The sequence below is a fragment of the Bradyrhizobium sp. NBAIM01 genome, from assembly GCF_020194115.1.
In the GTDB taxonomy this organism is placed as follows: domain Bacteria; phylum Pseudomonadota; class Alphaproteobacteria; order Rhizobiales; family Xanthobacteraceae; genus Bradyrhizobium; species Bradyrhizobium yuanmingense.
Genome location: NZ_JADYVU010000009.1, coordinates 173,015 through 225,748, shown reverse-complemented (window position 1 = coordinate 225,748; position 52,734 = coordinate 173,015). Strand labels below are relative to the sequence as shown.

Genomic DNA, 52,734 nt, shown 5'->3' with positions numbered 1-52,734 from the left:
GCCGCCGCTTTGCGATGGAGGAGGTCTTCGCCGCAGCGAAGCCCGGCCGCGGCCATCGGGCGCTGGCATCGCTCTACCGCGCCGGCAAGGTTCCCGCCGTCATCACCCAGAACATCGACAACCTGCACCAGGCCTCCGGCTTCGCGCCGGAGCACGTGGTTGAGCTTCACGGAAATACCACTTATGCGCGCTGCATCGGCTGTGGGCAGGACTATCCGCTGGACTGGGTGAAGCGCCGTTTCGATGATGATGGCATCGCGCCCGACTGCACCGCCTGCGACGAGCCGGTGAAGACCGCCACGATTTCCTTCGGGCAGATGATGCCGGACGAGGAGATGCAGCGCGCGACAGCGCTGTCGCAGGCCTGCGATCTCTTCATCGCGATCGGTTCCTCGCTGGTGGTCTGGCCGGCGGCCGGCTTTCCGATCATGGCCAAGCGCGCCGGTGCACGTCTCGTGATCATCAATCGCGAGCCGACCGAGCAGGACGACATCGCCGACCTCGTCATCCACCACGACATCGGCGAGACGCTCGGGCCCTTTGTCGGCAATTGAGGCATCAATTTGATTCGCGGCTGTGCAAGCTGTTCATAGGTTCCGGCGAATCTCTTTTTTGTCTATGCGTCTCAACCGGGAGTGTTATCTTTTGAGTCGAAAGATTCGCGTCGCGTCGAATTGAGAACATTCTCTTAAGGCGCGTGATTCGGGCGCCGCCAATGTGGCGGGTTGCATGGCAGTGTGGGGTCCGGGGTTATGGGGTCGTCGGACGGATTTGAGTCCAAGAAGCTTGGAGTTCCCGGACAGGGCACCTCGCCAGGGCGATTGACGCCGGGCGAGCACGGCGGAGCCGGCCGCGACAATGCGCTCAATCCCTTCACCGGATTGGGCGAAGCCAGCGCCAACCTCGTCGAGGTCACCGGCGTCATCAAATGGTTCGACGCCTCCAAAGGTTACGGCTTCATCGTTCCCGACAACGGCTGGCCGGACGTGCTCCTGCACGTTACCGTGCTTAGGCGCGACGGCTTCCAGACCGCTTATGAGGGCGCCCGCATCGTCGTCGAGTGCATCCAGCGCGCCAAGGGCTACCAGGCCTTCCGCGTCGTTTCGATGGACGAATCGACCGCGATCCACCCGGCGCAGATGCTGCCGCCGCGCACCCATGTCACGGTCACCCCGACCAGCGGGCTGGAACGGGCCCAGGTGAAATGGTTCAACCGGCTGCGCGGCTTCGGCTTCCTGACCTGCGGCGAGGGCACCCCCGACATCTTCGTGCACATGGAGACGCTGCGCCGCTTCGGCATGACTGAGCTGAGGCCGGGCCAGTATGTGCTGGTCCGCTTCGGGCCCGGCTCCAAGGGCATGATGGCGGCCGAGATCCATCCCGAGACCGGATCGCCGGGATTGCAGTCGCACTAAGGCTATGACTTCCAGCAATTGTGAGCAGAGGCGCGCTGCAAGTCCGGCGCGCCTCTTCCTTTTCCGGCGGTCGCCGCGTAAGGACTGATTGAAGTCCCACGCAGCGAGAGCCCCGATGAATTCTGATCGAAAGGCTGCCTGGTCCGCTCTGAAGGGCTGGCTGGCCGCCATCCTCGTCATCGCCGGCTGGGCCGTCGCCGGCGCGCCGGCCGGCGCCGCGAGCTTCCAGCCGCTCGAGATCGTCACCAAGAACGGCGTGCAGGTGTTCTCGGTCGAGATGGCAACGACCCCGGAGGAGAAGGAGACCGGCCTGATGTACCGCAAGGAATTGGCCGACGGCAAAGGCATGCTGTTCGACTTCAATCCCGAGCAGGAAATCTCGATGTGGATGAAGAACACTTATGTGTCGCTCGACATGATCTTCATCCGCGCCGATGGCCGCATCCTGCGCATTGCGGAGAATACCGAGCCGTTGTCGACGAAGATCATCTCCTCCCGGGGACCCGCCCGGGCCGTGCTGGAGGTGGTGGCGGGGACGGCGCAGAAGTACGGCATCCGCCCCGGTGATCGCGTCGGCCACCCCCTGTTCGGCGGCAAATAGGACGGGCAGGGGCGATTGCGGCCCAGGCCGGCGGCTTTGGAAAGCTTGCTGGCGCTCCGGGAAGCGTGTATCGACGGGGCTCGCCGGACATTCGGGGTATAGCGCAGCCTGGTAGCGCGGCAGTTTTGGGTACTGCAGGTCGTTGGTTCGAATCCAGCTGCCCCGACCAGTAAAATCAATCACTTAGCGTAATATTTTGCAGCTTTGTCTTCCCAGATTTTCCGATTGGGAAGATTATGGGAAGTCTGGAATGCCGGTTGATATCGCGGAGATCTCGGAGCTGATTGCCGAGGGACGGAAGTTCACCTGGGACAACTTCGCCGAAAAAAATCGCCGTCATGGCGGCGCCGACGTACTTTCCGTCGCGTGGCTTGTTTGGCTGGACCGCGTGAACGCGGTCACCGCACAGATGGAGCCGTCGGTGATCAAATCAATGATCGTTGAGGGCGCCAGCACCAAGCTGGTCGGGTACGCGGAGGATACGTTTGAGCGTGCCAAGAAGCTGCTTCTCAATGGCTTGGAAGCCGTGGTGGTTCGTTCGAACCGTACGATCCCCGCCTCTGATCGCGTTGTCTCGCTCGGCCACAACTCGCCTGAGCAGCAACAGGCGCTTGAGAAACTCGATGAGCTCGTCGCCGCCGTCAAAGAGACGAACGATTTTCCGGGCGAGCCAGAGGAGAGGGAGCAGATTGTCGCCGAGCTATCGGCCGGCCGTCGGTTGCTCGAGGCGGCGAGGGTACGTGTCGCAGCGGTACGCGAGACGCTTGGTCCAGCCCTGAAATGGATCTCAGAAAAGGCCGGCGGGGCCGTTATAGGCAAGCTCGCCGCCGACTTTTGGCAGTACCTTTCTCACCTCCACATCTTCTAGCTGAGTCAATTTGACTCAGGGACACTGCGTCCGCCTGTTCCCATGGTGCCCTTCGGGTGAGAGGGGCAGATCATGGATGCGGTGTCGACGGTGGGCTGGATTCTCCTTGCGGTCGTTTTCGTGGGAGTTGTAGTTGCGGCCGGCCGGCGAGGGTGAGGGGTCTAAAAATACGGCCAGACCACCGAGCGGCCTGTTTTGGTGTCGAGCACCTTCACGCACTCATCGGCGCTCCCGGTATCGTCGCAAACCCACCTGAAGCGTCCAGGAGGGTATTTAGACATCTTTGATAGTCCGCCTTCGTACGGAAGGTCATGGGCTTCATATGCCTGTTCGGCGAGCTCCAGTGCGCGATAGATCCCGCCTTTGTCGATCGTGTCGATTCTACCCGTCGTCCAAGGCGCATCATGTACAGCCCTGTTGCACGCCTCCACGTAGAGCTTAGCCTTTGCCCGCCTGATCTCCGGCTCGTGCTTGACCATGAGTGCGATTCCTTGAGCGGAGCCTATCACGAAAGAAAACGCGGGACCGAAGCCCAGCGCCGTTTCATCGTCTAGTCAGCATCGACTGAGGCCTTTGTTTGCAAGGCCTCAGCCGGGGTCCGTGCGCAGCCAACTGCAGCCGGCTCTGCAATCGCATTCCCCACACCCACGAAACACAGTAGCTCGCGCGCGTTCCGATGCCCAAGGGATTGATAATTTGACTCTCGCCGGCGTCGCGCTTCGATGGCGAGATGCCACGCTCTGTACGCCATACGCCCACGCACGCCGACGGCCGGCCGCTCAAGATCACGTTCGGAGAGATGCGCGCGATGGGCTTGCGCGGCGTCCTGGTCTACTGCCACTGCGGTCATCACATGGCGCTGAGCGCCGATCGCTGGCCCGATGATGTGCGCCTGTCTGATCTCGAGCCGCGGTTCATCTGCGCTGGCTGCGGCAACCGCGGAGCTGATGTCAGGCCCGATTTCGAGAGCGGCAAGCCACCCCAATTCGCGAGCTCGAGCGCACGTTTGCACCGGGATCCGTAGCGCTTACCCTCGACGACCCTCGTCCCTCGTGAGTGCTGCTAGCCTATCCAACTGAGTGGCCAGGCCTGCGAAGCTCCTTGCGACGTTCTTCAAAACGGACACTCGGGCGGCTGAAATACCTGGAGCTCTGGAAAGTGCCTTGTAGTGTTCTGATGCTTCTTGGCAGGCTGCTGCGGAAAACATTCACGTTCCCTTCGAAAAATGAGGATAGGCGAGAATGCCTGCCATACTACCGGAGGTCGCGCAGATATCCAAATCACAACGGCGAGTGAGCAAGGTTTGCCCGGCCCGCCAGCGTGAACCGGCGGGCCCGGTCTCCTATCGTTTCAGCCGCCTGCGATGCGTCATCAGCCGCTGCCGGTCGCGCTTTCTGTGGGTTCGGCGCCGGCGCTTCATTTGATGCGCTCCTCTTTGTAGCCGGCAAGGTACGTGGAGAGCAGGACCTCGAGCATCTCGTTTGTGTGATAGACGGCAAAAACTAACTGCTCATCGAAAGTGTCATCAGCAACATCCGACATGAGCCGAGCAGAGATTCCGGCCATTCGGACGCAATCGCGCAATGGCCCCTCCATCTCGCGGAATGCCTCCGCCTGCTGCTTGTCCCAGGGGGAAGCACGCCCGCCATCTGCGGGAAATTGCATGAGCTTGCTCATTGGCTCACGCTCCCGTCGTTCTTCACGGCAAGGTCGAATAGCTCCGCGAGGAGGAGGCGAGCCGCCTCTACGCCGCTCCAGAGTATGGCTCTCTCATCGAGGTAGGGGTCGACGCGGAGCGCTTCGCCCCGATGAAGCTTTCCTGCCACCGTCACGGCGTGGGAAAGCCTATGGCACGGACGCCTGAGCGGATTGCGTTCGCGGCCAGCGCGCTGGCGGCCTGCTACGCGAAATTCCATAGGCTTGACGTTTTCGGCCGGCAGCAGCGGGAGCGCCCGGCGGGCAGATAGTTTGATGACGTTGGACATGGTGGTGCTCGCGGTATGAACCGGCTTTCCTAGAGCCGGGCGCCAGCGGCGGGCTGGCACCGGGAGTCTAGGAACACGTCCGCGAGAACGTGCGCCACGGCCTTTACCCTTTCGGGCTGTTGCATAACCGTGGCACTCCCGGCATAGTGAGCCGGTCGCAGCCCACGGAAATGGGCGCGGTGACGTCTTTCAGCGGGACATGAGGCCCGGCAAGGCCGATGGCCCGCCTATCGCGGATGAAGCGCTATCCCCGGCAAGGGACCGCTTCGGGAGTTTCCTAGGCTCCGCGACTATCCCACCATGATTTGGTTGACGAAGTCTATCCCCTTTTGGAGGGCGCTTTCGCGCGTCTCCTGGCTGCACTATCTTCGGTCGCATCGGGGAGGGGCATCCTATGAAACGGTTATCGGTGCTGGCCGCGCTTTGTGTGTTCGCAGGCCCGGCGAGCGCGATCGCACCAAAGAATGCGACTTACTACTGCACCAACGAAGCCGCGGGCGGGGTGTCGTACGAAGAGCGGCAAAGTCGCTGGGCCGGGACAGTTTTCAGACCCAGCAAACCTTTTGTGCTGAAGCTGAATTATTTGGGCAGTTCGCGAGAGAAGATGTACGAGTGGGCGGACCCTTCTGATGTGGCTCGTTTCAACGTCACCGTCACCGCTGCAGGTTCGAACAAGGACATCCCCTGCTATGACTTAAGGGATCCATTGAAGCCAATCCTTGTATGGGGCAATGGATGGGTCCGATGCGAATCCAGCCTGAGTGAGATCCGGTTTAACACAGAGAACAACCGGTTCATGCGAGCGTACCTGGTAGGCTACGTCGATGGAGAAGACAACAATGAGAACACCCCGTCCATCTCGATCGGTGTTTGCACGAAGCTAAATTGAACAGGCCGCGCCACATTGAATTTGTGCTTGCTGCGGCTCTGCTCACAGGCTGGGCGCTATACCGCTGGCTGCTCTGAGGAGACGAAATCGTGCGAGAATTGCGCCACGGAAAGGCGCACCTGAGTCGCGGCGGGTCAAAGGATCAATGATGGCAATCCACCATAGAGTTTAGTGCACAGAGCTTGCGATTCGTCCTCAGGTTGAGCTTTGCTCTTTTTCCGGGAGGATCGTTATGGGGAGGCCAGTGTTCAAATTCCTCAGATCGCGCGATGTCAATTCGATCTTGGGCGGCAGCGTGTTGATCCGTCCCCTCTCATTTTATCGACGCATCGAGGAAGAAGGCGGCAAGCCATGGATCGGCGATCGACTAGAATACACGTCAGAAGTTCTCGTTCAGCATATAAGCGACCGGACGACCGATTTATTGAAGCGGATTGCACCTGCAGGAATGCCCGCCGCCATTTCCCCAATGGAAGGGGCGAAGGATTGGAGCGCCCGAAACCTCATGCTGAGCTACACATTCATCGATGACCCCTGGGTTTTTTGCGCATCCGATGGTGATCTGAAGCAACTGACCAAGATAATGTGCGACGGCAGTGAAGATGGTTACGACGCATGCATTAAGATCAAGGACTTCGGTGCATTCGTCACGCATCTCTACAGAATGGGCCGCGTAAACGATAAGCCGCTGGCTGTACTCTTCAAAGGTAGTCGATGCGATCAGGTCAAATATGACCGCGTCTCCTTGTTAATTGAGGAGGGGCCGCCGCCAGCACCTAATCCCTTTCTGAAGGACGTGAAATTTTCCGATCAGCAAGAGGCTCGATACGTCCTGTTGCCGGCCAATCCGATTGCTGAAGACACTCTGTTCGTGAAATTTCCAGACCCCGATAAATACCTTGTACGTGAATTTTGATCGCTCACACCAGCTCAATTCGATCGACTGATGATTGGTAAGCTTTTGATAGGAGCACTCTCTTGCTTGTCAATGGTACACGCGATGAATGATTCCTTCTCCGCGGCTCGCGGAACGCTTGTCGTGGCGATCCCAACCAAGGCTGGGCTCGTTCTGGCGGCCGATCGTCGCACAACGCCGCGAGGCATCCACTGTGATGGCGTCCGAAAAATCTTAGTACCCAAGACGAAGGGCACGACCGTTTTTATCACCGGAATGGCCACCATGCGTGACATGTCGGCCATCCCGGATGACGAGCTTTGCGAAACGTTGCGCACAACGCCGTCACCAATAGATTTTGGTCGAATGACCACTGCATTTGTCGATCGACAGTCTGGGCCATTAATCGACTTGGACGGACAAGGACTAAGCGAAGCGATCTTTGCTGAAATTCGGCGCTATATCGAAGGAGGCGAGCTCCAGCCCTTCTTCGGGCAGGAACGCGTGACCACTATTGTGATTGCGAGCTTCGACCCCGAGAGCCGCGTATCACGGGTATGGCAGTTTTGGGTAAACTTCACCGGTCCTGTGCTCTTTCAGCTGCAACCCTTGCCAGTGCGCAAGTTCTCTCTTGATGACGCTCCCGATATCATTCCATACGGCGAGAACGAATACTTCGCGAGCAACGTGCTCAATGGGATCGGGCGTCAATTCCTCGATGGAAGTATTGAGACCATCAGGGACAAGAGAAGCATTGCTAACGTGAGTGTCGAAGACGCGCGTAAAGCCGGCGTCAACTTGATCGAAGCTGCAGCGGAGACAGCATCTCTGATCAAACCACCCTCAGGGATTGGCGGGGGTGTGGATTGCGCTCTAGTGGGTGAAGAGACGAGGCTCCTGCCCCACTGAACCGATCCCCTAGCGCCGTAGATGAATAGACGGTGAATGGCGCGCCGGGCGGGTTGTGAAATTCATTCTCTTCCGGGGAAACCGCGCGGGCTTGTGGCGTTTAGCTCCTACAAACCCAATGGGAGGAACCAAACATGCCCCTAGCCAGCGCAGCAGCTGCTGCAGTCCTTGCGCTCCAGCTCGCGACACCAGCGGCAATCGAAGGCGAAACGCCGAACCTGGTTCAGGTTCGCGAAGGGCCGTGCAGTCACGGCTATGACATCGACGTCTATGGCCGGTGCTATCCGAATGGCGCCATCCCGCGGCAGTATCAAGCAGCGCGCCAAGGCTACGATTACGATCGGCCGCGTCGATACTACAGGGAAGAGTACCGTCCACGGTGGCGACACCGCTACTACCGCGACGACTATTGAGCGGTAGCCGTCGCCGCGCAGGTCCACATCACTGCGTGCCAAAACATGCGACTTCCACGGTGGCAGGATCGTAGGCCGCCCCGGCCAGGCTCACCGCGAAGATCGGGTTCGCACTTCCTGAACGCCCGCTTGAAGCGCCCTTGACGATTCCGTTGCTGCCGCTGTCCTCGATGTTTCCGACGCAGGTGTAGGTCGTGTTCGCAAATGCGGTCGAGAAGTTCATAGTGTAAGATCCTGCCGACGAGCGCGTCACGCTTGCGACGTTGTAGGCTTGGCTTATCGCTCCGCTCGCACCAGTGAAGCGAACCCACGCCTTGGCCGCGCTAGGATGGCTCTGCTGTTGAGAGGGCGTGACCACTGCGGTTGTGCTGGTGGCCGTCTGCTGATCTGACTTGGTCGCAGCCGTCGCGCAGGTGCCGATCGTTGTGATCGCCGAACCAAAGCACGTGATGCTGGTGACCGTTCCTGTACCGTTCGCCGTGATCCACGACGGATTTGCGCCCGCGCCACCGGTGGAAAGGAGTTGCCCCAGCGTACCAGGGCTTAGCGCCGACCAGGATGAAGCCCCACGATAAACCAGGCTGCCGTGCGTCGAGCCGAGCAGCTTATCGAGCACCGCGGAAATAGGATTGTCGTCTAGCGTCGCAGTGACGCCGGAGATGTTGCTCCTGATCGTCCCGTCCGGCGCGGTGCTGGCCGACACCAGCGAATGCGCAAACCAATTGCTATAGCCGTCGGAGATGAACACGAAGGCGCCGTTTGCGACGTTGATGACGACCGGCGAAATGCTGCCGTTTATCCTATCGTCCCCCCCGGTGGAATTCCTCACGATAGTAAGCGGCTTGTCGGCGGTGATCTTCGATCCGAGATCGATGACGTAGAGCGGCTGACCTGGATTGAAATCCGCGGCGCGGGGAAGCCTCCAAGTGTGAGGGTCAAACCATGAGGCCAGCTTGTCCGTGGCAACGACGCGATCCGTATTGCCCATCGCGTAGTCGGCATCCCCGACCTTGGTCAGGCTGTAGAGATTGAGGATTTTGAGGAGCTCGGAGAATGAGAGCGCGTGAGCCGGATTGGTGTAATTCAGGGTGTTGGCAACAACGCTGTTCGGCGGCAACGTGTTATACGTCTGCGCCGTAGCTGCAACGGGCCAAAACGCGACTATCGTCGCTGCGAGCAGAATATTCCGGCCTTTCATCGAATTACCCCCTGGAGCTCTCAAAGCTTGTCCCTTGCGATCTGTAATTCGGTGGCGCTGCGCATCAGCATTTCACGCGCTGTTTGTGCTCGACGCATCGCCCCCTGGTCGGATCGCAATTGATGATGATGCAGGCCGCCCTTGTGAGGATGTGCGCAATAAGCCTGGCCGCTGATCACGCAGCGATCGCCGTTGCAGGCGGCACAGCAATTGCTTTCGGTCAGTCCACCGAGATCGGCCGCGGCGACGCTCATGCTGCAGCCTGCTTCTTGATCGGTGACGACAACACGACGTTCATCAACATCATGTCCCGCGTGTGCTGGCCGTTGCCGGCCATGAACTCTTTGACCCAGGCATGATCGCGCATCCGCTCTGCCTTCAATCGGGCAACAGCGTCGTATTCCTGCTGCGTGACCTCGCGATTGGTCAACGTCTCCCGTATCACCTCGTCGCGGATGCCGAGGTCGCGGAACATCTGCGTGGCGCCGATCATCTGAAGGCGATCGGTCGACTGGAAGGGCGCATCATCGAGCAAGCCGGCCATCGCCTTGTCGACGTTTGGATTGTCGCTCTCGTTGATCTTCGCGGTCAGGGCACGGAATTCCTTGGCCTCCGGGCCGTTGCCGGCGAGGAATTTATCGCGCCACTCGGCATTGCCTTTGAGCTCGTTGAGCCGGGCGGCCGCTTCTGCACCGGTGACCGGAATGGGCGGGGCCGGCGGCGGCGGCGGTGCCGGCGGCGGGGCCGCTGTTGCGTGGGCGACGATCATTTCACCGACCGTCTGTCCTTCTTGTCCCCACATGCTCATCGTGCAACCTCCTGGTGCTGTGTGTTGTCGGCAGCGAGACCGTCCGACAAGATGATCCGGGCCATATCCGAGATCTTTCGGCGGTCCTTCTCGGCAGCTGCCTTGAGCCGCTGCTCGAGCTCAGCGTCGACACGCACGCCGATCATTCTGTCTTTCGACATTTGTGGTTCTCCGTGTTTTCGAAATCAAACAACCGTTGACGTTCGTTAACAACGCACCAGCTTCTTGTTGCGCAGAACCTGCATATTTTGGCTGATTTCACGGGTGATGAGCCATGTTGGCCGGTCGATGCTTCCGATGGGACGCACGGTGCGCCTGCGCTTGGCCATCTGGGCCTTGATGGGGGCAAATCGCTCTGCTTCAACATGTTATTGTCCGCTGAACACATCGAAGTCGACGCCGCGCGCGAGCTCCTGGCGCGATCCGAGGCTCTGCCGCGGGCCCGCCATGGGGAAGTTGCCGTAGCCGATGCCGTCGCAGTCGGCCAAGGCCTTGCCGAGGCGCCTCATCATGATGGCGTATCTCATTGCGGAAACGAGATCGTCGCGCTGCTTCACGATCCTGAAGTTTTCGTCGCGATGATAATTGCGTAGCTCTTCGAGCAGCTCGCCGTTATGTGGCGCAATCGTGAGCTTGCCGCCGTACATCATGCCGCGGATTTCCTCGAGCGCGGGCTCGACGGCGTTGGTCTTCGTGCCGTGATTGACGGCATGATGCATCATCATGTTCGCGCCGAAGTTCTTGTATTGCTGGGCCAGGGGAAGGCCGCTGCCCTTGTCATGCTGCGCGCCGTCATGAGGCCAGGCGATCGGAATCCGCAGGCCGCGCGCCATCGAGTGAATGCGCTGGACGTGATAGAGCGCCGAGCTTCGCTCCATCCGGAACGAGTCCACGACCCAGATGTGACCGGTATCGTGCGCCCACGCAATCAGCGCCGCCGCGAAGGGATGGCCGTATCCGAAATCGATGCCGACGCACCACCGGGCGTAGGTCGGAATGTCGGTGTCGGGATTGAAACTCTTCGAGATGGCCGGGAGAAGCTCAATCGGAAAGATCGGGCCGGCGCCGAGCTGGGGCGTGCCCTCGATCCGCGCCTCGCGTTCGTGCTCGGCATAGCCGGAGGAGAGCTCCTCGCGGCGGGCCTCCGAGATGTGCTTGACCTCGGAGGAGGGAATGCGAAAGACGGCGCGATCTGACGATGGTTCGGAAAGGAACTTGTAGGTCACGCCGGCCGCAGCACCTTCGCCGACGGGAGTGAACGACACGATCAGGTGGCCGTCCGTGGCGGATGTGCGCGCCAGCAACTCGCTGTAGATGTCCTCGCTTGGCCGCTCGTCGATCCAGATCAAATCAACAGACTCGCCTTGCAACTTCTCGCGCCGCATCTCGAGAGACTTGAAGGTGAGGCTGGACGTGCCGTCAGCGACACCGTCGGTCTGGTGCGTGACGAACATGGTGTCGATCGCACCGGTGCCGCCCGGGACCATCACTGGCTTTTTGCCGAAGCTCTCAAGCGGAATCATGCCCGTGCCGAACTCGTCATCGCCGCAAAGTTTCTTTTGCAACGTGTCGCGCACCAGCTGGCCGGACTCGCCGACGGCCCAGACGCGGACCGGCTTGTCGAACCGCTTTCCGGTCCACCAATCCGGGTAAAGCCCGGTCATGTGCAGCGCAACCTCGAACGCGGCTGACAGCGTCTTGCCGGACTGGTTGCCGCCGTAGATCAGCCGCTGGTGCACGCCGCTCGATCCGGCCATGAAGAAGGCCTTCTGGCTCGGGTACCAGTAGCTTTGATCGAGGAAGTCGATCCGCCGATATTTCTTGCGCCGCTCGCTCGACGACAGCGTCTGACGAGCCAGCCGGATGAGGCCCTGGGGATCCGGGGTATCGTCAGCCATTGATCACCTGTCCGTCGATCAGTTTCGCTTCCATGGCGCGCCGCGCCGCATCGGCCGCCTCGAGCCGCTCGAGCCGCGCCAGCCCGTTGCCGCCGAACGTCTCGAGCATCTTCTCGCGGGAGACACCGAGCTGCCGGAGCGCGCGCAACTCCTCCAACGCCTCGGCGTCCGGGTCGACAACGCGGTGGGTGATGTCGACCGTCTGCTTGCTCACGACCGGGTCGACGCGGTCGAGCAGGGACAGCACAGCCCGGCCATGGTCGCGGTGCTTGCTGTCGCGGATCATGGCGAGCAGGGCGGCCACTGCCTCAGGATGGCTGCCGCGGAGATATTTCCGGCTTTCCTCCGCGATCGCCGCAATCATCCGGTCATCGTGCGCGATCTTCCAGGCGATCTTCGCCACGTTCGGGGTGGTCGAGTCCTTCCCGAAACCAGCCGCCCGCGCCGCGCGCGCGTAACGCCCATGCCCGGGCTTGCCGGTGATGAGCTCGTGGCAGAACGCGCGCCACTGGTCGTTCGGCAACGCCCGCATCGCCGGTCCGAGCTGCCCCCAGTCTGGCTTGGCCGGGGCAGGGGCCACCGTACGCTTCGCCCGCGCCATCAAGCCACCTCGCGCACAGCGGCCGCCGCACGCCGCTCCTGGATGGCCCGCTCGACGATCCGCCGCAACAGCGACCCCGCCGACCGATCCTCCTCGCGCGCCCAGGTCTCGAGCTCGGTCTTGATCTCCGGCTCGGCCTCAAACGTCACCTTCTCGCGCTTCATCCGCGCACCTCCGAATTGATGTGCGCGACGGTGCAGCGAGGGGAGGCCGTCTTCAACGCACCGGGAAAATCGGAAGAAGGTTTGAGAGCGGCGCCGAGTGGGGAGGTGGGTCATGCGATTGGCGATCGATCGCGATTTTCGACCCCAGGGGGGGCTTTTCTCGATTTCGTTTGAGCCGGCCATGACCATCTGCGCGGTCGCTGTCTTCCCATAGCATTCCCATCGATGTGCGAGAGCGAGGAGAACGGCAGAAAGAAGAGCAAAATCAATGATATTAGCCGAGGAGGCTAACAGTGTCGCAGACTGCTGGTCAGCGGGGATATGGCCGAGGAGAGAATATCTACCCATTGAGAGAGAAATCCGGACAATCGCATCACCAGTGGACAGAGCGGACAAAGGGGACAAGGCGGACAATGTCCGGTGATGTCCGGCAAGTCCGCTGGACCGGACAAACCGGACAGGACAGACACACTCCCTATGGGAGTGTCTGTTTTGTCCGGTGTCCGTCCGGACCGGGGTTGTCCTGCTGTCGCCTCGCGTGCGCGCCCGGACCTCTGAAGCAGTGTGAGGTCTGGAGTTACGAGCGTGAAAGCCCTTGCGCCGATCATTGGTCGACCCTCCAGAGCCATTCGGCGCCGTCCTGGGTGGATGCGCTGATGCCGTCGGGAAGATCGTTGAGCAGGCGCTTGAATGCCTTCTGGCGGGCGTCGGTGACCTTTCCGGGCTCTGCCTCGCCGGTGACGTAGCGCCGATAGAACTGGGTGCGGACGTTCTCCACCTCGGTGGCGCGGACCATCGGGCCGTCGTGAAGGACGCGGATGTCCCTGCCGGTGCCGGCGATGGCTTCCGCCACTGCCTCACGAAACACCCGCTTGGACTTCGCCTCGGCCTTGGGCGGCTTGACGCGAATGGCCGATTGTCCGGCCAGGCCGGGAACGACCACAAGCGAGCCGAACGGTTCGCCATCGTCGTCGATGCCCAGATCGTGCGGCTTGAGCTCGAACGGCGCGATCGGCCCCTCCAGGCCGTCGCGGGCCTTTGCCAGCGCCAGCTCGCGGCCGGACACCTTACCGGTCCGGTCGTCGCGGTCAGCAAGCACGCTGAGCACCACGTCAGCGCCACCGCGCCAGAGCGAACCGCCGCGCAGGCCGGCCGCATCCTGCTTGCCGTAGTGGTGCACCGGGATGACTAGGCCGGTGGTGCGCTCCTCGAACTCGCGCAGCTTGCCGATGACCTTGGCGATCTCGGCGTTGCTGTTCTCGTCCTCCATGTGGAAGTTGGCGGCGATCGTATCGAAGAACGAGGCGCCACACCGGACACCAAACCGGGCTTTGATCTTGTCCGCCAGCTCGAGCAATTCGCGTGCGACGCGGTCGACGTCCTCCGCGGTCTTGATCTCCGGCAGGTCGCCGCGCCATGCGATCGGCAGGCTGTTGATGTCGAGGCCGCGGGCCTGGGCGTCGGCGGTCAGGCGGTTGCCGATGTTCTCGGTGCCTTCCTTGCTGACAATGGCCGAGGCCACACGCTCCTTCACCGCACGCTCGAAGAACGGCGATGCGCTCGCGAGCGAATTCGCCATGTGACAGGCCATGAAGGTTTTGCCCGCGCCAGACTGGCCGCCGATGAACAGGATCCCGCGATAGGGCGCGATGCCCTTGATCAGCATCCTGGGTGCGGAAACCTTGTGTTCGGTCAGGAAGTGCCAGCCTCGCGCTGCTGCCGGTTGGGTACCGTCGATGATCTGACGCAGCGCTGCAGGCCCGTTGGCGCGCGCGTAGCCGTTGGCGTCGGTGCTCATGCGGCCTCCTGGTGCTGGGTGAGCAGGATCGGGCGAACCTCGACCCCGCGGCGCTCGACCAGGCCCACGAGCTCGCCGGCGTGGCGGCGGCCGTCGCGATCATCGTCGACCATGATGGTCAGGCTTTCGACATAGGCGGGCAGGGCCTCGGCGAGTGCGGGCAGGCGTGATGCCGCCCCGGCCGCCCAGGCGCCGAGGCCAGTCGCCTCGTGGACGCTCAAGGCGTCTTCGATGCCCTCGGCGATGGCGAGGCCGAGCAGATCATTCACTGGCGCCAGCACGATCGGCGAGCCGGCGGAGCGGCCGATCATGATCTTGTCGGTTTCGGTGCCGGCCTTGCCGCGGCCGCCCGGTGCCAGGCGCGTGATATGCACGCCGCGCAGAGCTTCGGCCGGCATGTGGATAACTCCCGGATCGGGCTCCACGGGCAGGCCGAACGCCGCGATCAAGGCCGGCGGATGCTCGCCGCGTCCCCGTAAAAATCCCAGTGTGCCGGGCAGGGGCCCGCCATAGCCGCGGGTCTCGCGCAGGTAGGTCTCCGCATCAGTACCTGAGATCGCCAGGCGCTGCGACCAGAGCCAAGCCGCTTTCGCCAGGCGCTCGCCAGCGGCCACGCGTTCGCGTTCGATTGCCTCGGCCTGGGCGCGCTGAAGCGCTACAGGATCAGGCGGGGAGGCGTTGCGATCGCGTGATGATCCCTTCTCGCCGCAGCGCGCGCAGTGATAGCCGGCAAAGCCTGGATCGAGGCGCCAGATGCGCAGCACCTTGCGCCGCTGGTTCACCCGGGCTCGCTTGGTCGGGCCGCAGAGCGGGCAGGGCACGTCATGCTGGCCGAGGCGGCCGCTAGTCAGGCTATCGATTGAGGCGAGGTCGAGGTGATCAATCATGCTCACCTCCGCCATCGAGCAGGCCAAGCTCCTGGGCCGTCGCCAGCGCTTTCGCGACACCGGCGGCGAACTCTTCGAGACGCGCCATGCCGATGGTAACGCCGCGTTGTGTTGGAACGCTCCGGCCTTCCTCGTTGGTGCCGAACATGCGGCAATCAAGGAACGTGTGGCCTTCGTAGTGCTTGATCGCAATGACAATGCTCTGCTTGCGATTGCGAGCCGATTTCCAGAATTTCGCGATCTCGATCGGCTCGTCCGGTGTCGGGAGGCGGCTCATGGCGTCACCTGATCGAGTGCTGCGCCGATCGGCGAAGATGGCTCGCCGCGGCTGCTGCGCTTCATGGCAAGCTTGATCGCCGCGAGGTCGGCGCCATGTTGCAAGGCGAAGGAGAGAGCGATCGCGGCGTCTGATGCCAGCGCGTCAAGTGCGCTGTTCGCGTGAGCGGCGTTGATGAAGATTTCGCCTAGCCGGCCATCGGCGTAATAGCCCGCTGTCATGGTGAAGTCGGCGCCGGCGTGCTCGAACGAAAGCGTTTCGGAGGCTCTGCGGTTTGGCAGGCGTTGACGCGCGATTCCGGTTTGCTGTAAGGGCATGTTGCTGATCTCGACGTGATTGCGGCCGGTCTCTGGGGTGGTGCCCAGGCCGGCCGTTGCTTTTCGGGATTAGGCTGCGGGTGCTGCGAGTTCGCCGCGGGTCAGCTTGCGGAGCTGTCCGACGTTTGCGCCCTTCTTGCCAGCGCTGATCGGGAAAGTCGGAATGGGCGGGTTGCGGCGCCAGGTCCGTTCGGAGATCCCGGACACCAGCGCGCAAATCTTGAGCGATGTCGCTGCGCTGTCGGGCAAGCGCTCGAAGCGATCAAGGATCGCGATTTCTTTCTCGGACAAGCGGGGCATCGACACGGCTCCTTTGGTTCGGATGGCCGTGAAGTTGCGTGATGTCCGCGTGCGCTTGCAGTCTAGTCCTTTTGCAAAAAATCCTGCTGTAGGTTTTTCCGAGAAAATCCTACAGGCCGCCGTTCGTTATGAGCGGGCGTCGGCGCCACACAGCGTCTTCCGAGACCGGCCCATCCCACGTGCCGGCTTCAATTGCCTTGCGCCGCTCGCGGAGCAGTTCGCGTATGTATGCTTCAATGGTTTCTCGGCTCGGCTTGCGCCTCGGCGTAAGCTGCTCGTCATCGGGGAGCTTTGCGTTCTCCGCTTCGATCTGCCTAGCCAACTCGCGAACGTTCGGCTCGAGCATGTCGTCGTACCGCTCGATCAGACGCCAACCCTTCAGCTTGTTGAGCTCGTTCTGGGTTGTTGGCTTTGCCCATTTCTCAAACATCGCTCTCGCTACGTCGAGACCATGCGCTTCCTCAATTTCGTGGAACAGGAAGCTGACGCGCATGGCTGCGCCGGTCTTGGTCGTGGTCGGATTGGATTGCAGGAAAAGCTTCTTCAAATTTTCCGACATCGCGTCATGCCTCCGCCCGCTTCAGAGGGGTGACGTTGCTGTCGGCCGCGACGATCCAGGCGAGGTGATCGGCCCAGAGGTTCAGCGCCTCGACGCGCTCGCGCAAGTATAGCGCTCTGTTGTAGACGCCGCCGACGCCGCTCTTGCCGCTCTGATGACTGGACACATGGTTCAGAATGGCCTCGACTACGTGCGGCAGTATGCCCAGGCGATCGTTCATCAGCGTCGACATGGTCCGGCGCAAGTCGTGCGGTCGCCAGTGATCCAAGGACTTACCGAGATCCTTTTCGATGCGCGCGTCCAGGCGCTCCTTACAGCGGGACCAGCCAGAGAAGCCCTGTTGACCGATGCCGAACACGAACTCGCGGAGGCTTCCATCGCTGTTGGTTCGCCGGGTCTGCGCGCCCACGATCGCAAAGGCCGGCTTCGATAGCGGTACGATGTGCGGCCGCTTGTTCTTGGTGCGCTCGGCCGGCAGGTCAATTGCGTCGATGTCGAAGGCCGGCAGCTTGATCGCGTCTGTGACGCGCTTTTCGGGCACTGTCGCCATGGTGATCTCGGGCCAGCGGAGGCTTGCAATCTCATCAGCACGCTGCCCGGTGAGCATCATCAATTTGAGAATCGCCCCGTGGTGATCGTCGCCGGCGTGCTTCCAAATCGCGCGAAGCTCGTGATCCTTGAGGACGCGGTCGCGGCTGACCTCCTCGGCCTTTGCTGTGTTGAGGACGGGGTTGTCCTCGATTCCATCGAAACCCTCAGACATGGCCCAGCCGAAAAAGTCGGAAAGGGTTGAGCGGACACGATTCGCCGCCACCGGGCCGCTGTTCGTCCTGATCGTGCCGATCAGTTCCGCGATGTCCCGACGGCTGATCTTGGCGGCCTGGAGCCCGTTGAGCGGCTTGGCGTGCTTCAGGATGTGGCGCTCGGTCTCGGTGTAGGTGCCCGGTCGGGTGGTTTCCTTCTTCGCGGCTAGGAACTTCTTGGCGACAGCCTCGAAGGTGTCGCTCGCCCGCTTCCGGCTCTCGGTCTTGTCGCCGGCAGGATCCTCACCAAGCTTCACTTTGGCGTGAAGCTGGGCGGCGTGCTCGCGGATGCCGAGTTTCACTCGCCCGTCAGCGTCCTTGACTGACTTGAAGCTCTCCGGCGTGGCGGAGCCGAGGCTCATGCGGCGCTGCTTGTCGCCGAGGGCATACTGGAAGACCCAACTCCTCGAGCCGCCGGCGCGCACGCGTAGGCCGAAGCCGGGGATGTCATCGTCGAAGAAAATCTTGTCCGTCTCGCCGGCCCTCAGCCGCGCCGCTCCAAAGCCCTTCGCCGTCAACTTCATCGGTTGCCCCCTGCCTGGGAAGACTATGGGAAGATGCAGGCTGTCCGTAGTTGGCCGCGAGTGTCCGTCCAGACTGCTGGTCTGGTAGGATTCTGAGTGATTTGCGAGGGGGTTGCTAGTCTATTTGTCCTTCGGTGGCCGCCTTGTCCACCGTCGCAACCAGTTTTGGGTACTGCAGGTCGTTGGTTCGAATCCAGCTGCCCCGACCAGTCCCGGGCGGCGCTGGCCTAGAGGTCAGCATCCAACCGGCAATGGCCAGGCATCTACGCGTCCGGCCTCCGCTTCGCGCGGAAATCAGCAAAGCCTCATCGAACCTTCGCCCGTCGCGATAGACAAATCCGTGTTGGGGATTTCAGCGCCCAATGTCTAAACGGACGCCGCCAAGCGATGAATATTCCGCTTGCGCGGCGTTGCGTTTTGTCCGCCGCGCTCGTCAGTTCGAGGCGTACCAGCCGGGCGGAAATGGCACGTACGGCCAGGCCATCTGATTGTCGTTGGCGGCTTGCGGCGGCCGTTGCGACGCCATGCTCACGATTGGCGCGGGCGGGATCACGCGCAACGCGAGGCGCAGACGCGCACATTGCAATTTCATCATTGTCGTCCCCCCAGCAATCTACTTGCTTCCAAACGTCCGATCGTCTGCAAAGTTCAGTCTTAAAATCGCCCTGCGCCGAAACGGCGCGCCCGTCCTCAAATCACGGGCATTCTAGAAAAACCGGCGCGGGCTTTCAACCAAACGCGCCGCTCCATCCCAAGAAGTAAGGTTGATCGGCAAGGTTAAAGGCGAGCGGCTGTTGCGGCCGTTTGGCTGGCTGCTATCAGGTCGGTCCCGGCTCGCGATGGGCTGTCCATTCTGTGCCACCACAGATGATTGTTCGTCGCGGCGCGCGGATCAGCCTAAGTTCTGCGCCAGCGAGTTCTGCCATGTCTATTGACCGCAACATCGGGACCATCGGTCCGCAGTCAAACTGGACCGAGATCTGGCACCTCTGGACGGTGATCGTGCCGCGCCGCTCCATCAACGGGCAGTTCGTGCTCGGCAAGGTCTGGCGCCGCCATGACGGCCGCGACTGGATCTACAAGAAGTTCACCGAGTTCGACGGCGAAGAGGCGGCCTAACTGCCGCCTCTCTCAGGCCGCCTTCGCCTCCGCAGCCGGCTTGGCCGGCGGCGGCTTCAGCGGCTTGTCCTGCTTCTTCGACCACGAGATGTAATAAGCCACCGTCGTCATGATCGCGATGCCGGCGACGCTGACGAAGATCTGCGCGAGCAGCGACCCTGAGCTCATCGACAGCTCGAAATGACCGACGAAGGACAGGAACACGCCGACGCAGAACACGGCGAGCGACTGCTGGCCACAGACGATCAAGGGGTCGAACACCTTCCACTCCAGCCCCGGCCACTCCTTCGGCACGAAGCGGATCACCAGGATCACGATCACCACGAAGTGGAGGAAGCGATACGGTGCGAGGTTGGTCTTGTCATTGGGGTTGAAGGTCGAGAACAGCCATTCCGGGAACATGCCGCCGAAGGTGGGGAAACGGCCGGCCATGGTCATGACCAGCGCGAACAGGAGATAACCGAGGCAGACCCACAGCGTAACAGGCGAGTTGATCAGCGCTGCCGAGCGCCGCGCGCCGCCCATGGAGCACCAGGCGCCGAACACGAACAGCACCTGCCAGCAATAGGGGTTGAAGTACCACTGGCCGGCCGGATAGGCGGTCAGGTTCCAGCCGTTATGGCGCGCGGCGAGCCACAGCACGATCGACAGGATCATCGTCAAATCGGGCTTGCGCAGCATGAACCACAGCACCGGCGGAAACAGGCCCATCAGCACGATGTAAAGCGGCAGCACGTCGAGGTTGAGCGGCTTGAAGCGCAGGAACAGGCCCTGGCGCAGCGTCTCGGTGGCGTTGTCGACGAGGCCGGCGACGTTGAACTCGTTGATCATCTCGGAATCGCCGAAGCGCAGCGCGAGATAGCTGATCGAGGCGATGTAGATCACGAACAGGATGATGTGGGCGACATAGAGCTGCCAGACCCGCTTGGTCAGTCGGGTGGCACCGACGATGAAGCCGCGGTCCAGCATCATCCGTGCATAGACGAAGGAGGCGGTGTAGCCGGAGATGAAGACGAACAGGTCGGCCGCGTCGGAAAAGCCGTAGTTGCGGGTCGTGATCCAGTTCACGACGTTGTCGGGGATATGGTCGAGAAAGATCGCCCAGTTTGCGACACCGCGAAACAGGTCGAGCCGGAGGTCGCGACCCTTGTCGGGAAGTGTGGCGCTGACGTTCAGGAAGGCCATGCGTCGGGAGCTTTCAGAGAGGACAGAAGCACGGAGATCGATGAAACCGGGCCGCCAAACGGGGTCCCAGGATGAAACGCGGGTACGCAATTGTCACGGTGCAGCATAATGACTATACCGTTGGCGAGGGTTGCCGGGGCCGGAATCAGGATCAGTTCCCAACCGGCTTCTCTATACTATCCCCGAGATTTCCACCAACTGCCACCGTGACGCATCGAAATCGAACGGAAAGACCAAGAGGCCCGGACCAGTCATGACCGCACGCATTTTCAAGCCCGCCAAGAACGCGATGCAATCCGGCCGGTCCAAGACCAGGGAATGGCAGCTCGATTACGAGCCGGAGCAGCCGCGGTCGGTCGAGCCGCTGATGGGCTGGACCTCGTCGGCCGACATGAAGCAGCAAATAACGCTGCGCTTCCACAGCAAGGAAGAGGCGATCGCCTATTGCGAGCGCAAGGGCATCGCCTATCAGGTGATCGAGCCCAAGGAGTCGATCCGACGGCCGGTCGCCTATGCCGACAATTTCTCGTTCCGCCGCGGCGAGCCCTGGACGCATTGAGGGGCGGGCGGCCGCTCTGGAAACCCTGGCATCGGTTTCAGACCAGCTCCTTCCAGATCACCGTCGTGGAACGGAATGCGTACCGTCGATCGGCGAGCAAGAGGGGAAGATGCCAAGGAAGTCCAACTAAGATTACGGCGAAGGCGGCGACTGGCGCTCCGTATTCGGGGCGAGCTGCTGCGAACCGTATGCTGGCAATCACCAGCGTTGCGATCAGGTTGAGCGTGAACAAGGGAAAGGCCGACTGCCAAAGTCGCTCGGATAGTATCGGCCGCTGGAATGCGTAGCCAAACAAGCCGACAAGCTGAGCAATAGTCAGCGTCAGAATGACGTAGTCTGCCAACGGGTAGATCGGGTGCGGCCCATCGACGAGGATAAGGCCGACGCTCCCCAAGGTCGTAACGCCGAACAGCACAAAGTAAAGTTTCCAAAGCATCCCGCAGACCGTGCATTGCTGCGGCTCCTATAGCTCCGGGCGACACGTTTCGCAATTGCATCTACTGCGCGAAGACGCGTGCGGTAGCGCCACAAGATCGGCCAGGGATCCGTCCGGCCCTTGGCAGCCATTTCCCACCGTGCTTCGCTGCCCCGCATGACACGACCAGGACGAGGTGGGGTATGGGGGGGCGTGACCAGCTCGACGGCGTCGATCTGAAGATATTGTCCGAGCTGCAGCAGGATGGGCGGGTTCGCAACAACGAGCTGGCGCTGCGGGTCGGCGTGTCCGCGCCGAACTGCTTGCGGCGGCTGAAGTCGCTGTTCAGCCGCGGCGTGATCCGGGCGGTTCGCGCCGTGATCGACGAGCGGCTGCTCGGCTACGAGGTGGTGTCGTTCGTCTCGATCCAGCTCGGCAGCCAGGCCCAGCCGGTGCTGGAGGCGTTCGAGAGCTCGATCGCCGCAATCCCGCGCATCCAGCAATGCTGGCGGATTTCCGGCGACACCGACTATCTGCTCAAATGCGTGGCCCCGAGTGTCGAGAGTATGCGGCAGCAGCTCCTGCATTTCGCCGCGATGCCTAACGTCAAGAACGTGCGCAGCTTCCCCGTGCTCGGGGTTGCCAAGGACGTGCCGCTGCCATTGCAGGAGGTCGCGGTGGCAGAGCCGGCGGGGTAGGGCTCCGAATATTCCACGATCAAGTCTGAATCTCAGAAAAGCGCCTCAGCGATACCGCCCCCGAAACTCGCGCGGGGAGGTGCCGGTCCAGGTCCGAAAGGCCCGCGAAAAGCTCTTCTCGTTGCGGAAGCCGGCGATCTCGGCGATGCGCTTGATCGGCGTGCGGCCGCGCATCAGCTCCTGTTTGGCCAGCTCGAATTTCGCCTCCTCCTTGAGATCGCGCAGCGAGGTGGACTCCTCGCGCAGGCGGCGATGCATCGTGCGGGTTGATAGCGCGAGCTCGCGCGCGACGTCCTCGGCGCCGAGGACCCGTCCGCGCGCTTCGCGCAGCACGCGGCGGACGCGCTCGACCAGCAGGCGGTCGCGCCGGTACGGCAGCACGGTGAGCCGGAGCGCGCCCTTGAGCATGTTGTCGAGATCGGCCGCGCTGCGCGTCAGCGGTAGCGACAGATAGTGCTTGTCGAAGACGATGGCCGCGCGGTCCGCGTCGAAGCGGACGCTCCGGCAAAAGATGGTCGGATAGACCGAGACGTGGCCGGGCTCTGAGTAAGGAAACTCAGCCGCGCGGAGCGCGATCTGGGAGTCGACAGCCCAGCATGAGAAGCCGAGCACGTAGCGGAACAGCGTGACGAGGCAGAACTCGCGGAAGGGTCCGAGGTCACGGAGCTGACGGATCGACACGACGGCGGTCTCTTCGCCAACCTCGAGATCGAGCAGCACATCCTCTGTGACCAAGCGGTGATGCCGGCACCAGCGCTTGAGCGCGACCTCCAGCGTCGGTGCGGTGATCGAGGCCCGGCACAGCATGCCATAGGTGCCCCATGGCAGCCGGCGCGAGAACCAGCCAAGCGCCTCGTCATCGAGCTCGCGCATGGCATGGCCCGCCAGCGCTTCGAACTGGGCCGCGGTCACACGCCCATCAGGAGAATTCACAAGCTCCGGCGCGACCTGACCCCGGCTCAAGGCTTCGGCGGGATCGCGGCCGTAATGCTCGTACGCGGCCACCACGCCGCGGACGAAGGCGGCGGGCGTGACGGCGCGGCGCGGAATCGCGGTGGCGGCTTGAAAAGGCATCGGAATTCCTTTCGGAAATCCTCGCCAAGTTTGGCGGAAAATGCAACCTTTTCGACTGCAAGAGGGCCGGGACCGGGCTAGTTTCGGAGCCCAAAATACGGAGGACTCGCCTTGAACATCCCGAGCATCGATTTCGATCTGGGCGAAGACATCAGCCTGCTGCGCGACACCGTTCGTTCGTTCGTGGAGGCGGAGATCACCCCGCGTGCCGCCGAGATCGAAAAGGCTAATCTTTTCCCCGCAGACCTCTGGAAGCGCTTCGGCGACCTCGGCCTGCTCGGCATGACCGCGCCGGAGCAATATGGCGGCTCCAATATGGGCTATCTCGCCCATATCGTCGCCATGGAGGAAATCTCGCGCGGTTCGGCGGCCGTGGCCCTGTCCTACGGCGCCCATTCCAATCTTTGCGTCAACCAGATCCGCCGCAACGGCAATGACGCGCAGCGGCAGCGTTATCTGCCGAAGCTGATCTCAGGCGAATATGTCGGTGCGCTCGCGATGTCCGAGCCGGGCGCCGGCTCCGACGTGGTCTCGATGAAGCTGCGCGCCGACAAGCGCGGCGACCGCTACGTGCTCAACGGCTCCAAGATGTGGATCACAAACGGCGGCGATGCCGACGTGCTGGTGGTCTATGCCAAGACCGATCCGGAGGCCGGGCCGCGCGGCATGACCGCGTTCCTGGTCGAGAAGGGTTTTAAGGGCTTCACACACGGCCAGCATCTGGACAAGCTCGGCATGCGCGGGTCCAACACCTATCCGCTGTTCTTCGACGATTGTGAGGTGCCGGAGGAGAATGTGATGGGCAAGGTGGGCGAGGGCGTCAAAGTGCTGATGTCCGGCCTCGATTACGAGCGCGCGGTGCTCTCGGGTGGCCCGCTCGGCATCATGGCGGCCTGCATGGATGCGGTGGTGCCCTACATGCACGAGCGCAAGCAGTTCGGCCAGCCGATCGGCGACTTCCAGCTGATGCAGGGCAAGCTCGCCGACATGTATGCGACCTGGCAGGCCACGCGCGCCTATGTCTATGCGGTGGGCCGCGCCTGCGACCGCGCCGACCACGCGCGCACCCTGCGCAAGGACGCGGCTGCTGCGATCCTCTATTCCGCGGAGAAGGCAACGTGGATGGCGGGCGAAGCAATCCAGGCGCTGGGCGGGGTCGGCTATACCTCCGAATTCCCGGTCGGGCGCCTGTGGCGCGATGCAAAGCTCTACGAGATCGGCGCGGGCACCTCGGAGGTGCGCCGCATGCTGATCGGCCGCGAGCTGATGGCCGAGACGGCTTAAGTCCTTCACCCCATTGGAATCACCATGCCGCTTCATTCCAGCATCGATCCGTCGTCATCAGATTTTGCACGCAATTCCGAGGCCATGCGCGGCCTCGTCGCGGACTTGCGTGAGAAACTCAGCGAGGTCGCCGGCGGCGGCGGCGAGGCTTCGCGCAAGCGCCACACCGCGCGCGGCAAGATGCTGGCACGCGAGCGCGTCGACCTCCTGGTCGATCCCGGCACCTCGTTCCTGGAGCTATCGCCGCTCGCAGCCTATGGCCTCTATGGCGGTGACGTGCATTCGGCCAGCGTCGTCACTGGCGTTGGGCGCATCTCGGGCCGCGAATGCGTGATCGTCGCCAACGATGCCACCATCAAGGGCGGCACCTACTACCCGATGACGGTGAAGAAGCATCTGCGCGCGCAGGACATTGCGCGGCAGAACAATCTGCCCTGCGTCTACATGGTGGATTCCGGCGGCGCCTTTCTGCCGCTGCAGGACGAGATCTTTCCGGACGAGCGGCACTTCGGCCGCATCTTCTACAATCAGGCGCAGATGTCGTCGCAGGGCATTCCGCAGATCGCGATCGTGATGGGCTCCTGCACCGCCGGCGGTGCCTATGTGCCGGCGATGTCGGACGAGAGCATCATCGTGCGCAACCAGGGCACCATCTTCCTCGGCGGCCCGCCACTGGTGAAGGCCGCGACCGGTGAGGTCGTCAGTGCGGAGGAGCTCGGCGGCGCCGACGTGCATTCGCGGCAATCCGGCGTGACCGATCACTACGCCCAGAACGATGCGCATGCGATCGGCATCGCCCGGCGTATCGTCGGCACGCTCAAGCCTTCCGCGCGGCCGAACCTGAACATGCATAAGCCGCGCGATCCGCTGTTCGCGGCGGAGGAAATCTACGGCGTGGTGCCGGTCGACGGCCGCAAGCCGTTCGACGTGCGCGATATAATCGCGCGCATCGTCGACGGCTCGGAGTTCGACGAGTTCAAGAAACTCTATGGCACGACGCTGGTGTGCGGATTCGCCCATATCTGGGGCTATCCGGTCGGCATCATCGCCAACAACGGCATTCTCTTCAGCGAGAGTTCGCTGAAGGGTGCGCATTTCATCGAGCTGTGCTGTCAGCGCGGCATTCCCCTGGTATTCCTGCAGAACATCACCGGCTTCATGGTCGGCAAGAAGTACGAGGCGGGCGGCATCGCGCGCGACGGCGCCAAGCTCGTCACGGCGGTTGCGACGGCGTCGGTGCCGAAATTCACCGTCGTGATCGGCGGCTCCTACGGCGCCGGCAATTATGGCATGTGCGGCCGCGCCTACTCGCCGCGTTTCCTCTGGATGTGGCCGAACGCGCGCATCTCGGTGATGGGCGGCGAGCAGGCCTCGATGGTGCTGAGCCAGGTCCGGCGCGACAATATCGAAGCCAAGGGCGACAGCTGGTCCAGGGAAGAGGAAGACAAGTTCCGCGAGCCCATTCGCGCGCAATATGAGAGCCAGGGCCACCCGTACTACGCGACCGCGCGGCTGTGGGACGACGGCGTGATCGATCCGGCCGACACGCGTCTCGTGCTCGGCCTTGGCCTCTCGGCGGCATCGAATGCGCCGCTCGAGCCGACGAAATTCGGCCTGTTCAGGATGTGATGTGATGGACCGCTCAAAACTCTACCGGCGTTTCCGCACGCTCCTGGTCGCCAACCGCGGCGAGATCGCCTGCCGCGTCATCCGCACCGCCCGTGCGATGGGCCTGCGCACGGTCGCGATCTATTCCGAGGCCGATCGCGAGGCGATGCATGTCGCGCTCGCCGATGAGGCCGTATTGCTCGGGCCCGCCCGCGCCCGCGACAGCTATCTCAATATCGAGCGCTTGATCGAGGCCGCGCGCAAGACCGGAGCGGAGGCCGTGCATCCCGGCTACGGCTTCCTCTCCGAGAATGCCGAGTTCGCGCAGGCTTGTTATGACGCCGGCCTCGTCTTCGTCGGGCCGACCGCCGGGATGATGACGGCAATGGGCTCGAAATCCGGCTCGAAAGAGCTGATGGAGAAGGCCGGCGTGCCGCTGGTATCAGGCTATCACGGCGAGGCTCAGGACGAGGCGACGCTCGCCAAGGCGGCGGACAAGATCGGCTTTCCCGTGCTGGTGAAGGCCTCCGCCGGTGGCGGCGGGCGCGGCATGCGCATCGTGCGGTCCGCCGATGAGTTGGCGCCGGCGATCGTCAGCGCCAAGCGCGAGGCCAAGGCCGCCTTCGGCGACGACCGCATGTTGATCGAGAAGTACGTCGACAATCCCCGGCATATCGAGGTGCAGATCATCGGCGACAGCCATGGCAATCTGCTCTCGCTGTTCGAGCGCGAATGCACGCTCCAGCGCCGGCATCAGAAGGTGATCGAGGAGGCGCCATCACCGACGCTCAATGCTGCGCAGCGCGAAACCGTCTGCGCCGCCGCGCGAAAAGCGGCGGGCGCGGTGAACTATGTCGGTGCCGGCACCATCGAGTTCGTCTCCGACGGCAAGGACGTGTTCTTCATCGAGATGAATACGCGCCTGCAGGTCGAGCATCCCGTCACCGAGCTGATCACCGGCATCGACCTAGTCGAGTGGCAGCTGCGCGTTGCCTTCGGCGAGGCGCTGCCGCTCAAGCAGGATGAGATCAGGCTCAACGGCCATGCCGTCGAGGCGCGCGTCTACGCCGAGAACCCGACCAAGAACTTCATGCCGTCGGTCGGCAGGATCTCGACCTGGCGGTTGCCGGCGGAGACCGGGGGCTTGCGCATCGACGCTGGCTATCGCGAGGGCGATACGGTCTCGCCGTATTATGACGCCATGCTCGCCAAGGTGATCGCGTGGGCGCCGACGCGGGACGTCGCGATCGAGCGGCTGAACCGCGGGCTGGAGGAGTCCGACGTCCGCGGCATCGTCACCAACATCCCGTTCCTGTCGGCGCTGATGACGCATCCGAAGGTGCGGGCGAATGCGATCGACACCGGCTTCATCGAGCGCGAGCTGGCGGTGCTGACCGCCGCGGCGCCGGCGCCCGGAGAGCTCGAGCTCTGCGCCGCAGTTGCCGCCATCGTCAACGAGGAGCGGCAGACCGCGCATGCGGAGGCGAGTTCGCCGTGGCAGACCTTCGGCTGGCAGCCGGTCGGTCGCCGCCAGCGCAGCTTTGCCTTCCGTGTCGGCCATGGTCCGGAGCAGAAGATCGCGCTGAACTATGGCAGCGGACCGTCGACGCTGGTGATCGGCGACCGCGAGCTGGCGTTCACGATCGCAGCGAAGGATGGGGGCTTCGATCTGACGCTCGACGGCGTCAAATCGTCGGTGGCAGCGGTCATCGATGGCCATGAGCTGTACCTGCGCACGCGCAACGGCCGCTTCGACCTGCATTGGGTGGATCCGTTCGGAGGCGAGAGCGAGGAGCATGTCGGCGAGGACAAGATCGCAGCACCCTTGCCGGGCACGGTGGTTGCCGTGCTGGCCGAGGAGGGGGCCGAGCTGGAGAAGGGCGCGCCGATCCTCACGCTGGAAGTGATGAAGATGGAGCAGACGCTGCGCGCGCCCTATGCCGGCGTGCTGAAATCTATCAAGTGCAAGGTCGGCGACATCGTGCAGGAGGGCGTCGAGCTCGCTATGGTCGAACCTGCAGGGGAATGAGATGAGCGATCCGGTCCGCATCATCGAAATGGGGCCGCGCGACGGCCTTCAGAACGAGAAGACGTCCGTCAGCGTCGAGGCGCGCATCGCCTTCATCGAGGCGCTCGTGGCGGCCGGGCTGGATACCGTGGAGGTCGGCGCCTTCGTCTCGCCCAAGGCTATCCCGCAGATGGCAAGCTCGGATGCCGTGCTGCGCGGCGTCGCGCATGTGAAGGGCGCCGAATTCCACGTGCTGGTGCCGAACGAGAAAGGCTATGACGCCGCGCGTGCCGCGGGCGCGAAAGTGGTCTCCGTGTTCGCGGCGGCCTCCGAGGGGTTTTCCCGGGCGAACATCAACTGCACGATTGCGGAGTCCATCGAGCGCTTCAAGCCGGTGCTGGCGCGCGCCAGGGAGGATGGCGTCAAGGTGCGCGGCTATATCTCCTGCGTGCTGGGCTGTCCGTTCGATGGCGAGATCAAGCCGAAGGCGGTCGCCGATCTCGCGCGCACGCTGTTCGAGCTCGGCTGCTACGAGATCTCGCTCGGCGACACAATCGGTGTCGGCACGCCAGCCAGGGCCAAGGAGATGCTGCGCGCGGTTGCGGCCCACATTCCCGCAGCCAGGCTCGCGATGCATTTCCACGACACTTACGGCCAGGCGCTCGCCAACCTCTATGCGGGCCTGGAGGAGGGCGTCCGCGTCATCGACGCCGCTGCCGGCGGGCTCGGCGGCTGTCCCTATGCGCCGGGCGCGACGGGGAACGTCGCGACCGAGGACGTCGTCTACATGCTGGAGGGTATGGGCGTCAGGACGGGTGTCGATATGGAGAAGCTGCTGGCGGCGACGAACGCGATGAGCGGCGTGCTCGGCAAGCCGCCCGTGAGCCGCGTGGCCTCCGCGCTGAACGCGAAGAAGAAGCGGGCTGACTCCTAGTTCTCCGTCATTGCGAGCGAAGCGAAGCAATCCAGAGTCTTTCCGCTGAGGCGGTCTGGATTGCTTCGTCGCAAGGGCTCCTCGCAATGACGACCGAGAGAGTTTTCAAGCCGCCTTCAGCCCGACATCCGGCAGGCGCGGGCGGTTCTTCAGCGCCTTGGCCATCAGGGCCTCGACCTCGGCCTTTTCCTGCGGCAGCAGTGCCAGGCGCGGCGGGCGGGTCAGGGCGGTGCCGCGGCCCATGATGTGCTCGCACAGCTTGATGCACTGGACGAGGTCCGGGCGGGCATCGAGGTGCAGCAGCGGCATGAACCATTCGTAGAGCGGCATCGCCTCGGCGAAGCGCCCGGCCTTGGCGAGGCGGAACAGGGTCTCGCCCTCGCGCGGGAAGGCGTTGGACATGCCGGAGACCCAGCCCACAGCGCCCATGGCGACGCTCTCGACGATGACGTCGTCGAGACCTGCGAACAGCACGAAGCGGTCGCCGACCATGTTGCGGGTGTCGATGAAGCGTCGCGTGTCGCCGGAGGAATCCTTGAAGCAGACCACGGTCTCGACGTCGGCGAGCGAGGCCAGGATATCGGGCGTAACGTCGTTCTTGTAGATCGGCGGGTTGTTGTAGAGCATCACGGGAAGGTCAGTCGCGGAGGCAACGGCGCGGAAATGCGCGGCGGTCTCGTGCGGCTTGGAGGAATAGACCAGCGCCGGCATCACCATGACGCCGTCGATGCCGACGCGTGCGGCTTCCTTCGCGGTCTCCACCGCAAACGCGGTGGTGAATTCGGCGATGCCGCACAGCACGGGCACGCGGCCCTTCGCGACCGACTTCGCCGCTTCCATGATCGCGACCTTCTCCTTGCGCTCGAGCGAGGTGTTCTCGCCGACCGAGCCGCAGACGATCAGGCCGGAGACGCCGTCGCGGATCAATCCGTCCATGACCTTGGCGGTCGCGTCGATGTCGAGCGAGAGATCGTCGTGGAATTGGGTGGTGACGGCCGGGAAGACGCCTTCCCAGGCAACGCGGCGGCTCATGGTTTAACTCCAGGGGTATGTGCCGGCGGGGGGCTGGAGCCGCCGGCTTTTGTGAAAGGGATGGGGAACGGGATCAGAGCGTCGCGCCGACCTTGCGCAGCTCGGCGAGGACGGGGGCCTTGGGCAGCCAGATCTTGTCGAACTCGGCGATGACGGCCTCGGTGTCCTTGGCGTCGACCTGGCGGATCGGGATCGGTGCTTTCTTGAAATTCTCGATCAGCGTGGGCTCGTTGCCGGCGAGCTCGTCGATCTGCGCGTCCAGCGTCGCCTTGATCGTTTTCGTGATCAGCTCGCGGTCGGCGGCGGGCAGCGATTGCCAGACGCGGCCGGAGACGACCGCGGCCATCGGCATGAAGACGGCGTTCATCTGCAGGATCACCTTCGACACCTTGTCGAAACGCTGGTTCCAGGAGAATTCGAGATCGGCCTCGAGACCATCGACTTGGCCGTTGGCCATGGCGTCGAACACTTGCGGCGTCGGGATCGGCGTCGGCGCCGCGCCGAGCGAGGAATAGAAGTCGCGATAGACCGGCGTCGGGTTGATGCGCAGCTTCATGCCCTTGATGTCGGCGAGCGAATTCAGGTCCTTGGAGGAGAACACCGCGCGCATGCCGGTGATGCCCCAGCCGAGCCCGATCGTGCCGGTCTCCTGCGGCAGCACCTCGAACAACTTCACCGCCGCCGGATGCCGCACGAACTTTGCCACCGCCGGCGTCGAGCGCACGATGTAGGGCGCGTTGATCGCGGCGATGTGCGGCACGCGGGAGCCGAGCTCGGCGGCCTGGATGAAGCCCATGTCGAGCGCGCCGGACTGCAATTGCTGCATCATCGCGGTCTCGTTGCCGAGCTGGCCGGCGTGGAAGACGGTCAAGGTCAGGCGGCCGTTGGTGGCGGCCTTGAGCTCGTCACCGAATTTGAGCGCGGCCTTGTTCCAGGAATGGCCGTTCGGCGTGATCAGGCCGAGACGGAATTCCTTGGCCTGGGCGAGCGCCAGCGACGGGGCGAACACCGAGGCGGCGGCACTGGCGGCGAGAAAGTGGCGGCGTGAAAGCGGCATCGTGGGACTCCTTTGGGCCTATTTGACGAGGATCAGCGAGAGCGATGGGTACAGCGAGAGCAGCACCAGGAGGATGCAGGCGATGACGAAGAAGGGCAGCGTCACCATGAACATCCTGCCGGGCTTGGCGCCGGTGACGGCGGCCGCGACGAAGAAGCAAAGCCCGACCGGCGGCGACAAAAGGCCGAGCACGAGGTTGATCACCACGACGACGCCGAATTGCCGGGGGTCGATGTGATAGATCTCGGTTGCGACCGGCAGCAGGATCGGCACCGTCATGATCAAGCCGGGAATGCCGTCGATCACCGTGCCGATCAGCAGCAGGATGACGTTGCAGATCAGCATGAAGCTGACCGGATCCTTGGCGACGGTCTGGATCCAGGCTGCGGTCTCCTGCGGCACCTTGCCGAAGATCAGCACCCAGGAGAACACCGCGGCGGCTGCGACCAGAAACAGCACGATCGCCGAGTAGATCGCGCTGCGCAGCATCATCTGCGGCAGCTGCGAGAACTTGAACTCCTTGGTCCAAAACTTTCCGACCAGGGCCGCGGCCACGGCGCCGACGGCCGCGGATTCCGTGGCGTTGGCGAGGCCGCCGAGAATAGTGCCGACGATGACGATCGGGATCAGCAGCGTCGGCGAGGTCCGCAGGATGGTCATCACGCGCTGGCGCGGCGTCTGGTAGTCCGCGCGCGGATAGTTGTAGATGTAGCCCATCAGCGCGATGACGAGGCAGAACATCACGGTGAGGATGACGCCCGGGACGATGCCGGCGATCAGCATGTCGCTGACCGAGACCTGCGCCAGCACGCTGTAGACCACGAACATCACCGAGGGTGGGATGATCGGGCCGAGCATGCCGCCATAGGCGGTCAGGCCGGCCGCGAAGGTCTTGTCGTAGCCCTTCTTCTCCATCTCGGGGACCATGATCTGCGCCATGATCGCGACCTGCGCGGTCGCCGATCCCAGGATGGACGAGATGAACATGTTGGCGAGGATGTTGACGTAGGCGAGCCCACCCTTGAGCGAGCCGACGAAGGCCATCGCCATGTCGACGATGCGCCGCGTGATGCCGCCGCCATTCATGATCTCGCCGATCAGGATGAAGAGCGGGATCGCGATCAGGCCGTAGCTGTCGACGCCGCCGAACAGCTGCAGCGGATAGGATTGGAACAGCACCGGGTTGCCCGAGGCGGCGATGTAGACGAGGCCGGCGAGGCAGAGGCAGAGGCCGATCGGCACGCCGACCAGCATGAAGGCCATGAAGGCTGCTGACGTGATCATCAATTGACCCCGTCGAGCTCGGAGAGCTGGAAGCCCTTCGGCGGCGTGCGCGGGACCAGCTCGAGATCTTCAAGCAAGTTGGCGAGACCATGAACGGTCATCGACACCGCGAAGATCGGCAGCGTCAGATAGAGCACCCAGGTCGGCCAATTCAGCGTCTGCGTGCGCTCGGTGTAGAGGAAGTTGAAGGTCTCGGCGGCAAGCTTGCGCCCGTCGAAGCCGGCGCGGGCGAGGCCGACCGGGTCCATCCAGAGCACGCAGGTGACGATCAGGGCGACGCCGAACACCACGACGAGGCCGGTCGAGATCACTTTTGCAAATTTCTGGTGCTGAGCGGACAATCGCTCCGTCAGCATCGTCACCGCAAAATCGAGCCGCAGCCGCGTCATCGCGGATGCCCCGATGAAGGTCAGCCAGACCACGCAATAGACGGCGGATTCATCGATCCAGTAGATCGGGAAATGCGAGTAGCGGGTGACGACATTCACCAGGATCAGTCCGGTGAGCAGGTACATCAGGCCCATCAGCGCGAGCCGCTCGCAGGCCAGCAGGGCACTCGACATCCGGACGATCATGCGTTGGAGGCTGAGTGCGCGCGTGGCCGGCATGGTCTGCTCGATCATGAAAGAGGCCCCAACCCCCTGAAGATTTGTCGTGCGATTGCCAAATGTATAATTTATACATTTTGGGAGTCAAACGGAGTTTGCGGTCATTTCGGCGGCAGGGCGCGCGTTTGCTGGGCATTATGCTTGTGGCGCCCCGGCTTTTGCCGGACAGCTCGACATGCAAGACAGGGACCGCGTCGGCCGCGCGAGTCGGGAAGGACATCGGACGATCAGATGAAACAGCCTCTGAAGCATCGCACCCTGTCGGCCGCGATCGTCGACCAGCTCCGCCAGGCAATTCTCGACGGCACTTATCCGGCCGGATCGCAGCTGCGCCAGGACGCGTTGGGCGAAGCCTATGGCGTCAGCCGCATCCCGGTGCGCGAGGCGCTGTTCCAGCTCGAGGCGGAAGGCTTGGTGCGGATCGTGCCGCAGAAGGGCGCCATCGTCTCGGAGCTGTCGTTGGATGAGATCAACGACGTGTTCGACCTCCGTCGTATCCTGGAGCCGCGACTGCTGGCGCAGTCGGCGCCGCACTTCGCCACGCAGGATTTCGATGGGCTCGACGACATCCACCGGAGCTTCGAGAAGGCGATCAAGGCGCGCAACGTCAGTGAATGGGGCCAGCTCAATGCCGACTTCCACATGGCGCTCTACGTCCACGCCCCGCAGCCGCGCACGCGCGCGATCGTGCTGTCGCTGCTGCAGACCAGCGACCGCTACACGCGGCTACAACTCTCCAACACCAAGTCGATGGGCATTGCCGAGAAGGAGCACGCCCATCTGATCGCGCTCTGTCGTGCGCAGAAAGTAGAGGAGGCCTGCCGCTTCCTGGAGCGGCACATCGAGGCCGTGCGCAAAGACCTGCTGCAGGTGGTGGCGAACGCGCCGAAGTCGCGGCGGAAGGAGAAATCGTAGGGTGGGTTAGCCGAAGTCGTAACCCACCGCTGTTCGTCTCCGCTGCGACAGAAGAGGTGGATTACGCCTTCGACTAATCCACCCTACAGGCCGGCGATCGCTTCTACCTGCTCCCGTCCGGCCCCATCACGAGGTCCGGCAGCCAGGTCGAAATCCCCGGCACCAGGCACAGCAGCAGCACTGCAAGCATCATCAAGAGCACGAAGGGCAGCGTACCCCAGATCACCTCGCGCAGGGGAATATCGGGCGCGACGTTGCGGATGACGAAGATGTTGAGGCCGACCGGCGGATGAATCAGCCCCATCTCCATCACGATGGTCATGACGACGCCGAACCAGATGATGTCGAAATTGGCGGCGCGGAGCGGCGGCAGGATGATCGGTGCCGTCATCAGGATGATCGAGACCGGCGGCAGGAAGAAGCCGAGCACCACGACCATGACGAGGATCGCGAACAGCAGCTCCCAGCGCGGCAGATGCATCGCGACGATGGATTCGGCGACCGATTGCGAGATGTGCAGATAGCTCATCACGTAGGAATAGAGCAGCGACATGCCGATGATCATCATCAGCATGGTCGATTCCCGGATCGTCGACTTCATGATCGGCGCGAGGTCGCTCGGCCGCCATACGCTGTAAATTGCAGCGATCAGCGCCAGCGCCAGGAGGCCGCCGAGGCCCGCGGTCTCCGACGGCGTGGCGTAGCCGCCATAGAGCGCGACCATGACGCCGGTGAGCAGCAGCACGAAGGGGATCACGCGCGGCAGCACGCTGAAGCGCTCGGCCAGCGTATACTCGTCGCGGGTCAGGATCGCAGCCTCCGGCCCGCCGTTCTTGTAGACCGCTTCGGCCGCCGCATATTCCTGGCGGAAGCGGATGACGGCATAGATGCCGAACAGCGTGACCAGCAGCAGGCCCGGTCCGATGCCGGCGAGGAACAGCCGTCCCAGCGACTTTTCGGCGGCGACCGCGAACAGGATCATCGTGATGGAGGGCGGAAGCAGGATGCCGAGCGTGCCGCCGGCGGCGATGATGCCAGCGGCAAAGCCGCCGGAATAGCCGCGCTTGCGCATCTCGGGGATACCGGCCGAGCCGATGGCCGAGCAGGTCGCTGGGCTCGAGCCCGCCATCGCCGCGAACAGCGCGCAGGCGAACACGTTGGCGACGCCGAGCCCGCCGGGCACGCGATGCAGCCAGGCATGCAGCGCCGAATAGAGGTCCTGGCCCGCGCGCGACTTGCCGATCGCCGCGCCCTTCAGGATGAAAAGCGGGATCGACAACAGCGTGATCGAGGCCATCTCCTCGTAGACGTTCTGCGTCACCGTATCGAGCGAGGCCGAGGGCATGAATATGGCCATGAACACCACCGCGACCGCGCCGAGCGCGAACGCAATGGGCATGCCCGAGAACATCACCAGCAGCGTCACAATGCCGTAGGCGAGGCCGATGCCGAAAACGCTCATGGCCGCTTGGCTCCGGTGAAGGGCAGCGCAAGCTGCACGAGGATCTGGAGGCAGAGCAGGCTCATCCCGAGCGCCATCAGCGAGTAGGGGATGGCGAGCGGCGGCGACCACATCGAGTTGGAGACCTGGCCGTCGACATAGGCTTCGTGCGCCAGTGTCCACGACTTCCAGGTGAAGAAGGCGCAAAACAGGAACGTGGCGGCATCGACCAGCCAGAGCCGGACCTGGTTCGCGAATGGCGAGAGCAGGCCGACGAAGGCCTCGATGCCGATATGACCGCGGTTCTGCTGCACATAGGCCGCCGTCATGAAGGTCGCGCCGACCAGGAGGAATACGGCGGCCTCGTCCTGCCAGTAATTGGCCGCCTTGTATAAGGCGCGACTGAGCACGCTGTAGCTCAGGATCGCGCAGGCCGCGACCAGTGCGATCGCGGCGAACACGACGATGATGCTGTTGAGGACGGCGAGACCGCGATCGATCGCCGCCGCAGGGCCGGTCCCCGCGGCAACGCTCGTCCGGTCGTCACGATCCGGAAGCGGACCGTGGCTCATGCTGCGACGTCGATGGCGAGCTTGAGCAGGTTTGCGGCGGTCGCGGTCTTGGCGCTGTAGTCCTTCCACGCGGTGTCGCGGGCGATGTCGCGCCATTTTCCGACGGTGGCGGCGTCGAGCGCCGAGACCTTGGCCCCGGCCTTCTCATAGACCTTGGCGACCTCGACGTCGTCATCCTGCGCGCCCTTGCGGCCGAAGGCTTCGAGCTCGGTGCCGACCGCGAGCAGGATGTCCTGATGGTTCTTCGGCAGCTTGTCGAAGATCGCCTTCGACATCATCAGCGGCTCGAGCATGAACCAATAGGAGGCGCCCGCGCCCGAGGTCAGCGACTTCGCGACCTCTTCCAGGCGGAACGAGATCAGGCTGGTCGAGGAGGTGATGCCGGCATCGCAGGCGCCGGTCTGCATCGCCGCGTAGATCTCGTTCGACGGGACCGACAACACCGAGGCGCCGGCGGTCTGCAGCACCATGTCCATCTCGCGCGAGCCGCCGCGCACCTTGAGGCCCTTGGCGTCCTCCGGGGCGACGATCGGCTTGGAACGGCTGGCAACGCCGCCGGCCTGCCAGACCCAGGTGAGCAGGATGATGCCCTTGTCGGCCAGGAAGTCGGTCAGCGCCTTGCCGACGGGCTCCTTCTTCCAGCGCAGACCCTGATCGTAGTTGGTCACGAGGCCCGGCATCAGGCCGATATTGGTCTCCGGCACTTCGCCGCCGGCATAGGGCATCGGATAGAGGCTGATGTCGAGCGCACCCTTGCGCATGGCGGAGAACTGCGCGTTGGTCTTGATCAGCGAGGAGTTCGGATAGATCTCGGCGGCAATGTCGCCATTGCTGCGCTTATTCACTTCGGCGGCGAACATGCGGCACAGCCGGTCGCGGAAATCGCCCTTGTCGATAGTGCCGCCTGGGAACTGATGCGAGATCTTCAGCGTGGTCGCGGCCTGCGCGGTGCCGGTGCCGAAGCGGAGAATGGCAGGTGCCGCGACGGCGGTCGCGAGCAGATGGCGGCGCGTGAACATGATGTAATCCCCTTGGGCGTTTCTTTGGGCGTTTCTCGGAGTGTTTTTGGCAGAGGTGATTTGAACTGGGTTCTTCGCGACCGCGGGGCCAATCCAAGCCGGTCTCCATCCGATGGTCTTTCATCTGATAGTTCGAGACAGAGTGCCGCGGCAAGTGCCGGTTGTGCTGCGCTGCAGCACATCCGATCCATGCGGGCTCGCCAATCAACGAGGGCGGCTGGCCGCAGAAATTTATCGATGGTCAGCGTAACAACGCCACACGGCTATCCGTCGAGACAGGATAGCGGCGTCCGTCGCTGACAAACAAATCACGAAGGAAGATGAACCATGACCATTCGCACCCGCATCGTGCTCGGCGTCTCGGCTGCCGCTCTCTCGCTAGGCCTCGCGTTTGCGCCGGCCGCCTTTGCTCAGGACAAGATGGGCAAGGATGATGGCATGATGAAAAAGGACACGATGTCCAAGGACGGCATGATGAAGAAGGACCACATGTCCAAGGACGACGGCATGAAGAAGGATCACATGTCGAAGGACGGCATGAAAAAGGACGACGGGATGATGAAGAAGAACTGATCCCGGGTCGTCATCGCGCAACGCCCCTTGGGCGGGCCGCGTCCTCTCGAATTCCGGCGGCATTTGAGGCCGCCGGAATGATGGCTCAGTTCAAGTTCAATTGAACGTGACCAGCGTGTTTTACTTGCGCTTAGCCTTGCGGGCGGCGTAGCGCGCATCGCGCTTGGCCTTCTGCTCGGCCTCGAGCGCAGCCTGCTTCTCGGCGGCTTCCTCGGCTTCCCGCGCGATCCGCGCAGCTTCGGCTGCCTTGGCCTCTTCCTCGAGGCGCTTCTGCTCAGCCTTTTCGGCCTCGCGCGCGGCCTTTGCCTCGGCGCGCTTGGCCGCGAGGGCCTCACGCTCGGCGCGCTTCGCCGCCACCGCGGGATCATCCGGCCCCGGCTGCGACTTGAACTTGTTCAAAAGATTTTTGCGGGCGTCCTGCGCCGCCTTTTGCCGGTCTGCAAAGCCGGGTTCCCTGAATCCACTCATCGACGAGCCTTGTCTTCCTCGCTTTCGATCCTACATCGGTGCCTGTTGGTAAGTCGGCTGGGCATAGCAGGCGCCACGCGACGCAGAAGCGTGTACATCGGCGCGCGTCGCGAAGCCACCCATAATCGCAGCCGATCAGGTCAACGAAAAATCGCCCCCCGACGATCTCTCGTAGCCCGAAAAAACTGCCGAATTGTGATGTCCCTCATAAGGGAGCACATGGGCGACGCCTAGCGTCCGCCCCGTACGAGACGGAGCACGGGCATGACGATCTCAAGACCAAGCCTGAAGGCGCTCGCGATTGCCGTCGTCCTGGCAGGCGTGACCGGCGCCGCGCTGCTGCTGGCTCGTCCGCAGCCGGTTGAAAGTGCGGTCCTGGGAGCGGATTGGGAATGCACCCAGACCGCATTCGTGCTCACGAGTTGCGCACCGCGCGTTCAGGAGGCAATTCCGGCGGTCGAAACCTTGCGCAAGGATGCAATCCAGCAGACCCGGGGCTGAATTGGGCCGGACGATCTGGATGTGACGCGACGCCGCAGAGGTGGTAAAGCCAGCGCGCCAGCGTGACCAGGCGGCCATGTCGAAGCCAGAGTCCAGATCCGAACCGGGCGAGGAGCCCCATCCTCGACCGAACCGTCAGCCCAAGCCTCCGTCCGGCGGCGACCGCCGCGGCGCGCTGGCAGGATTGATCATCGCGGTCGTGATCCTCGGCGTCGGCTGGTGGCTTGCCCGGGATTTGACGGCAGCCAGCAAGATGCAGGATTGTCTGATGTCCGGGCGAAGCAATTGCAATGTGATCGAGCCGGCTCGCTAGGCGCGCTCTACAGCATGGCCATGGGGCCGAAAAAATGCCCTGATCTTAATCATTTGTAACGGGACTTAGCCGATCAAGCAGGGCAGTGATTTCGGCCGGCATCAGCCCGGCGCGCGGCGATTCGCCGATCGCGCCCGGGATTCACGGCCATGAGAGCAGGGGGCGAGCACGCATGAGTGCGTCCAAACATCTGAAGATCTTCATTCCCTTGGTTTCGGCCACGTCGCTGCTCGCGCTGTCGGCGCAGGCGCAAGAGGCCAGGTCCCGGCAAGAGGTCGTCCAACCGCCGGCCGGGCCGGCAGCAGGCGCGCCGCCACAGGCCAATCCGCCCATGCGCAAGGGCCCTCCGCCGCAGCAAGCGACCAGGCCTGCGCAGCCCGGCGGTCAGCCCCATGCGGGTCACAACGCCGGGGGCCCGCCGCCCGGACGTCACGTCGCGCGCGGTCCTGCTCCCACACGTGATTGGGGTGGGCACACCTATCGCGGCAACCTTGCCTGGGAGGGCGGACGCTGGCGCCACGACGTCCGCCATGGCCGATCCGGCTGGTGGTGGGACGTTGGCGGCGTCTGGTATTATTATCCGCAGCGTATGGCCGGCCCGCCCGCCTACATTTCAGAGGACTATATCGACGACGTGCCGGTGGTCTACGCCCGGCCTCCGGTGGCCTATGCGCCGCCACCTCCGCCGCCGCCACCGCCGGCCGATCCCGGCGCCAGCGCGCTCGGCGGCGCGCTCGTCGGCGGCCTGCTGGGCGGACTGATCTCGGGCAATGCAACCGGGGCCGCCGCAGGCGCGGTTCTTGGCGGCGCGACGGGCGCGATTGCTGGCGCGACCGCAGCGTCCCAGCCCGGCTATTACTGGGCGCAGGGCACCTGCTACTACCGCTATCCGAACGGCCAATATGTGCAGGCCGATCCCCGCGCCTGCTATTGAGTTTTGCAGGCAGGATCGGACCATTGGAGGCGGGCTTCGGGCCCGCCTCATCCTTTTGCACGCCGGCGGTTGCTATGAATTGGCTCTGGTGCTCGTCGCCCCCTCACGTCAATCTCAAAGAAAAATGACGGGATGATTCGCGGGGGATGTGGTGCATGCTGGATGCCATCCAGATCAGCGTGGCGCTCTGGGCCATGATCGTTTGCGGCGGAATTAAACTCTCGCAGGCGTTGCCCTACCTGCTCTAAAACGGCGATCAGCTGGCAGGCCAATGCCTTGGTCGGTCAGGACACGAGCCAATCGAAGAATGCGATCGAGGCCCAGACCAGGCCCGCGATCCAGGCCACCATGACGACGCCGATGGTGCCGAGATAGGCGATGCCGAGCAGGTCCGCGCGATGTCGCTGCCTCGGGACGATGACTTCGGTTGCTGCTTTGCGTGTCATGACCGGACATCACCCATGAAGCCTGGACACGTAGTTTAGCGGAGATGTCGCGGACAGGCTGTGACGTGGTTCACAGACCGGTGCAGGAAGGCTGGTCGTTACCCCGCAATCATACGGACGAAATTGCCACGCACTCGTCCAGATGGCCGGCTAGAGTCTGCGCATGTACACCGAGTACGATCCGCAACATGAGGCCGAGGCCGCTATGAAGCGCGCCGCGGAGGCCGAGGGTGCCGACAGGCAACGGCTGATCCAGCTGGCCCTGGCATGGCACGAGCTCGCCCGCGATCTGCACGATGAGCAAGCCGGCCCCTCGCATCCAGCCGGGCGCAGGCCTTTGGCCCGAGAGCGCTGAGATGAGAAAAACCCCGTGCTCGGGGGACAAGCACGGGGTCCTTCAAAGCCGACCGGGGCTGGCGGGTCGGCACCACTCAGTTCGGTCATCCAACGCGCGGATCGCGCATTCGTTCCCGGTCAATCCGCAGCGCTGAAATCCGATCGCATTGCAGCGACCTTCCGCAGAAAGTCATCGTTAACGAATGCTCCGCGCAATCGAATTGCAGTCGCGATTCGTACTCGCGAACGAAGCGGAGTCGGACCGTGAACAAACAAAAAGCCCCCGCAGGGGCTCAGTGTTTTACGCAGCTTCGGTCTTCGGGACGGCGTCGGCATTCACCGACAGCTTGACCACGTCGCCTTCGACGGCGCCGACATATTTCGTGTCGATGTAGTGATGATGGTCCTTGTGACCTTCCGGGCTGTCCTTGCGCGTCAGCTTGATGCGGTTGCCCTCGAGACGATCGACGGTGCCGACATGTGCGCCGTCCTTGCCGATGATCTTCATGTGCTCTCTGATGTCAGCCATGCTGTCCTCCTTGCATGGCTTCAACTGCGAAGGCGCCGGTTCGTTGCAGCAGGCATGTTGGACCCGTTGGGATTTCCGGACGTTGACGCCTGATTGGATCTGTCAAGAAGCGCGATGGAGACCGTTCGGGCCTATCTGGAACGCAAGCACTGGGAACTCAGGCTGTTGAACGACGGCCTGAGAAACCCGCTCGATTTGGCGTCGCCGCGTTCCGTCGATGACGTCGTCAGATCCAAATTCCAGATCACTGCCGCGCTCAGGGCGGAGCATGAACTACACGAGTGGAAGGCGACGGAGACAGCCTGGTCGCACACGGCCGATCCCGCCAGCGGGCCGTTCGAGTTCAGTTACGACTACCAGCGGGCCGATCTCACGGTACGCGGTCCGTCGTTCTACGAGCTCGACGGCGGCTGCACGAGCACGGCGATCTACACCGCCTCGGGGATGGCGGCGATCTCCGCGGTGCTGCTCGCCTCCGCGCGGATCGTCGCGAAGGCGGATATCCTGGTGCTGCCAGGCTGCTATGGCGAGACGCTGGAGCTGATCCGAAGCTTCATGCCGCATTTGCGGATCGAACCCTTGCCGCTGCCGCTCGGCGATGCGCTTGCAGGGGTGAGCTCGCCGCGGATCCTGCTGCTGGATTCCTGCTCCGTCGCCGGCGCCATCGAGGCAGTGCTGCGCCGTGACGGCTCGGGCCTCGATCTCCTGATTTTCGATACGACGTGCTTCGCCGGCAGGTCGGGCCGCATCAGGCGCGTCGTGGGGTGGGCCAGGCGACACGGAATTGCGCTGGTGCTGGTGCGAAGCCACAACAAGCTCGATTCGCTCGGAGCGGAATATGGCCGCCTCGGCTCGGCCGTCTTCGTGCGCGGGCATGAGCGTCCACCGCGGGCAGGGGACGCTGAATGGTCACGTCTCGCGTTCGAAACGCGCAACGCAGTGCGGCTGCTCGGCGGCGCGGCATTGCCGGCCCACTTCCCGCCCTTCGCGGGCAGCGCGGCGTATTGGGCGCTGACGAAGCGGCGCGTGGCGGCGATCTTGCGCAACGGCCGAAGCTCGGCGCGATGCTTTGCCGCCGAGATCCCGGCGCTCTCGGCTCAGCTTCGCTTCGCTCACGGCCTCTACGTGACTCTTCGCGGAAGGCGCGCGCTCGACGAGGCGGCAGCACGGCAGGCTGCCGAGGACATGAGCTGCGAATTGCGCCGCGCGGGCTTTCCCATCCGCCACGCCGGCAGCTTCGGCTTCGATTTCGCCGCGACCGAGTGGTTTCACGACGCGACGACGGACCAGTACAGCGTCCGGGTGGCGGTGCCGGACCTGCCGACGGAGGTGTGGGACGATCTCACCGCGGCCATTGCGCGGTGGTGGCGGGGTCATCAGCGGGCAGGCGGTGGATAGGCCGCAAGGCGCAGGGCGCGTCGATCAGTCGACCGCCAGGCAATATTCGAGTCGCGGCTTGTCGTGACCGCGGCGCGCCCAGTCCTCAACTGCAAATGCAGGCTGACGTTGTCCCGTTGCGACGCCAAGGATCGAGGCCTGGACCACCTTGATGGGCCTCGTGACCGCATTGGTGCTCACCAAGCCCGCGTCGACCGCCAAATACGAGATCGCAACGACCGCGACCGCAGATGCGATCGCCATTCTCGTCAACTCGGATTGCTGCATTCCCAAACCTATCGGGCGCGTCTCACCCGGCGCTTAGATAGGGCTGATCGGCGCCGTTCAAAGGCCGGCATATGGTTACCCACGCGTTCGTGAACAGCGGCGGCGAGGCAACGAGCTGGCGATCCCGGCAGGACTCGAACCTGCAACCCGCGGAGTAGAAATCCGCTACTCTATCCAGTTGAGCTACGGGACCGTCTGAGCCGGCCGTCTTGAGCCGCCCGCATTGGGCGGCTGGTCGTTCATGTAGCATGCCAATATGAAAAAACTGGTGTTTCGCCAAGTCTGAACCGAACCGTTTTCCTCAGTGCGGCGACAAAGCGGAACGGTGGGGTGTCAGGGTGCCGGGTTGAGCGGCAGCGGACTGGACGATGGATCACATCGCCGGGAACGCTGAACAGCTTCCGGGGCACGGCCGCCGGTCGACTGGTCAGGTAGTGCTGCGCCATCAGGACGGCGTGCGTGGCGATATCTTGGCCGGTCTCCTCTGGGCTTACCTCTGTCATGGCGAAAGCGACGCTTTGCACCTTCTGGTTCCATCGCCTTGAGTCCGTCACCTTTCCGCGCATTTCATTTGCCGCCGCGGCGTTCGTCCGCGCTTTCCGGGAGTCTTCGATGATCGGTCTCGTTCGCGCCGTCACAATCTGCGCCGCGCTGGCGCTCGGCCTTGTCACCGCGCAGGCCGCCGACAAGGCGTTCAAACGCGACGACCTCGCGGATTCCGCGATCAAGCTGGACGCCCAGATCAAGAGCGAGGCGGGGCCGGTCGCCAAGACCAATGCGACGCTGAAGACGGACGCCGACGCCGCCTTCCGGCGCAATGATTACCGCACCGGCCTTTCGGTGCTCGGCCAGATCGCCGCGACCACGCCCGAGGATGCCGGCAATTGGCTGCGGCTCGCCAAGGTCATCTTCCAGATCTCGCCGAAGAGCTCGAGCGAGCAGACCTTCCTTTTGGAGCGCGCCTCGACGGCGGCCTATATCGCTTACATGCGCGCCGGCAATTCGGGCGAGGAGGCCGACGCGCTCGCCGTGCTCGGCAAGGCGCTGGCCGACCGCAAGCTGTGGCGGCCTGCACTGGATGCGCTGCGACTGTCGCTCGACATGCGCGAGGTCGCCGACGTCCGCGGCCAATATGAGAAGATGCGCGACGAGCACGGCTTCCGGCTGCTCGACTATACCGTCGACTCGGACTCGGCGAGCCCGCGTGCCTGCTTCCAGTTCTCCGAGGAACTCGCCAAGCGCACCGACTTCGCGCCGTTCCTGGCGCTTGCAGGCCAGGACAAGCCGGCGCTGTCGGCCGAAGGCAAGCAGCTCTGCGTCGACGGGCTGAAGCACGGCGAGCGCTACAACATCAACCTGCGCGCCGGCTTGCCGTCGGCCGTGAAGGAGGGGCTGCCGAAATCGGCCGAGTTCAACATCTATGTGCGCGACCGCAAGCCGTTCGTGCGCTTCACCAGCCGTGCCTATGTGCTGCCGCGGACCGGCCAGCGCGGCATTCCCGTCGTCAGTGTCAACACGCCCTCAGTCAGCATCAATGTCTTCCGGATCGGCGACCGCAACCTGATCAACACGGTGGTCGACAGCGATTTCCAGAGGACGCTGTCGAAGTACCAGCTCAGCGAGCTCGGCGACGAGCGCGGCGTCAAGGTCTGGACCGGCGAGCTTGCGACTGCGACGACGCTGAACCAGGACGTCACCACGGCGTTCCCGGTCGACCAGGCGCTCGGCCAGCTCCAGCCCGGTGTCTACGTCATGACGGCCGCGGCGAGGGCCTCGGACGAGGACTACCAGCTCGCCACGCAATGGTTCATCGTCTCCGACCTCGGCATCGCCGCTTATTCCGGCAATGACGGCATTCATGTCTTCGTCAACTCGCTGGCGTCGACCGACCCGGTCGGCAAGGCCGAGGTGCGCCTGGTCGCGCGCAACAACGAGATCCTGGCGACGCGCAAGACCGACGATGCCGGTCACGTGCTGTTCGAGGCCGGCCTTGCGCGCGGCGAGGGCGGATTGTCGCCGGCGATGCTCACGGTGACCGGCGAGAAGGCCGATTATGCCTTCCTGAGCTTGAAGACGTCGGCCTTCGACCTGTCCGACCGAGGCGTTTCGGGGCGCGCGGTGCCCGCCGGCGCCGATGCCTTCGTCTATGCGGAGCGTGGCGTCTACCGTTCCAGCGAGACCGTGTTCCTCACCGCGCTGCTCCGCGACGGGCAGGGCAATGCCGTCACCGGTGGGCCGATGACACTGGTGGTCGAGCGCCCCGACGGCGTCGAATATCGCCGTGCCGTGCTGGCGGATCAGGGCGCCGGCGGCCGCACGCTGTCCGTGCCGCTCAACTCGGCCGTACCGACCGGCACCTGGCGGGTGCGCGCCTTCACCGATCCAAAGGGAGCTTCGGTCGGTGAGACCACCTTCATGGTCGAGGATTACGTCCCCGATCGGATCGAATTCGACTTGTCCGCCAAGGACAAGCTGATCAAAGCTAACGCTCCAGTGGAGCTTAAGGCCGACGGTCATTTCCTCTATGGCGCACCTGCTTCGGGCCTGCAGCTCGAAGGCGACATGCTGATCGCGCCGGCGGCCGAGCGGCCCGGCTTCGCCGGCTACAAGTTCGGCGTCGACGACGAGGAGAGCACCTCGAACGAGCGCACGCCGCTGGAGAACCTGCCCGAGGCGGACGCCCATGGCGTCGCGACCTTCCCGGTGACGCTGGACAAGCAGCCGGCCTCGACGCGTCCGCAGGAGGCGCAGATCTTCGTCCGCATGGTCGAGACCGGCGGCCGCGCCGTCGAGCGCAAGATCGTGCTGCCGGTCGCGCCCGCCACGGCGCAGATCGGCATCAAGCCGCTGTTCGGCGACAAGAACGTCACGGAGGGCGACAAGGCCGAGTTCGACGTCGTGTTCGTCTCGCCGGACGGCGAGAAGCTGCGCCGCGACGGCCTGCGCTACGAGCTCCTGAAGATCGAATCGCGCTACCAGTGGTACCGCCAGAACAATTACTGGGAGTACGAGCCGGTCAAGTCGACCTCGCGCGTCGCCGACGGCGACGTCACTGTTACGGCCGACAAGCCGACGCGGCTCTCGCTCACGCCGCAGCCCGGCCGCTACCGGCTCGACGTCAAGTCGAACGAGGCCGACGGCCCGGTGACTTCGGTGCAGTTCGACGTCGGCTGGTACTCCGACGGCAGCGCCGACACGCCGGACCTGCTGGAGACCTCGATCGACAAGCCGCAATATTCCTCCGGCGACACCATGACGGTGTCCGTCAACGTCCGCAGCGCCGGCAAGCTCACCATCAACGTGCTCGGCGAGCGGCTGCTGACGACGCAGACCATCGACGTCAAGGAAGGCACCGCGCAGGTCAAGCTCCCGATCGGCAAGGATTGGGGCACCGGCGCCTATGTGGTGGCGACGCTGCGCCGTCCGCTCGATGCCGCCGCCCAGCGCATGCCGGGCCGTGCGATCGGGCTGAAATGGTTCGGCATCGACAAGCAGGCGCGTACGCTGCAGGTGAAGCTGTCGCCGCCTTCGCTGATCCGGCCGAATTCGACGCTGAAGATCCCCGTCAAGCTCGATGGACTCAATCCGGGCGAGGACGCCAAGGTCGTCATCGCCGCGGTCGACGTCGGCATCCTCAATCTCACCAATTACAAGCCGCCGGCGCCGGACGATTATTATCTCGGCCAGCGTCGCCTCAGCGCCGAGATCCGCGACCTCTACGGGCAGCTGATCGACGGCATGTCGGGCACGCGCGGCCAGATCAAGTCCGGCGGCGACGCCGGTGGCGAGCTCCAGGGCTCGCCGCCCACGCAGAAGCCGCTGGCGCTCTATTCCGGCATCGTCACCGTCGCTGCCGACGGCTCGGCCGAAGTGAGTTTCGATGTTCCGGAGTTCGCGGGAACCGCGCGCGTGATGGCGGTGGCGTGGACCGCGACCAAGCTCGGCCGCGCCAACACCGACGTCGTGATCCGCGATCCCGTCGTACTCACTACGACGCTGCCGCGCTTCCTGCTCAACGGCGACCGCAGCTCGGTCAACCTCGAGATCGACAATGTCGAGGGCCAGGCCGGCGACTACGTCATCAACGTGAAGGCGGGCGGCCCGGTGAAGATGACCGGCAATCCCGCCACCACGGTGAAGCTCGCGGCCAAGCAGCGCAATGCGTTCTCGCTCGCGCTCGATGCGACCGCGGCGGGGCAGGCGACGCTCGACGTCGACATCAAGGGGCCGAATGGCCTCGCGCTGGTGCGTCACTATGTGTTCGACGTCAAGCCGGCGACGCAGGTGCTGGCGCGGCGCTCGATCCGGACCCTGGCGAAGGGCGAGAGCCTGACGCTGAGCTCGGACATGTTCTCCGACCTCGTGCCGGGCACCGGCGCTATCTCGGTCTCGGCCAGCCTGTCGACCGCGCTCGATGCGGCAACGATCCTGAAAGCGCTCGACCGCTATCCCCATGGCTGCTCGGAGCAGATCACGAGCCGGGCGATGCCGCTGCTCTATGTCAACGAGCTCGCGGCCGGCGCGCATCTTGCCATGGACACCGAGGTCGACCAGCGCATCCGCGACGCCATCGAGCGGCTGCTGGCCCGCCAGGGCTCGAACGGCTCGTTCGGCCTGTGGCTGGCCGGCGGCGACGATGCCTGGCTCGATGCCTACGTGACGGACTTCCTCACCCGCGCCCGCGAGAAGGGCTTTGCGGTGCCGGACGTGCTGTTCAAGAACGCGCTCGACCGTATCCGCAACTCCGTCGTCAATGCCGACGAGCCGGAGAAGGACGGTGGCCGCGATCTCGCCTATGGCCTGTATGTGCTCGCCCGTAACGGCGCAGCTCCGATCGGCGATCTCCGCTATCTCGCCGATACCAAGCTCGCCAACCTCGCGACCCCAATCGCGAAATCGCAGCTTGCGGCGGCGCTCGCCCTGGTCGGCGACCGCAACCGCGCCGAACGGGTCTATGGCGCGGCGCTCGACAGCCTTGCGCCGAAGCCCGCGCTGGAATTCGGCCGCACCGACTACGGCTCGCAGCTGCGCGATGCCGCAGCATTGGTGTCGCTCGCCAGTGAAGGCAATGCGCCGAGGGCGACGCTGACGCAGGCGGTGTCGCGGGTCGAGACCGCCCGTGGGCTGACGCCCTACACCTCCACGCAGGAGAATGCGTGGCTGGTGCTGGCGGCACGGGCGCTCGCCAAGGAGAACCTCTCGATCGAGGTCGATGGGCAGCCGGTCAAGACTGCGCTGTACCGCAGTTACAAGGCGGACACGCTGGGCGGCAAACCGCTGAAGATCACCAACACCGGCGATGCGCCGGTGCAGGCGGTCGTCTCGGTGTCGGGCTCGCCGGTCACGCCGGAGCCGGCGGCGTCCAACGGCTTCAAGATCGAGCGCGGCTACTATACGCTCGACGGCAAGCCCGCGGACATCAGCAAGGTCAAGCAGAACCAGCGCTTTGCGGTGGTGCTGAAGATCACTGAGGCCAAGCCCGAGTACGGCCACATCATGGTGTCCGACTATCTGCCGGCGGGCCTGGAGATCGACAATCCGAACCTGGTGTCGTCCGGCGACAGCGGCACGCTGGACTGGATCGAGGACGGCGAGGAGCCGGAACATACCGAATTCCGCGACGACCGCTTCACCGCGGCCGTCGACCGGGCCTCGGATTCCAAGTCGGTCTTCACGCTCGCCTATGTCGTGCGCGCGGTCTCGCCCGGCAAATACGTGCTGCCGCAGGCCTATGTCGAGGACATGTACAATCCCTCGCGCTATGGCCGGACCGGCACGGGCAGTGTCGAGGTGCGGGCGGCGAAGTGAGTGAGATGAGCGAGGTCGAGCCACATACACGGGCATCCACGGCCGCGCCGGCGGTGGGTGTTGGCGTGGATGGCCGGGTCAAGCCCGGCCATGACGGACGGAGGGGGCGGATCGCCTTTCGCCTTCTCTCCGCAGCCGCGCTCACCTTTATCCTCGCCATCATCGGCTTCGTTGGCTGGGTCTACTCGCTCGGCCCGCTCCCGCTCGACGAAGCCCGCCAGGTCTCAACCACCATCGTCGATCGCAACGGCAAACTGCTGCGCGCCTATGCGATGGCGGATGGGCGCTGGCGGTTGCCGGTCGATGCCAGGACCAACGTCGATCCGACCTACCTGAAGCTGCTTTTCGCCTATGAAGATCAGCGCTTCTACGCCCACAACGGCGTCGATCCGCTCGCTCTGGGACGCGCCGCGTTGCAGCTGGGAACGCGCGGCCACATCGTCTCGGGCGGCTCGACCATCAGCATGCAGCTGGCCCGTCTGATGGAGCCGCGGCGGCAGCGCTCGCTTTACGCAAAATTGCGGCAGATCGTGCGTGCCATCGAGATCGAGCGCAGCATGAGCAAGGAGCAGATCCTCGATCTCTATCTGGCGCTGGCGCCCTATGGCGGCAATCTCGAAGGCATCCGCGCGGCGTCGATCGCCTACCTCGGCAAGGAGCCGAAGCGGCTGTCGCTGGCGGAGGCCGCGTTGCTGGTTGCGCTGCCGCAATCGCCGGAGACACGCCGGCTGGATCGCTATCCGGAGGCTGCGCGCAAGGCGCGCGACCGCGTGCTCGACCGCATGGTCGAGGAGCACGTGGTCAGCGCCGACGACGCCAATCAGGCCAAAGCGATGCCGGTGCCGAAACTGCGCAGGCCGATGCCGATCCTGGCGCCGCATGCCTCCGACGCCGCGCAGTCGACGGTCAAGGACGCGCCGATCATCAAGCTGACGCTCGATGCGACCTTGCAGAAGGTGCTGGAGCCGCTGGCGCGCGACCGCGCAATTGCGCTGGGTCCGAACATCTCGGTCGGAATCGTCGTGGTCGACAATGAGAGCGGCGACGTGCTCGCGCGTGTCGGCTCGGCCGATTATTTCGACGAGAGCCGGGCGGGGCAGGTCGACATGACCCGCGCCATCCGCTCACCCGGCTCGACGCTCAAGCCCTTCATCTACGGGCTCGCCTTCGAGGACGGCTTTGTCCATCCCGACAGCTTGATCGACGACCGCCCGGTCCGCTTCGGCTCCTATGCGCCGGAAAATTTCGACATGACTTTCCAGGGCACCGTGCCGGTGAGGAAGGCTCTGCAACTGTCGCTGAACGTGCCGGCCATCGTGCTGCTCGACCGCGTCGGCTCGAGCCGGCTGACCTCGCGGCTGCGGCAGGCCGGCGGCAACCTCGTCCTGCCCAAGGACGAAGCGCCCGGCCTCGCCATGGGGCTCGGCGGCGTCGGCGTGACGCTCCAGGACCTCGCCCAGCTCTATGCCGGCTTTGCCCGCCTCGGGACCACCAAGCCGCTGCGCGAGATCGTGACGGCCAGGGACGATCGGGAGCCGCTGCGGCTGCTGGATCAGGTCGCAGCCTGGCAGGTCGGCAACGTCCTGCTCGGCACGCCCCCGCCGGAGAACGCCGCCCACAACCGCATCGCCTTCAAGACCGGCACCTCCTACGGCTATCGCGACGCCTGGTCGGTCGGCTTCGACGGTCGCATGACCATCGGCGTCTGGGTTGGCCGTCCGGACGGAGCGCCGGTTCCCGGCCTGATCGGACGCGTTGCCGCCGCGCCCATCCTGTTCGATGCCTTCGCCCGCAGCGGCAAGACGCTGACCGCCTTGCCGAAGCCGCCCAAGGGAACCCTGGTCGCAAGCAACGCGAAGCTGCCGCTGCCCTTGAAGCGGTTCCGTCCGGTCGGCGAACTGGTGCGAAGCGGGGGCGAGCAGCCGCTGCACATCCAGTTTCCGCTGAACGGCTCGCGGATCGACGTCGATCGATCGGGTGGCCGGGAGAGCGCGGCGATGCCAGTCAAGGTCGCCGGCGGCGTGCTGCCCATGACCGTCATGGTTAACGGCACCGCGCTCGGCGAGATCGACGGCCGCCGTCAGCGGCTGATCGATCCGCCCGGCCCGGGCTTTGCACGGCTCACCGTGATCGACGCCACGGGCGCCGCGGACACAGTCGTCATTCGAATTCAATGACCCTGCCTTAAGCGGTTGTCGCCATGGCGGTTTCAGCGTAAGCGGAACCAATGGCCGACACCTACCCCAGCCCCCGTTTTGGTGCCCCCCGCGAGTCGAAATCGCCCACAAATCCGGGCAGCGGGCTCGTGCGCATGCTCGACATCGTCACGGCCAGCCACCCGCGCGCGGTCGGCTTCCTGCTGCTGTGTGCGCTGCTGCTGTTCCTGCCGGGCTTCTTCACCATCCCGCCGATCGACCGCGACGAGGCGCGGTTTGCCCAGGCCACCAAGCAGATGGTCGAGAGCGGCGACTATGTCGACATCCGCTTTCAGGAGGACGTCCGCTACAAGAAGCCGGTCGGCATCTACTGGTTGCAATCGGCGACCGTCGAGGCCGCCTCGATGCTCAAGCTGCCGAAGGCCGAATTGCGGATCTGGGTCTACCGCCTGCCGTCGCTGATGGGGGCGATCGGCGCCGTGCTGATGACGTATTGGGCCGCGCTCGGCTTCGTCACGCGGCGTGCCGCGGTGCTGGCGGCGCTGATGATGTGCGCCTCGGTGCTGCTCGGCGTCGAGGCGCGCCTGGCCAAGACCGACGCCGTGCTGCTGCTCTGCGTGGTTGCCGCGATGGGCGCGATGGCGCGGGCCTATCTGTCCTGGCAGCGCGCCGAGGACGAGACGCATCCGCCCTGGAGCTGGCCCGCGATCTTCTGGACCGCGCTTGCTGCGGGCATCCTGATCAAGGGGCCGCTGATCCTGATGTTCGCAGGCCTGACCATCGTCGCGCTCGCGATCCAGGACCGCGACGCCTCCTGGCTGTGGAAGCTGCGGCCTGTCTGGGGCCTGATGTGGATGCTGGTGCTGGTGCTGCCCTGGTTCGTCGCGATCTTCTGGCGCGCGGGCGAGACCTTCTTCACCACCTCCGTCGGCGGCGACATGCTGAGCAAGCTTGGCGCCCAGGAATCCCACGGCGCACCGCCCGGACTTTACCTGGCGCTGTTCTGGATCACGTTCTGGCCAGGTGCGCCGCTGGCGGCGATGGCGGCGCCCGCGGTGTGGCGGGCCCGCCGCGAGCCCGGTGCGCAGTTCCTGCTGGCCTGGCTGATCCCGTCCTGGATCGTGTTCGAGGCGGTGCTGACCAAGCTGCCGCATTACGTGCTGCCGCTGTATCCCGCGATCGCGATCCTCACCGCCGGCGCGGTGGAGCGGCGCGTGCTGTCGCGCTCCTGGCTGATGCGCGGCTCGGCCTGGTGGTTCGCGATCCCCGCAGCCGCCTCCATCATCGCGGTGGTCGGCTCGGTGATACTGACGCGGCAGCCCGCTTTCGTGGCTTGGCCGTTCATCGCGGCCGCGCTGATCTTCGGTCTGTTCGCCTGGTGGCTGTTCGATACCAACCGCGCCGAGCGCTCGTTTCTCAACGCCCTGGTCGCAGGCCTGATGCTCGCCGTGACGATTTACGGCATCGTGCTGCCGTCGCTGACCCCGCTGTTTCCCAGCATCGAGATCGCGCGCGCGCTTCGCAACGTCACCTGCGTCGGACCGAAGGCGGCTGCGGCCGGTTATCACGAGCCGAGCCTCGTCTTCCTGGCGGGCACCCGGACCTTGCTCACGGACGGCTCCGGTGCGGCGGACTTCCTGCGGCAGGGCAGCTGCCGCTTCGCGCTGATCGAGCAGCGCTCGGAGCGCAGCTTCGTGCAGCGCGCCGAGGCGATCGGGTTGCGCTACAAGGTCGGCGCGCGCATCGACGGCTATAATTTCTCGCAAGGGCGCGCGATCTCGATCTCGATCTTCCGCTCCGAAGGTACCGAATAGGATGCGGGCTCCGACCGACATTGCGCCGCATGCCGGCTATCCCGCGCAATTGCTAACGGTGTCCTGGCGCGCGCTGGCGCAGCTCGTGCGGTCGCCCTCGCACTCGCGCCGCGCCGAGGCCGCCCGGAAGCTGGCGCGGCATTCGCTGTGGCTTGCCGCGGCGGGTGCAGCGCTCGTCATCGTGCTGATGGTCGCGTTCGATCAGACCGAGATCCTGCTGATGCCGCCGCGCGGCACGCCGAGCCTGTGGCCGATCCGCATCCTCACCGA

Annotated in this window: 58 protein-coding genes and 2 tRNA genes (2 of these 60 only partly in view); 28 read left to right on the top strand and 32 right to left on the bottom strand. The window is 64.1% G+C overall.

Features of this window, described 5'->3' with window-relative positions; translation table 11 throughout:
• The 5 genes from I6F31_RS26795 to I6F31_RS26775 all read left to right on the top strand — a co-directional run.
• Nucleotides 1–554, top strand: the 3' portion of a protein-coding gene (locus tag I6F31_RS26795) for an NAD-dependent protein deacetylase (RefSeq protein WP_225147912.1). 208 nt of this gene lie to the left of the window's left edge; only the last 554 of its 762 coding nucleotides appear in the window; the start codon falls outside the window, past its left edge; its stop codon occupies nucleotides 552–554.
• Nucleotides 555–752: 198 nt separating this feature from the next.
• Entirely contained in the window at nucleotides 753–1,415 is a 663-nt protein-coding gene (locus tag I6F31_RS26790) for a cold-shock protein (RefSeq protein ID WP_157284234.1), read from the top strand.
• 115 nt (nucleotides 1,416–1,530) lie between these two features.
• The gene (locus tag I6F31_RS26785) at nucleotides 1,531–2,016 is read left to right on the top strand and encodes a DUF192 domain-containing protein (RefSeq protein WP_035999663.1); all 486 of its coding nucleotides are present in this window, start codon (nucleotides 1,531–1,533) and stop codon (nucleotides 2,014–2,016) included.
• Nucleotides 2,017–2,108: 92 nt separating this feature from the next.
• A tRNA-Pro gene (locus I6F31_RS26780) sits at nucleotides 2,109–2,185 on the top strand.
• An 81-nt stretch (nucleotides 2,186–2,266) separates the two neighbouring features.
• Complete coding sequence (locus I6F31_RS26775; protein WP_225186377.1) at nucleotides 2,267–2,884, top strand: hypothetical protein; 618 nt, start codon at nucleotides 2,267–2,269, stop codon at nucleotides 2,882–2,884.
• Between the two features lie 161 nt (nucleotides 2,885–3,045).
• On the opposite strand, the gene I6F31_RS26770 is transcribed toward I6F31_RS26775, so the two are convergent.
• The gene (locus tag I6F31_RS26770) at nucleotides 3,046–3,363 is read right to left on the bottom strand and encodes a hypothetical protein (protein ID WP_225186376.1); all 318 of its coding nucleotides are present in this window, start codon (nucleotides 3,361–3,363) and stop codon (nucleotides 3,046–3,048) included.
• A 251-nt stretch (nucleotides 3,364–3,614) separates the two neighbouring features.
• Between I6F31_RS26770 and I6F31_RS26765 the strand changes: the two genes are divergently transcribed.
• Entirely contained in the window at nucleotides 3,615–3,908 is a 294-nt protein-coding gene (locus tag I6F31_RS26765; protein WP_225186375.1) for a hypothetical protein, read from the top strand.
• Between the two features lie 392 nt (nucleotides 3,909–4,300).
• On the opposite strand, the gene I6F31_RS26760 is transcribed toward I6F31_RS26765, so the two are convergent.
• Nucleotides 4,301–4,561 carry a hypothetical protein gene (locus I6F31_RS26760; RefSeq protein ID WP_225186374.1) on the bottom strand — a complete coding sequence of 87 codons (261 nt, stop codon included), beginning with the start codon at nucleotides 4,559–4,561 and terminating at the stop codon, nucleotides 4,301–4,303.
• The gene (locus I6F31_RS26755; RefSeq protein ID WP_225186373.1) at nucleotides 4,558–4,869 is read right to left on the bottom strand and encodes a hypothetical protein; all 312 of its coding nucleotides are present in this window, start codon (nucleotides 4,867–4,869) and stop codon (nucleotides 4,558–4,560) included. Before I6F31_RS26755 ends, I6F31_RS26760 begins: the two co-directional genes overlap by 4 nt.
• Nucleotides 4,870–5,263: 394 nt before the next feature.
• Here I6F31_RS26755 and I6F31_RS26750 point away from each other — a divergent pair, with 394 nt between their 5' ends.
• From I6F31_RS26750 to I6F31_RS26735, 4 genes are all read left to right on the top strand, one after another.
• Nucleotides 5,264–5,758, top strand: a complete 495-nt coding sequence (locus I6F31_RS26750; protein ID WP_225186372.1) for a hypothetical protein — start codon at nucleotides 5,264–5,266, stop codon at nucleotides 5,756–5,758.
• Nucleotides 5,759–6,002: 244 nt separating this feature from the next.
• Nucleotides 6,003–6,674, top strand: coding sequence for a hypothetical protein (locus tag I6F31_RS26745; RefSeq protein ID WP_225186371.1), 672 nt, complete (start codon nucleotides 6,003–6,005; stop codon nucleotides 6,672–6,674).
• A gap of 84 nt (nucleotides 6,675–6,758) precedes the next feature.
• Nucleotides 6,759–7,562, top strand: a complete 804-nt coding sequence (locus tag I6F31_RS26740) for a hypothetical protein (protein WP_225186370.1) — start codon at nucleotides 6,759–6,761, stop codon at nucleotides 7,560–7,562.
• Nucleotides 7,563–7,696: 134 nt separating this feature from the next.
• Nucleotides 7,697–7,975 (top strand): hypothetical protein, encoded by a 279-nt coding sequence (locus I6F31_RS26735; protein WP_225130419.1) that lies wholly within the window; start codon nucleotides 7,697–7,699, stop codon nucleotides 7,973–7,975.
• 28 nt (nucleotides 7,976–8,003) lie between these two features.
• Here the strand turns inward: I6F31_RS26735 and I6F31_RS26730 are convergent, their stop codons facing one another.
• The 14 genes from I6F31_RS26730 to I6F31_RS26665 form a co-directional block, all read right to left on the bottom strand.
• Nucleotides 8,004–9,173 (bottom strand): hypothetical protein, encoded by a 1,170-nt coding sequence (locus I6F31_RS26730; protein ID WP_225186369.1) that lies wholly within the window; start codon nucleotides 9,171–9,173, stop codon nucleotides 8,004–8,006.
• 20 nt (nucleotides 9,174–9,193) lie between these two features.
• Complete coding sequence (locus I6F31_RS26725; RefSeq protein ID WP_225186368.1) at nucleotides 9,194–9,427, bottom strand: hypothetical protein; 234 nt, start codon at nucleotides 9,425–9,427, stop codon at nucleotides 9,194–9,196.
• On the bottom strand, nucleotides 9,424–9,981 hold the full coding sequence (locus tag I6F31_RS26720) for a hypothetical protein (protein WP_225186367.1): 558 nt from the start codon (nucleotides 9,979–9,981) through the stop codon (nucleotides 9,424–9,426). Before I6F31_RS26720 ends, I6F31_RS26725 begins: the two co-directional genes overlap by 4 nt.
• Nucleotides 9,978–10,142 (bottom strand): hypothetical protein, encoded by a 165-nt coding sequence (locus I6F31_RS26715; RefSeq protein WP_225150745.1) that lies wholly within the window; start codon nucleotides 10,140–10,142, stop codon nucleotides 9,978–9,980. Before I6F31_RS26715 ends, I6F31_RS26720 begins: the two co-directional genes overlap by 4 nt.
• Before the next feature lie 207 nt (nucleotides 10,143–10,349).
• On the bottom strand, nucleotides 10,350–11,879 hold the full coding sequence (locus I6F31_RS26710; protein WP_225186366.1) for a terminase family protein: 1,530 nt from the start codon (nucleotides 11,877–11,879) through the stop codon (nucleotides 10,350–10,352).
• Nucleotides 11,872–12,480, bottom strand: coding sequence for a hypothetical protein (locus I6F31_RS26705; protein ID WP_225186365.1), 609 nt, complete (start codon nucleotides 12,478–12,480; stop codon nucleotides 11,872–11,874). The genes I6F31_RS26710 and I6F31_RS26705 overlap by 8 nt, the downstream gene beginning before the upstream one ends.
• The gene (locus I6F31_RS26700) at nucleotides 12,480–12,644 is read right to left on the bottom strand and encodes a hypothetical protein (protein ID WP_225150737.1); all 165 of its coding nucleotides are present in this window, start codon (nucleotides 12,642–12,644) and stop codon (nucleotides 12,480–12,482) included. Before I6F31_RS26700 ends, I6F31_RS26705 begins: the two co-directional genes overlap by 1 nt.
• A 604-nt stretch (nucleotides 12,645–13,248) precedes the next feature.
• Complete coding sequence (locus I6F31_RS26695) at nucleotides 13,249–14,442, bottom strand: AAA family ATPase (protein ID WP_225150735.1); 1,194 nt, start codon at nucleotides 14,440–14,442, stop codon at nucleotides 13,249–13,251.
• Entirely contained in the window at nucleotides 14,439–15,329 is an 891-nt protein-coding gene (locus I6F31_RS26690) for a toprim domain-containing protein (protein WP_225186364.1), read from the bottom strand. The genes I6F31_RS26695 and I6F31_RS26690 overlap by 4 nt, the downstream gene beginning before the upstream one ends.
• On the bottom strand, nucleotides 15,322–15,606 hold the full coding sequence (locus I6F31_RS26685; protein WP_225150731.1) for a hypothetical protein: 285 nt from the start codon (nucleotides 15,604–15,606) through the stop codon (nucleotides 15,322–15,324). The genes I6F31_RS26690 and I6F31_RS26685 overlap by 8 nt, the downstream gene beginning before the upstream one ends.
• Nucleotides 15,603–15,923 carry a hypothetical protein gene (locus I6F31_RS26680; protein ID WP_225186363.1) on the bottom strand — a complete coding sequence of 107 codons (321 nt, stop codon included), beginning with the start codon at nucleotides 15,921–15,923 and terminating at the stop codon, nucleotides 15,603–15,605. Before I6F31_RS26680 ends, I6F31_RS26685 begins: the two co-directional genes overlap by 4 nt.
• Before the next feature lie 69 nt (nucleotides 15,924–15,992).
• Nucleotides 15,993–16,223 carry a hypothetical protein gene (locus I6F31_RS26675; RefSeq protein ID WP_225150727.1) on the bottom strand — a complete coding sequence of 77 codons (231 nt, stop codon included), beginning with the start codon at nucleotides 16,221–16,223 and terminating at the stop codon, nucleotides 15,993–15,995.
• Nucleotides 16,224–16,332: 109 nt separating this feature from the next.
• Nucleotides 16,333–16,782 (bottom strand): hypothetical protein, encoded by a 450-nt coding sequence (locus I6F31_RS26670; RefSeq protein ID WP_225186362.1) that lies wholly within the window; start codon nucleotides 16,780–16,782, stop codon nucleotides 16,333–16,335.
• Nucleotides 16,783–16,786: 4 nt separating this feature from the next.
• Nucleotides 16,787–18,109, bottom strand: a complete 1,323-nt coding sequence (locus I6F31_RS26665) for a site-specific integrase (RefSeq protein WP_225186361.1) — start codon at nucleotides 18,107–18,109, stop codon at nucleotides 16,787–16,789.
• Nucleotides 18,110–19,033: 924 nt separating this feature from the next.
• On the opposite strand from I6F31_RS26665, the gene I6F31_RS26660 reads away from it, so the two are divergent.
• Nucleotides 19,034–19,228: a hypothetical protein gene (locus I6F31_RS26660; RefSeq protein WP_036027955.1), complete on the top strand. Its 195-nt coding sequence runs from the start codon at nucleotides 19,034–19,036 to the stop codon at nucleotides 19,226–19,228.
• Nucleotides 19,229–19,240: 12 nt separating this feature from the next.
• On the opposite strand, the gene I6F31_RS26655 is transcribed toward I6F31_RS26660, so the two are convergent.
• Nucleotides 19,241–20,413 (bottom strand): OpgC domain-containing protein, encoded by a 1,173-nt coding sequence (locus I6F31_RS26655; RefSeq protein WP_225147913.1) that lies wholly within the window; start codon nucleotides 20,411–20,413, stop codon nucleotides 19,241–19,243.
• A gap of 253 nt (nucleotides 20,414–20,666) precedes the next feature.
• Between I6F31_RS26655 and I6F31_RS26650 the strand changes: the two genes are divergently transcribed.
• Nucleotides 20,667–20,972, top strand: coding sequence for an ETC complex I subunit (locus I6F31_RS26650; RefSeq protein ID WP_024337795.1), 306 nt, complete (start codon nucleotides 20,667–20,669; stop codon nucleotides 20,970–20,972).
• Nucleotides 20,973–21,009: 37 nt separating this feature from the next.
• On the opposite strand, the gene I6F31_RS26645 is transcribed toward I6F31_RS26650, so the two are convergent.
• Nucleotides 21,010–21,408, bottom strand: a complete 399-nt coding sequence (locus I6F31_RS26645; protein ID WP_225147914.1) for a hypothetical protein — start codon at nucleotides 21,406–21,408, stop codon at nucleotides 21,010–21,012.
• A 182-nt stretch (nucleotides 21,409–21,590) separates the two neighbouring features.
• On the opposite strand from I6F31_RS26645, the gene I6F31_RS26640 reads away from it, so the two are divergent.
• A complete protein-coding gene (locus I6F31_RS26640; protein WP_225147915.1) occupies nucleotides 21,591–22,085 on the top strand; it encodes an Lrp/AsnC family transcriptional regulator in 495 nt (164 codons plus the stop codon).
• A 45-nt stretch (nucleotides 22,086–22,130) separates the two neighbouring features.
• On the opposite strand, the gene I6F31_RS26635 is transcribed toward I6F31_RS26640, so the two are convergent.
• On the bottom strand, nucleotides 22,131–23,159 hold the full coding sequence (locus I6F31_RS26635; RefSeq protein ID WP_128261788.1) for an AraC family transcriptional regulator: 1,029 nt from the start codon (nucleotides 23,157–23,159) through the stop codon (nucleotides 22,131–22,133).
• Nucleotides 23,160–23,270: 111 nt separating this feature from the next.
• Here I6F31_RS26635 and I6F31_RS26630 point away from each other — a divergent pair, with 111 nt between their 5' ends.
• Genes I6F31_RS26630 through I6F31_RS26615 form a run of 4 tightly spaced genes read left to right on the top strand, consistent with a single transcriptional unit; the run spans nucleotide 23,271 to nucleotide 28,993 of the window.
• Nucleotides 23,271–24,443 carry an isovaleryl-CoA dehydrogenase gene (locus I6F31_RS26630; protein WP_225186360.1) on the top strand — a complete coding sequence of 391 codons (1,173 nt, stop codon included), beginning with the start codon at nucleotides 23,271–23,273 and terminating at the stop codon, nucleotides 24,441–24,443.
• 24 nt (nucleotides 24,444–24,467) lie between these two features.
• Complete coding sequence (locus tag I6F31_RS26625; protein ID WP_225186359.1) at nucleotides 24,468–26,072, top strand: carboxyl transferase domain-containing protein; 1,605 nt, start codon at nucleotides 24,468–24,470, stop codon at nucleotides 26,070–26,072.
• Between the two features lie 4 nt (nucleotides 26,073–26,076).
• Nucleotides 26,077–28,080: an acetyl/propionyl/methylcrotonyl-CoA carboxylase subunit alpha gene (locus tag I6F31_RS26620; protein ID WP_225186358.1), complete on the top strand. Its 2,004-nt coding sequence runs from the start codon at nucleotides 26,077–26,079 to the stop codon at nucleotides 28,078–28,080.
• Between the two features lies 1 nt (nucleotide 28,081).
• The gene (locus tag I6F31_RS26615; protein ID WP_225186357.1) at nucleotides 28,082–28,993 is read left to right on the top strand and encodes a hydroxymethylglutaryl-CoA lyase; all 912 of its coding nucleotides are present in this window, start codon (nucleotides 28,082–28,084) and stop codon (nucleotides 28,991–28,993) included.
• Nucleotides 28,994–29,098: 105 nt separating this feature from the next.
• Here the strand turns inward: I6F31_RS26615 and I6F31_RS26610 are convergent, their stop codons facing one another.
• The 4 genes from I6F31_RS26610 to I6F31_RS26595 all read right to left on the bottom strand — a co-directional run bounded on the left by I6F31_RS26610 (nucleotide 29,099) and on the right by I6F31_RS26595 (nucleotide 32,974).
• Nucleotides 29,099–30,025: a dihydrodipicolinate synthase family protein gene (locus I6F31_RS26610; protein ID WP_036027961.1), complete on the bottom strand. Its 927-nt coding sequence runs from the start codon at nucleotides 30,023–30,025 to the stop codon at nucleotides 29,099–29,101.
• A 73-nt stretch (nucleotides 30,026–30,098) separates the two neighbouring features.
• Complete coding sequence (locus tag I6F31_RS26605; protein ID WP_225125473.1) at nucleotides 30,099–31,082, bottom strand: TRAP transporter substrate-binding protein; 984 nt, start codon at nucleotides 31,080–31,082, stop codon at nucleotides 30,099–30,101.
• Between the two features lie 18 nt (nucleotides 31,083–31,100).
• Nucleotides 31,101–32,366 carry a TRAP transporter large permease gene (locus I6F31_RS26600; RefSeq protein WP_036027963.1) on the bottom strand — a complete coding sequence of 422 codons (1,266 nt, stop codon included), beginning with the start codon at nucleotides 32,364–32,366 and terminating at the stop codon, nucleotides 31,101–31,103.
• On the bottom strand, nucleotides 32,366–32,974 hold the full coding sequence (locus I6F31_RS26595; protein WP_225186385.1) for a TRAP transporter small permease: 609 nt from the start codon (nucleotides 32,972–32,974) through the stop codon (nucleotides 32,366–32,368). The genes I6F31_RS26600 and I6F31_RS26595 overlap by 1 nt, the downstream gene beginning before the upstream one ends.
• Nucleotides 32,975–33,205: 231 nt before the next feature.
• Between I6F31_RS26595 and I6F31_RS26590 the strand changes: the two genes are divergently transcribed.
• A complete protein-coding gene (locus I6F31_RS26590) occupies nucleotides 33,206–33,889 on the top strand; it encodes a GntR family transcriptional regulator (protein ID WP_035999625.1) in 684 nt (227 codons plus the stop codon).
• A gap of 103 nt (nucleotides 33,890–33,992) precedes the next feature.
• On the opposite strand, the gene I6F31_RS26585 is transcribed toward I6F31_RS26590, so the two are convergent.
• From I6F31_RS26585 to dctP, 3 genes are read right to left on the bottom strand one after another with little or no spacing between them, the layout of a single operon-like run.
• Nucleotides 33,993–35,351 (bottom strand): TRAP transporter large permease, encoded by a 1,359-nt coding sequence (locus I6F31_RS26585; RefSeq protein ID WP_036045577.1) that lies wholly within the window; start codon nucleotides 35,349–35,351, stop codon nucleotides 33,993–33,995.
• Nucleotides 35,348–35,902, bottom strand: a complete 555-nt coding sequence (locus I6F31_RS26580; RefSeq protein ID WP_035999618.1) for a TRAP transporter small permease — start codon at nucleotides 35,900–35,902, stop codon at nucleotides 35,348–35,350. Before I6F31_RS26580 ends, I6F31_RS26585 begins: the two co-directional genes overlap by 4 nt.
• Entirely contained in the window at nucleotides 35,899–36,921 is a 1,023-nt protein-coding gene (dctP, locus tag I6F31_RS26575; protein ID WP_035999613.1) for a TRAP transporter substrate-binding protein DctP, read from the bottom strand. The genes I6F31_RS26580 and dctP overlap by 4 nt, the downstream gene beginning before the upstream one ends.
• A gap of 327 nt (nucleotides 36,922–37,248) precedes the next feature.
• On the opposite strand from dctP, the gene I6F31_RS26570 reads away from it, so the two are divergent.
• Complete coding sequence (locus tag I6F31_RS26570; protein ID WP_035999609.1) at nucleotides 37,249–37,494, top strand: pentapeptide MXKDX repeat protein; 246 nt, start codon at nucleotides 37,249–37,251, stop codon at nucleotides 37,492–37,494.
• Between the two features lie 120 nt (nucleotides 37,495–37,614).
• Here the strand turns inward: I6F31_RS26570 and I6F31_RS26565 are convergent, their stop codons facing one another.
• Complete coding sequence (locus I6F31_RS26565) at nucleotides 37,615–37,962, bottom strand: DUF6481 family protein (protein ID WP_036027966.1); 348 nt, start codon at nucleotides 37,960–37,962, stop codon at nucleotides 37,615–37,617.
• A gap of 264 nt (nucleotides 37,963–38,226) precedes the next feature.
• Between I6F31_RS26565 and I6F31_RS26560 the strand changes: the two genes are divergently transcribed.
• The 3 genes from I6F31_RS26560 to I6F31_RS26550 all read left to right on the top strand — a co-directional run bounded on the left by I6F31_RS26560 (nucleotide 38,227) and on the right by I6F31_RS26550 (nucleotide 39,710).
• Nucleotides 38,227–38,463 carry a hypothetical protein gene (locus tag I6F31_RS26560; protein WP_225171179.1) on the top strand — a complete coding sequence of 79 codons (237 nt, stop codon included), beginning with the start codon at nucleotides 38,227–38,229 and terminating at the stop codon, nucleotides 38,461–38,463.
• A 76-nt stretch (nucleotides 38,464–38,539) separates the two neighbouring features.
• Entirely contained in the window at nucleotides 38,540–38,776 is a 237-nt protein-coding gene (locus tag I6F31_RS26555; protein WP_057029336.1) for a hypothetical protein, read from the top strand.
• Nucleotides 38,777–38,948: 172 nt separating this feature from the next.
• Nucleotides 38,949–39,710 (top strand): hypothetical protein, encoded by a 762-nt coding sequence (locus tag I6F31_RS26550; protein WP_036028017.1) that lies wholly within the window; start codon nucleotides 38,949–38,951, stop codon nucleotides 39,708–39,710.
• Between the two features lie 284 nt (nucleotides 39,711–39,994).
• Here I6F31_RS26550 and I6F31_RS26545 read toward each other — a convergent pair whose 3' ends face one another.
• On the bottom strand, nucleotides 39,995–40,156 hold the full coding sequence (locus I6F31_RS26545) for a hypothetical protein (protein WP_035999590.1): 162 nt from the start codon (nucleotides 40,154–40,156) through the stop codon (nucleotides 39,995–39,997).
• Nucleotides 40,157–40,319: 163 nt separating this feature from the next.
• Between I6F31_RS26545 and I6F31_RS26540 the strand changes: the two genes are divergently transcribed.
• Nucleotides 40,320–40,511, top strand: a complete 192-nt coding sequence (locus tag I6F31_RS26540; protein WP_074447952.1) for a hypothetical protein — start codon at nucleotides 40,320–40,322, stop codon at nucleotides 40,509–40,511.
• A 282-nt stretch (nucleotides 40,512–40,793) separates the two neighbouring features.
• On the opposite strand, the gene I6F31_RS26535 is transcribed toward I6F31_RS26540, so the two are convergent.
• Nucleotides 40,794–41,021 (bottom strand): DUF2171 domain-containing protein, encoded by a 228-nt coding sequence (locus I6F31_RS26535; RefSeq protein ID WP_025036201.1) that lies wholly within the window; start codon nucleotides 41,019–41,021, stop codon nucleotides 40,794–40,796.
• A 114-nt stretch (nucleotides 41,022–41,135) separates the two neighbouring features.
• Between I6F31_RS26535 and I6F31_RS26530 the strand changes: the two genes are divergently transcribed.
• Nucleotides 41,136–42,419, top strand: coding sequence for a hypothetical protein (locus I6F31_RS26530; RefSeq protein ID WP_225186356.1), 1,284 nt, complete (start codon nucleotides 41,136–41,138; stop codon nucleotides 42,417–42,419).
• 24 nt (nucleotides 42,420–42,443) lie between these two features.
• Here I6F31_RS26530 and I6F31_RS26525 read toward each other — a convergent pair whose 3' ends face one another.
• The gene (locus tag I6F31_RS26525) at nucleotides 42,444–42,662 is read right to left on the bottom strand and encodes a hypothetical protein (protein ID WP_225186355.1); all 219 of its coding nucleotides are present in this window, start codon (nucleotides 42,660–42,662) and stop codon (nucleotides 42,444–42,446) included.
• Between the two features lie 140 nt (nucleotides 42,663–42,802).
• A tRNA-Arg gene (locus tag I6F31_RS26520) sits at nucleotides 42,803–42,879 on the bottom strand.
• A gap of 419 nt (nucleotides 42,880–43,298) precedes the next feature.
• Between I6F31_RS26520 and I6F31_RS26515 the strand changes: the two genes are divergently transcribed.
• The 4 genes in view from I6F31_RS26515 to I6F31_RS26500 are tightly spaced (at most 50 nt apart) and all read left to right on the top strand, a layout consistent with a single transcriptional unit that may run on beyond the window.
• Nucleotides 43,299–48,494: an alpha-2-macroglobulin gene (locus tag I6F31_RS26515; RefSeq protein ID WP_225186354.1), complete on the top strand. Its 5,196-nt coding sequence runs from the start codon at nucleotides 43,299–43,301 to the stop codon at nucleotides 48,492–48,494.
• 5 nt (nucleotides 48,495–48,499) lie between these two features.
• On the top strand, nucleotides 48,500–50,671 hold the full coding sequence (pbpC, locus tag I6F31_RS26510) for a penicillin-binding protein 1C (RefSeq protein ID WP_225186353.1): 2,172 nt from the start codon (nucleotides 48,500–48,502) through the stop codon (nucleotides 50,669–50,671).
• A 50-nt stretch (nucleotides 50,672–50,721) separates the two neighbouring features.
• On the top strand, nucleotides 50,722–52,464 hold the full coding sequence (locus I6F31_RS26505; protein ID WP_225112824.1) for a glycosyltransferase family 39 protein: 1,743 nt from the start codon (nucleotides 50,722–50,724) through the stop codon (nucleotides 52,462–52,464).
• A gap of 1 nt (nucleotide 52,465) precedes the next feature.
• Nucleotides 52,466–52,734: the beginning of a phosphatase PAP2 family protein gene (locus tag I6F31_RS26500; protein WP_035999564.1), read on the top strand. 577 nt of this gene lie beyond the right edge of the window; the window shows 269 of its 846 coding nt (coding positions 1–269); the start codon lies at nucleotides 52,466–52,468; its stop codon lies off the right edge, out of view.

Excerpts from the sequence above, each read along its gene's own strand:
- I6F31_RS26790 (WP_157284234.1), top strand. The coding sequence starts at position 753 with ATGGGGTCGTCGGACGGATTTGAGTCCAAGAAGCTTGGAGTTCCCGGA.
- I6F31_RS26785 (WP_035999663.1), top strand. The coding sequence starts at position 1,531 with ATGAATTCTGATCGAAAGGCTGCCTGGTCCGCTCTGAAGGGCTGGCTG.
- I6F31_RS26775 (WP_225186377.1), top strand. The coding sequence starts at position 2,267 with ATGCCGGTTGATATCGCGGAGATCTCGGAGCTGATTGCCGAGGGACGG.
- I6F31_RS26770 (WP_225186376.1), bottom strand. The coding sequence starts at position 3,363 with ATGGTCAAGCACGAGCCGGAGATCAGGCGGGCAAAGGCTAAGCTCTAC.
- I6F31_RS26765 (WP_225186375.1), top strand. The coding sequence starts at position 3,615 with ATGCCACGCTCTGTACGCCATACGCCCACGCACGCCGACGGCCGGCCG.
- I6F31_RS26760 (WP_225186374.1), bottom strand. The coding sequence starts at position 4,561 with ATGAGCAAGCTCATGCAATTTCCCGCAGATGGCGGGCGTGCTTCCCCC.
- I6F31_RS26755 (WP_225186373.1), bottom strand. The coding sequence starts at position 4,869 with ATGTCCAACGTCATCAAACTATCTGCCCGCCGGGCGCTCCCGCTGCTG.
- I6F31_RS26750 (WP_225186372.1), top strand. The coding sequence starts at position 5,264 with ATGAAACGGTTATCGGTGCTGGCCGCGCTTTGTGTGTTCGCAGGCCCG.
- I6F31_RS26740 (WP_225186370.1), top strand. The coding sequence starts at position 6,759 with ATGAATGATTCCTTCTCCGCGGCTCGCGGAACGCTTGTCGTGGCGATC.
- I6F31_RS26735 (WP_225130419.1), top strand. The coding sequence starts at position 7,697 with ATGCCCCTAGCCAGCGCAGCAGCTGCTGCAGTCCTTGCGCTCCAGCTC.
- I6F31_RS26730 (WP_225186369.1), bottom strand. The coding sequence starts at position 9,173 with ATGAAAGGCCGGAATATTCTGCTCGCAGCGACGATAGTCGCGTTTTGG.
- I6F31_RS26725 (WP_225186368.1), bottom strand. The coding sequence starts at position 9,427 with ATGAGCGTCGCCGCGGCCGATCTCGGTGGACTGACCGAAAGCAATTGC.
- I6F31_RS26720 (WP_225186367.1), bottom strand. The coding sequence starts at position 9,981 with ATGAGCATGTGGGGACAAGAAGGACAGACGGTCGGTGAAATGATCGTC.
- I6F31_RS26715 (WP_225150745.1), bottom strand. The coding sequence starts at position 10,142 with ATGTCGAAAGACAGAATGATCGGCGTGCGTGTCGACGCTGAGCTCGAG.
- I6F31_RS26710 (WP_225186366.1), bottom strand. The coding sequence starts at position 11,879 with ATGGCTGACGATACCCCGGATCCCCAGGGCCTCATCCGGCTGGCTCGT.
- I6F31_RS26705 (WP_225186365.1), bottom strand. The coding sequence starts at position 12,480 with ATGGCGCGGGCGAAGCGTACGGTGGCCCCTGCCCCGGCCAAGCCAGAC.
- I6F31_RS26700 (WP_225150737.1), bottom strand. The coding sequence starts at position 12,644 with ATGAAGCGCGAGAAGGTGACGTTTGAGGCCGAGCCGGAGATCAAGACC.
- I6F31_RS26695 (WP_225150735.1), bottom strand. The coding sequence starts at position 14,442 with ATGAGCACCGACGCCAACGGCTACGCGCGCGCCAACGGGCCTGCAGCG.
- I6F31_RS26690 (WP_225186364.1), bottom strand. The coding sequence starts at position 15,329 with ATGATTGATCACCTCGACCTCGCCTCAATCGATAGCCTGACTAGCGGC.
- I6F31_RS26685 (WP_225150731.1), bottom strand. The coding sequence starts at position 15,606 with ATGAGCCGCCTCCCGACACCGGACGAGCCGATCGAGATCGCGAAATTC.
- I6F31_RS26680 (WP_225186363.1), bottom strand. The coding sequence starts at position 15,923 with ATGCCCTTACAGCAAACCGGAATCGCGCGTCAACGCCTGCCAAACCGC.
- I6F31_RS26675 (WP_225150727.1), bottom strand. The coding sequence starts at position 16,223 with ATGCCCCGCTTGTCCGAGAAAGAAATCGCGATCCTTGATCGCTTCGAG.
- I6F31_RS26670 (WP_225186362.1), bottom strand. The coding sequence starts at position 16,782 with ATGTCGGAAAATTTGAAGAAGCTTTTCCTGCAATCCAATCCGACCACG.
- I6F31_RS26665 (WP_225186361.1), bottom strand. The coding sequence starts at position 18,109 with ATGAAGTTGACGGCGAAGGGCTTTGGAGCGGCGCGGCTGAGGGCCGGC.
- I6F31_RS26660 (WP_036027955.1), top strand. The coding sequence starts at position 19,034 with ATGTCTATTGACCGCAACATCGGGACCATCGGTCCGCAGTCAAACTGG.
- I6F31_RS26655 (WP_225147913.1), bottom strand. The coding sequence starts at position 20,413 with ATGGCCTTCCTGAACGTCAGCGCCACACTTCCCGACAAGGGTCGCGAC.
- I6F31_RS26650 (WP_024337795.1), top strand. The coding sequence starts at position 20,667 with ATGACCGCACGCATTTTCAAGCCCGCCAAGAACGCGATGCAATCCGGC.
- I6F31_RS26645 (WP_225147914.1), bottom strand. The coding sequence starts at position 21,408 with ATGCTTTGGAAACTTTACTTTGTGCTGTTCGGCGTTACGACCTTGGGG.
- I6F31_RS26640 (WP_225147915.1), top strand. The coding sequence starts at position 21,591 with ATGGGGGGGCGTGACCAGCTCGACGGCGTCGATCTGAAGATATTGTCC.
- I6F31_RS26635 (WP_128261788.1), bottom strand. The coding sequence starts at position 23,159 with ATGCCTTTTCAAGCCGCCACCGCGATTCCGCGCCGCGCCGTCACGCCC.
- I6F31_RS26625 (WP_225186359.1), top strand. The coding sequence starts at position 24,468 with ATGCCGCTTCATTCCAGCATCGATCCGTCGTCATCAGATTTTGCACGC.
- I6F31_RS26620 (WP_225186358.1), top strand. The coding sequence starts at position 26,077 with ATGGACCGCTCAAAACTCTACCGGCGTTTCCGCACGCTCCTGGTCGCC.
- I6F31_RS26615 (WP_225186357.1), top strand. The coding sequence starts at position 28,082 with ATGAGCGATCCGGTCCGCATCATCGAAATGGGGCCGCGCGACGGCCTT.
- I6F31_RS26610 (WP_036027961.1), bottom strand. The coding sequence starts at position 30,025 with ATGAGCCGCCGCGTTGCCTGGGAAGGCGTCTTCCCGGCCGTCACCACC.
- I6F31_RS26605 (WP_225125473.1), bottom strand. The coding sequence starts at position 31,082 with ATGCCGCTTTCACGCCGCCACTTTCTCGCCGCCAGTGCCGCCGCCTCG.
- I6F31_RS26600 (WP_036027963.1), bottom strand. The coding sequence starts at position 32,366 with ATGATCACGTCAGCAGCCTTCATGGCCTTCATGCTGGTCGGCGTGCCG.
- I6F31_RS26595 (WP_225186385.1), bottom strand. The coding sequence starts at position 32,974 with ATGCCGGCCACGCGCGCACTCAGCCTCCAACGCATGATCGTCCGGATG.
- I6F31_RS26590 (WP_035999625.1), top strand. The coding sequence starts at position 33,206 with ATGAAACAGCCTCTGAAGCATCGCACCCTGTCGGCCGCGATCGTCGAC.
- I6F31_RS26585 (WP_036045577.1), bottom strand. The coding sequence starts at position 35,351 with ATGAGCGTTTTCGGCATCGGCCTCGCCTACGGCATTGTGACGCTGCTG.
- I6F31_RS26580 (WP_035999618.1), bottom strand. The coding sequence starts at position 35,902 with ATGAGCCACGGTCCGCTTCCGGATCGTGACGACCGGACGAGCGTTGCC.
- dctP (WP_035999613.1), bottom strand. The coding sequence starts at position 36,921 with ATGTTCACGCGCCGCCATCTGCTCGCGACCGCCGTCGCGGCACCTGCC.
- I6F31_RS26570 (WP_035999609.1), top strand. The coding sequence starts at position 37,249 with ATGACCATTCGCACCCGCATCGTGCTCGGCGTCTCGGCTGCCGCTCTC.
- I6F31_RS26565 (WP_036027966.1), bottom strand. The coding sequence starts at position 37,962 with ATGAGTGGATTCAGGGAACCCGGCTTTGCAGACCGGCAAAAGGCGGCG.
- I6F31_RS26560 (WP_225171179.1), top strand. The coding sequence starts at position 38,227 with ATGACGATCTCAAGACCAAGCCTGAAGGCGCTCGCGATTGCCGTCGTC.
- I6F31_RS26555 (WP_057029336.1), top strand. The coding sequence starts at position 38,540 with ATGTCGAAGCCAGAGTCCAGATCCGAACCGGGCGAGGAGCCCCATCCT.
- I6F31_RS26550 (WP_036028017.1), top strand. The coding sequence starts at position 38,949 with ATGAGTGCGTCCAAACATCTGAAGATCTTCATTCCCTTGGTTTCGGCC.
- I6F31_RS26545 (WP_035999590.1), bottom strand. The coding sequence starts at position 40,156 with ATGACACGCAAAGCAGCAACCGAAGTCATCGTCCCGAGGCAGCGACAT.
- I6F31_RS26540 (WP_074447952.1), top strand. The coding sequence starts at position 40,320 with ATGTACACCGAGTACGATCCGCAACATGAGGCCGAGGCCGCTATGAAG.
- I6F31_RS26535 (WP_025036201.1), bottom strand. The coding sequence starts at position 41,021 with ATGGCTGACATCAGAGAGCACATGAAGATCATCGGCAAGGACGGCGCA.
- I6F31_RS26530 (WP_225186356.1), top strand. The coding sequence starts at position 41,136 with ATGGAGACCGTTCGGGCCTATCTGGAACGCAAGCACTGGGAACTCAGG.
- I6F31_RS26525 (WP_225186355.1), bottom strand. The coding sequence starts at position 42,662 with ATGGCGATCGCATCTGCGGTCGCGGTCGTTGCGATCTCGTATTTGGCG.
- I6F31_RS26515 (WP_225186354.1), top strand. The coding sequence starts at position 43,299 with ATGATCGGTCTCGTTCGCGCCGTCACAATCTGCGCCGCGCTGGCGCTC.
- pbpC (WP_225186353.1), top strand. The coding sequence starts at position 48,500 with ATGAGCGAGGTCGAGCCACATACACGGGCATCCACGGCCGCGCCGGCG.
- I6F31_RS26505 (WP_225112824.1), top strand. The coding sequence starts at position 50,722 with ATGGCCGACACCTACCCCAGCCCCCGTTTTGGTGCCCCCCGCGAGTCG.